The organism is Corynebacterium sp. NML 120412 (genome assembly GCF_002285155.1).
In the GTDB taxonomy this organism is placed as follows: Bacteria; Actinomycetota; Actinomycetes; order Mycobacteriales; family Mycobacteriaceae; genus Corynebacterium; species Corynebacterium gottingense.
The window spans coordinates 1-56,140 of the sequence record NZ_NSGL01000006.1 but is presented as its reverse complement, the minus strand read 5'-3'; the positions used below and the strand labels follow the sequence as shown (position 1 = coordinate 56,140).

Here is a 56,140-nt window from a genome sequence, read left to right as displayed (position 1 = left end):
CCGTGTTCCACGAGGGCATCCCCGGCCACCACCTGCAGCACGGCGCGGCGCTGCTCAACCGCAACGAGCTCAACCTGTGGCGGCGCTCCGTGTGCCTCAACTCCGCGCACGGCGAGGGGTGGGCGCTCTACGCCGAGCACCTCATGGAGAACTTCGGCTGGTTCGAGGACCCCGGCTACCTGATGGGGCTGCTGGACTCGCGGCGCCTGCGCCTGGCCCGCGTGATGGTGGACATCGGCGTCCACCTGAAGAAGCTCTCGCCGGACGGCAGCGGCACCTGGGACGCCCAGTACGCGAAGGCGTTCCTGCGCGACAACTGCGCCATGCCGGAGACGCGCATCTCGTTCGAGCTGGACCGCTACATGGGGTGGCCGGGGCAGGCGCCGTCGTACGCGATCGGCTACCGCGATTGGTGCACGCTGCGCGAACGCGCGCTGGCCCAGGGGATGACGGCGGCCCAGTTCCACACCAAGGCGCTCGGCCTCGGGTCAATGCCCATGGACATGCTCGCCCACGAGGTGCTCAACCACTAGCGCGAAAGCTTCCGCAGCAGGTTGGGCAGGTAGCCGGCGACGATGAGGATGCACACCAGCCGGATGATTTGCAGCGACACCACCGCCGGGCCCGCGCCGCCCTCCGCGGACAGCGCGAGCGCGGTCTCCAGCGCGCCCGGCGTGGTGGCCAGGTAGCCCTCGTAGAGCGAGAGCCCGAGCCACTTGGACATTACCCAGCCGGACGCCGCGCACGCCGCCATGAGCAGCACGATGTAGGCGAGCGTGGCCGGCAGCAGCCGGCTGAACTGCCGCAGCGCCGGCACGGAGAGCCCGCCGCCGCACATCCAGCCGAGGCAGAGGAACGCCCCGACCATGAGCGGCTGCGGCGGGATGATCTGGAACGGGGTGAGCGAACCGAGGAGCGCGGTGAGCAGCATCGGGCCGAACACGCTTGAGTTGGGCAGGCGCAACAGCTTGCCCAGCGGCTGGCCCACCAGCACGATCGCCGGCACGAGCAGCCACATCCACCAGTACGGGTCCGTTTCCTCCGGGGCGTGCGTCTGCGGTGCGCTGAGCAGCCCCGCCACCAGCGGCAGGGTCATAGAGACCACGAGCAGGCGGAGGTACTGCGTGAGGGTCACGTAGCGCACGTCGGCCCCGACGTCCTTTGCAATCGCGGGCATTAACGACGCCCCACCCGCCAGCAATGACAGCACACCGGTCTCCCGCGACACACCGTGGTTGGCCAGCACGAAACCGCCGACGAACGCCAGCACGATCACGAACGCGGCGGCGGCGACGCCGGGAAGGAGAAACGGCAGCAGCTCCCTCGGCGGGATGCCCACCAGCGGCAACGCCGCCATCACGCCGACTGCACCGCGGGCGAGCCGGAACACGCGGTCATCCAGCGGCAGGTCGCTGCCGGTGATCAGCGCCGCGGCGCCGGAGGCGATGATGGCGCCGAGGATCCAGGCTGCGGGCACATGGAGCGCGGAGAGCACCCAGCCCAGCAACACCGAAGCCGGGGCCACAACCATCCAACGCTGCATAGGACCTCATAGTAGCGTTTACTGCCATGGGCACACTTCTCCTGCTCGCGGTGGCGTCGGCGGCGGCCGGGTGGATCGACGCCGTCGTCGGCGGCGAGCGTGCTGGCCACCAACAAGGTCGCGGCGGTGACCGGCACCGCCTCCGCCGCGGCGACGCTGGTGCGCAAGGTTGGCGTCCCGCGGGTGACCTGGGGGTACGCGGTGGCGGCGGGGTGTGCGTCGGCAGGCGGGGCCCTGGCGGTCGCCCTGATCAGCGACTCCGTCATCCGCCCCGCAATCATCGTCCTGCTGCTGGCCGTGGGCGTCTTCATCACGCTGAAGCCCGAGTTCGGGGCGGAGGGGAACCGGCTGATCACCCGGCGGCGCGCGCTCATCGGGCTGGCCATCGCGGCCCCGGCACCGGCATGTTCCTCATTATGGGGTTCACGGCCGTGTTCACCCAGTCGTTCCTGCAGTCCGCCGCGATGGCGAAGGTGATCAACACCGCGACGAACACCGGGGCACTCGTGGTGTTCATCGCGGGCGGCTTTGTTGAGTGGAAGTTAGCGCTCGTGCTTGCTGCGGCGAACGTGGTGGGCGCCCAATTGGGGGGGGCAAGGACCGTATTGAGCGGCGGTTCAAAACTCGTGCGTATCGCGCTTTTGGTGCTCGTTGTGGTGCTCTGCCTGCGCCTCGGGTGGCAGGAACTGCTGACACGCTCCTAGGGATATGCCAGAATATTGACGTATGGCACACATTGATCGTGACGCAAAAGGAGACGGTTCCGCCAAGAAGCTCACCACCGAGGAGCGGATCTACGCATCCGTGCTCCGCATCGCGCAGCGCGAGGGGTTTAGCGCAACCTCCATCGACGCGGTCGTCGCCGATTCCGGTGTGGCCAAAACGACCATCTACCGTCGCTACGCGGACCGCAAAGAGATGCTGGTCGACGCGCTGGACAACATCGCCATCTCCATCCCCAACATCGTGGACTACTACTCCGAGGATGACGCGCTGACCAAGGAGGCGTTCCGCGAGTACATCACGGAGCTCGGTTCCTTCATCGAGGACAATGTGGGCACCCGCGTCTTCGGCTCGCTCATCGCCTCTGCCGACCCGCTCGTGGTCGCGTGGCGCGAGCGCTTCGAAGAGGCGTTCTACGACAGGTTCATCGAGGACATCGAGGACGCCCAGACGAAGGGCACCCTGCGCCCCGAGGCCGACCCGGGCGTCGTCGGCGCAATGGTCGTCGGTGCTGTGATTCTGCGCTCCACTTTTAACGTGGGCAGCGCGAAGCTGCAGGCCAAGCGCATCACCGAGGTGTTGTGGCCGGTGATTGGCGTTAGCTGAGGGTGAGTGTGCCGTCGATAAGCCTGAGCACCGCGAACGCGGCGCCGACGACAACGATGGCGACGACAACCCACTCGAACGCATTGAACAGGCGCTCCTTGTTGTGCACGCGCGTCCACACGTACGGCACGATGCACGGCAGGACCGCGAGCGCGCCCAGCAGCACGTAGACCGGGTCCGCGGCGTAGACGAGCCACAGCGAGTAGACGAACCCGACCACGCCGATGATGAGGCTGCGGCGGTCGTCCGCGCGGGTGGTGGCCGGCCCGGAGTCGTCGAAACGCTCGCCCGCGTGCGGGTGGCTCAGGCCCTTGCCGCGCGAGGCCAGCAGGATCAGGTACAGCGAGGAGAAGATGTAGGGCAGCAGGTACATGATGGTGGCCAGCTGCACCATCGCGTTGTAGGAGGCCTCGTTGGAAAAGAAGATGATGACAAAGAGCTGGATCACCACCGTGGAGATGAGCTGCGCGCGGAACGGGGATCCCTCGTTGTTCGTCTTGCCCAGGGCCTTGGGCAGCAGGCCGTCGTTGGCCATGAGCACGATCGGCTCCGCGCACAGCATCTGCCACGACACGTAGGCGCCGAGCACCGACAGGCACAGGCCGATGGAGATGAACACGCCGCCCCACGGACCGACGACCGCCTCGAGGACCGCGCCCATCGAGTTTTCCGGCAGCGCCGCCAGCTCCGGCTGGGTGAGCACGCCGTAGGACAGCGTCGACACCGCGACCAGCAGCAGGAGGACGGAGAGGAAGCCGATGATGGTGGCGCGGCCGACGTCCGTGCGCGTGCGCGCCTGCTTGGAGTACACCGAGGCGCCCTCGATACCGATGAACACCCACACCGTGTACAGCATGATGCCCTGCAGCTGCTGGGAAAACGGGATCGAAGAACTTTCGCCCCAAAAGTCCAACGTGAATTTGTCCCAGGAAAAGCCGAGGAAGGCGACGAGGACCACGAAGCACAAAATCGGCACCAGCTTGGCCACCGTGGTGATCACGTTCATCACCGCGGCCTGCTTCACCCCGCGCGTGAGCATGGCAAAGATCGTCCAGGTCAGGACGGTCACCGCGCCGGCGAGCACCCAGTCGTTTTTAAACGCGGGCACGTAGTAGCCGATGGTGGAGAAGAACAGGGTGGCGTAGCCCACCTGCGCCATCACGGAGCCCAGCCAGTACCCTAACCCGCTGGTAAAGCCGATGAAGTCGCCCAGGCCCGCGCGCACGTAGGAGTACACGCCGGAGTCCAGGTGCGGCTTGCGACGCGCCAAAATCTGGAACACAAACGCGACAGAGAGCATGCCCACGCCGGCGATCACCCAGCCGATCAGCATCGCCCCGGGGCTGGCCACCGAGCCGATGTTTTGCGGCAGGGCGAAGATGCCGGAGCCGATGGTGGAGCCGATGATCAGGGAGACCAAAGTCCACATAGTTACAGTGTGGGCGCGGGTAGTCATGGCGAATAAGTTACCCGGCGAGCCCCCAAATCTGTTAGTTTTGGTGCTTTTTTGTGCGCGCAGTCGGCGTCGCGCTCCACGGGTCCTCCGGCCACGGGTGCTTGGGGTAGCGGCCGCGCATCTCCTTGCGCACGTCCTGGTACGGCCCGTCCCAGAAGCTGCGGAGATCGTCGGTGACGGCCAGCTCGCGCCCGGCCGGCGACAGCAGATGGAAGAGAAGTTTGCGCCCCGCGATCACCGGCGAGTCCGCCAGCCCGAACGCCAGCTGCAGCTTCACCTGCACGAGCGGTCGCCCCGTCGAGTAATCGATCCTGCCGATCGGCAGCCGCTCCGGCGCGAGCTCGTCCAGCTTCGCGGCCTTGGGCCACGGCAGCTGCCGCATGAGTGCGTTGCGCATATTGAGCTCGCTTATCGACGCCCCACCCGCCAGCTCGCCAACCTCCACCGAATAGTCGCCACGCGACACATCGGGCCACGGACTGCCAAGCGCCTCGTGCAGGAAGTCCAGCCGCTGCTTGAGCTTCTGCGCCGCCTCGTCGAGTTGGAGATCCTCCAGGGAGATCCCTTCGAGCGCCCCCTGCGCCTCTTCCGGCGACAGTTTCACGGGCGTCGACGACAGCTCGATCGCGCCGACCGCCCGAACCTTCCGCCCGCGGACCTTCCCGTTGTGCAAGGTTGCTCGGACGGTCTCCTCGACGCGCGCTTCCGGCAGGTGATACGGCGCGGCCTCGCGGATGATGGCGCCGCGGGACGTCCTCTGCACCTCGGCGGCGGCGATCCACTCTTCTTTTCCTGCAAAAGTTGCGCGGGTGCCGCTGGCCAGCAGGTACTCGTCGCCGACCCGCTTTGCCACCCACTGCGGGAACGCAGTCGCAATCACGTCGCCGTCGGGGACCTTTGGGGTTTTCGGCACGAGCCGGGCGAGGCGCTTCGCGTCCATGTCGCCAAGCCTGGCGACGCACTCCGCCGCCCCCGACCCGTACTCCAGCAGCGCCGCCCCGAGCCGGGGGTCCAGCGGCAGGCTCACCAGTTTTCGGCCAAAAGTGGTGATGGCGTTGTCGGCGTCGAGGGCTCCGAGTTGGCGGAGGGTGGTGTGGGCGTCGGCAAGCGACTGCTCCGGCGGCGGGTCGAGCAGTGGCAGGTCGGGGGAGCCCCACGCGGCGATGGCGAGCGCGGCGCCGGTAAGGTCGCTGGTGGCAATTTCGGGCGAAATGTCCGCCGCGAATTTTTGGAAGTCATCGCGGGAAAATGCTCGAATGACGTGCCCCGGCCCGAGCCTGCCTGCGCGGCCCGCCCGCTGCTCCGCACTCGTGACGGCCTCCGAGACCGTGACCAGCCCCGTCATGCCGCGGTTGTCGCGCTTGGGCACGCGCGACAGGCCCGCGTCGACCACGCGGCGCACGCCCGGCACCGTGATCGAGGACTCCGCAATACTCGTCGCGACGACGACTTGGGAGCTTCCGTTCAGCGCCTCGTCCTGCTCGGCGGAGGAAAGCCGCCCGTGCAGAGGTTTTGCGTCCTCACACGCGCCGCACACCAGGTCCACCTCGCGCGCGCCGGGGACGAACACGAGGGTGCGCGTTGTGCTGGCCTGCGCCAACTGCGCAACGTGGCGGTAGAAGTCGCGCGTGCCCTGGACGCGCTCCGGGTGTGGCGCGTACTCGATGTCCAGCGGGTGGGTCACCGCCTCGGTGGACATGACGCGCGCGCCCATGTGCTGGGCGAACGTGCCCGCGTCGAGGGTGGCGGACATGGCGGCGAGGTAGAGATCGTCGCGAAGCACTGCGACCTCCATGCACATGGCCAGCACCAGGTCGGTGTCCAGCTGGCGCTCGTGGACCTCGTCGAGGATGACTGCATTGACTCCCTCAAGCCCCGGGTCCTTGAGCAGGCGGTTAAGGAGTACGCCCGGGGTGACGAACTCGACGAGCGCGCCGTTCTTATGCTCGCCGCGGATGGAGTAGCCAACTTTTTGGCCCAAAGCTGAACCGTCCAGGTGCGCCAGCCTTCTCGCCGCCGAACGCACCGCGACTCGCCTCGGCGCGGTGACGATGGTCTTGCCAACCTTGTTTGCAATCGCCGGCGGCAGCAGCGTCGTCTTACCCGTTCCGGGCGGGGCCTGTACGACGAGCGGGCCGGAATCGGGCAGCTGGTCCAGGGAATCCGCTACTGGCAGACCCTTTCCGATTTTCGCAAGGTCAAACATGAGTTTCCAGGGTAGCGTGAGGGGCATGAGACGTCTCTTCGCAGCGATCGTCCCACCGGCCGAGGTCACGGAGCACCTCATCACTGCCCTGCGCCCGATCCGGGAGTTCTCCGGCACGGAGGTGCGCTGGACGGACCCGGACAACTGGCACATCACGTGCGCGTTCTACGGCAGCCAGCCGAACGACGCCGCCGCGGTGAGCGACCACCTTTCGCAGGCGACGGCGTTTACCCGCCCGCTGCGCCTGCACCTGCGCGGCGCCGGCTGCTTCGACCGCCGCACGCTGTGGATCGGCGTCGGCGGGGACAAGGCGCCGCTCAAGGACCTCATGGCGGACTGCCAGCTCGACCCGGAGCAGTGGCGGCGCCAGCGCGCCCACCTGTCAGTCGCCCGCAGGGGGACGAGGACGCGGGACATGCTGCTTCTCGACGACCACGCCCACGCCCTCTCCATCTACTCCGGCCCCGACTTCACCGTCGACGAGGTGCTCCTCATGGAGTCGCACCGTGGGCAAGGTCGAAGCGGCGGCCCGAAGTACGAGGTGGTGGACCGGTTCTACCTGCGGTAGGAGAAGATGAGCATCTCTGTGTCGTCCGGCTTGCCGCGGTAGCGGCCGTCGTTGCCCGGGAAGTTGTTGTCCAGGGCAGTGAGGTAGCGGCCGTCCTTGAGCTGGACGATGGTTTCCACGCTGACCAGCGGGAAGGAGAAGGGGTCGCCGACGCCGTACGCTCGGGCGTCGGACACCATGCCGATCTTGCCCGGGTTTGCAATGTTGAGCAGGTCCACCATCAGGTTCTTCTCCAGGGTGCTGCCCGGCTCCGCATCCTTGAAGCCCTTGACCTCGAAGACCTTCTTCAGCTTTGCGTCGGAGCCCAGGTTGTCGTCGCGCTCGAGGACGAGGAGGCGGCCGTCCTCGGTGAGGAAGGCGTCGCCCAGGTTTGCGTCCTCGGTGTCGGCGACGTAGTTCCAGGTCTTGCCGGTGTACTTGCCTTCCTCGGTGTCGAACTGGGAGACGACGCGGACGTGCTTGTCGGTGGCGTCGTCGAGATAGCCCTCGAAGATGGGGTAGAGGTAGCGCCCGTCGGTGGCCATGGACTCGAAACCCTTGGAGTTACGCAGGTTGGGGGTTTCCCCGTCCTTCAGGGCCGGGTTGGACGGGCTGGTGACGCCGGGGTAGGGGAACGGGGCGTCGAGAAGCGTGCCGTCCTTGTCAAGGTGCAGGATGTACGGGCCGAACTCCTCGCCGACCCAGAAGGTGCCGTCCTCGGCCTGGACGAAGGATTCGGGGTCGAAATCCGCACCGGTGAGGAGGCGGTCCTCCGTGTCGTTGTTGACGATCTCCCACGGGATCTTGTGGTTCGGGTCCTTCATCCCGGCGAAGTCGAGTACCTCGACGCCGCCGACGCCCTGCGGGTCCTTGGCGGTTTCCGCGGTCTCCCAATTTGGCCTGACGTGGTAGATGCGCAGCAGGAAGTCGGAGGAGTTGTCCTTGGCGCCGAAGCCGTTATCGGGCAGGCCGTAGAAAGAGCCATCGCCGATCTCGATCATGCCGGAGAAGCCGGGGATCACCTGGCCCTTGAACGGGTGGGTCTGGCCGTTGCCGTCGAACGCGTCCTTACCGGAGTCCGGGCCCGGCGCCTGGTAGAGGGCGTCGAGCTTCGCGCGGGCTTCCAGGGTCGGGCCGGTGGTGGTCTCGGTGGTCTCGGTGTTCTGGGTGGCGATCGCGCTGATCGCGCCGCCGACGAGTCCGCCGGCCACGAACACGCCGGCGATGGCGGCGATGACCTGCTCGAGCGTGGCGTCCTTGACTATCTGGTTCAGGGGAGCGGGGAGTTGCATGTGGTGCTACCTCGTTTTCGTTGCATGGTGGGTCGTGCCCAGCGAAGTTTAGGGCGCGTATTCACTTCGCGCTCGGTGAAAGGACTAGTTCGGGAATGTCATTCCGTACTCCCGCTCGAGCGCCGCGATCCGCGCGTGAGCTTTCTCCTCGTCGTGGTCGCGGTCGAGCTCGTCCAGGATCGCGTGGCCCTTCGCGGCGAACTCGGCGGCGCGCGCCCGATTCCTTCGCACGCTGTCCAGGCTGGACCTCCATCGCGGGTGCGTCGGCACGGCTTCCTGGTTGAGGAGCCCCTCGGACTCGGCGAACTCGTACGTCCCGTCGGCGAACAGCCAGACCACCTCACCGGTCACCCGGTCGACCAGGTACGTGGCCCGCTTATCGGTTTTCAGGTTGTGATGGTGCTGGCAGAGCGCGAAGAGGTTGTCCGGCGTCGTCGCGCCACCCCGGTCGAAGGGGATGCGGTGGTCCAGTTGACAGTCCGCCGCCGACCGATGGCACCCCGGGAAAATACATGTGCCGTCGCGCGCCACGACGTAGCTGCGCATCTCCGCGGTCGGCGTGTAGCTCTCGGTACTTTTCCGCGAAATCTCGTCCAGGTCCACCTCGCGCGCACCGGCCCGCGCGATCCACTCGTCCAGCGCCGCCGTCGCCTCCGGCCCCGTCCACCCGCTCCCGGGCAGCTGCACCGGGTCGCCCGCCGCGCGCCCCTTCGGCGCGTAGACGTGGAGCACCGGGCTTACCGACGCCACCACCTCCCCCGTCAACAGCCGCACCACCGTCTCGGCCAACGTCAGCTTCTGCTCGCGCGCCACACGGAGAATGCTCTTCTTGCACCGGGCCGCGGTCACCTCGTCCGTGTTGAGCTGGACCACGGACTGCGACACCCCGCCCAGGACGAAGTCTGCGAACGTGACCGATGGCCCCGCAGCGGCTCGCTCTCGGCGGCGCTTCGGGTCGTAGGCGCGCTCCGGGTCGATCTGGCGGATGAGCTCGCGGATGCGTCTGGTGACGGTGTGTCTCCGGGGCATGTGCTGATCGGTTTTGGAGGGCGTGAAGAGGGCGGCCAAGGTGTCGTCGATAAGCGCGAAAGCCTCAGGGTCGACCTCCTCCCCGAGCTCGGCGAGCACCCGCTCGATGGCGGTGAGGTGCGACATGTCGAGCAGCTTCGTGCGGCAGTGGAGCTCCTGGAGCTGGGGGAGGTGCCGCAGCGTGGCGTAGGCGAAGATGCCGTGTTCGACGAAGCCCTTGGACCACCCGGTGGCCTGTTGGATTTGGGTAACGCGCAGGTCGAAGTCCTCGATGTCGCCGTCGATGTACGGGGCGAAGACGGCGAAGTGGGCCTCGCGGGTGGCCTGGGCGGCGGAACTGAGTGGGTCGTCTGGTCGTTGGGTGCGGAAGTAGGTCGGTGGCGATGCGGTTGCGGTGGTCATGGTGTCCCCCATCGAAGTGAAGTTTCCATCATGCTACCGAACGCACATACGACGCGCAAGGGTTATAGTGCGTCGACTCTGGCTACCAGGCAATATAGTGTTCGAATGTACGAAATTTAGATGTTGCGTTTGACGGTTGCGGGCACGCCCGCCACGAGGGAGTGAACTGCTCCCCATTAGTTGGACTGAGAAATCAGTTACCGACTAGTGGGGAGTAGTTTTCTTTGAGAGCACGAAGTTCGCTAAGTGAGCGGCAGCGCGAGCAGTTGGTTGAGCTTTTCGAGCAAGGCATGGGCTCTATAGCCGCTGCCAATGCTCTGGGTGTCTCCAAATACGCCGTCCGTACGTTGTACCGTCGGTTTCAGCTGCATGGCAGGCTATGTCTTGTGGAGAAACCGACAAAGCAGCAGTACTCGTTCGAGATCAAAAAGGAAGTTGTCCAACGCCACCTTGCTGGCGAGACAAGAATGGATCTTGCCCATGAGTTTGGCCTGTCGTCAGACCAACTCGTCAAAGACTGGGTGTGGAAATGGCGCAAAGGTGGCGATGAGGCACTAAAACCGAAGCCGAAAGGCAGGCCCAGAGGCTCGGCCGTCCCGAAGCGGCTTAGCGAGGAAGAGCAGCTGCGCCGTCAGATCGCGCGGTTGGAAGCGGAAAACGCTTATCTAAAAAAATTGCGGGACTTGAGGAATCAGGGACGCGCCTGAAAGTCCAGGCGATCGTCATTCTCAAGTCGCACCACCGCTTGGAATACCTCCTAGAGGCAGCTGGTATCCCACGGTCGACATTCTTCTACCACCAGAAACGACTCAGCCAACCGGATAAGCACGCCGCGCTTAAAGATGCGATTCGGGAAAGCTTCGAACGTAACAAGCATCGCTACGGCTACCGGCGAGTACTACTCGATCTGCGTAACCAGGGCTGGGTGGTCAACCACAAGCTCGTCTACAAACTCATGCGCGAGATGGGGCTGCGAGCCAAGGTCCGCCAACGCAGGCCTTATGTTTCCTACGCTGGGACGATCAGCCACATCGCCGACAACACACTCGACCGCAAGTTCACCCCGGATAAGCCAAACACCGTCTTTGTCAGCGACGTCACCGAGTTCAGGGTCCAAGGCCGCAAGGTGTATTTGTCACCGGTGATGGACTTGTTCGACCGCTCCATCGTCGCTCACACCGTGGCCACATCGCCGTCGACAGCCTTTACCGCCGATTCTTTATCCAAGGCGATCGCGGCGTGTGCGCCTGAACCCGGGTGGATGATGCACACCGATCAAGGCTTCCAGTACCAGCATGCCTCCTGGCGTGACCTGATCGGCGACAACGGTGGTGTGCAGTCGATGTCGCGTAAAGCCAACTGCTACGACAACGCGGTCATGGAGAACTTCTTTGGACACTTGAAGACAGAGATGTACCACGGTGAAGTCTTCGACACCGTCGCAGAGTTCAACCAGGCGATCGATGAGTACATCGGGTGGTACAACACCGAACGCATCCAACAACGACTCAAGGGCCTGACCCCGATGCAATATCGGAATCAGACCCTTGAACCCCTAACCGCTTAGAATTAAACCAGTCCAACTTTCGGGGGCTAGTTCAGAGTCGGCGGGGATGTTCTTGGTCACCACCGCACCAGCGGCGATCACGCAACGGTCGCCGACGGTCACGCCCGGCATGACCATCGCCCCGGCGCCGAACCAGCAGTCGTCGCCGATGGTGATCGGCTGCGCGCGCTCCCAGCCCTCAGCGCGGTCCTTGGCGTCCAGCGGGTGACTCACGGTGATGAGCTGGCAGCCGGGGCCGAACAGAGTGCGCGCCCCGATGGTGACATCCGCGATGTCCAGGATGGTGCAGTTGAAGTTCATGTAGCAGTCCGGTCCGAAGTGCGTGTTCGTGCCGTACTCCAGGTGGATCGGGGCCCACACACTGGGGGTTTCGCCGTTGGGGAACATTTCGGCCAAAAGTTCGCGGGCGCGCTGCGGGTCGGTGTTGCTCAGCGCATTAAATTCGCGGACCAGCTCCCAACCTGGCCCGTGGTCGGGCATATCGTTGGGGTGGTGCCAGTCTGGGTCGTGTGCAAGCTCAGAGTGAAAGGTCATAGGCCCAGGGTAGGGGCATCGCATGATTCTTCTTGCCACGTGGATCGTGGCGTCGGTATTGGGGCTCAGCGCGCTCATGCACGCGTTTCCGCAGATCCTCGCGGTCCTGCAGCTGGTGGGCGGTGCGTACCTCGCGTGGATGGGGTACGGCGCGATTCGCAACGCAAGCAACCCGGATGTTCCCGCAGCGTCGCGGGTGGTGCACCCGTTTCGGCTCGGCGTGGCCACCAACCTGTCCAACCCGAAGGCGGTCCTCTTTTTCGGCGCAATTTTCGCGCAGTTTTCGGCTGGGCTTCCGGAGGCGCTGCTGCTTATAGGGACTGGGCTGGTCTGGTTTTTCGGGTTCGCACTTTTGGCGGCAAAGTTGGGCGGCTTCATCGCCATCGCGGCCTGGATGATTTTCAGAGGGTGCAATCGATCCTGTTAGGCTGATCACATGGGAAAGCAGCGAGTTGCAGTAGTTACTGGCGGTTCCGCGGGTATTGGCGCGGCGGCGGCCCGCGCGCTGGCGAAGGACGGGTGGCGCGTGGTCGTCGCGGCACGCCGGCTGGACCGGTGCCGAGCGGTCGCCGAGGAGATCGGCGGGGTGGCGGCGGAGTTGGATGTGACGGATCAGGGGAGCGTCGATAGGCTTGCGGCCCAGCTGGAACGCGTTGACTTGGTAGTCAACAACGCGGGCGGCGCGAAGCAGCTGGACTATCTCCGTGACGCGAGCGATGCAGACTGGGAATGGATGTTTGCCACCAACGTGATGGGCACGATGCGTGTCACCCGCGCGCTGTATCCGCAGCTCAAGGAGTCGCAGGGGCTGGTGATCAACATCGGGTCGGTCGTGGGCACGGACGCCTACAAGGGCGGCGCCGGCTATAACGCGGCGAAGTACGGCCTGCGCGGCGCCACTCGCGCGTTCCGGCGCGAGGAGGCCGACCAGCGCATCCGCGTGACCGAGATCGACCCCGGCCGGGTGAAGACGGACTTTTCACTCAATCGATTCGCCGGTGACCAGGAGAAAGCCGACGCGGTGTACGAGGGCAAACTCAATCTGTCCGCCGAGGATGTCGCGGAGGCGATCCGCTGGGTGGCCAGCTTGCCGCCGCACGTGAACATCGACAGTCTCAACATCATGCCGGTGGATCAGGCCGAGCGCTGACCTCGGCTAGAATGAGTGCATGATCTTGACTACGACTCCGACCGTTGAAGGTCGCACCATCAGTGAATACATGCGCGTGATTGGCGGCGAGACCGTCATTGGCATCAACCTCTACCGCAGCATGAGCGCCGGCTACAACCGCCCCGTGGAGATCGCGCAGGCCCGCGACGCCGCGCTCAACGAGCTGTGGAAGCGCGGCGAGGAGCTCGGCGCCGACGGCGTCATCTCCGTGGCCATCGACTACGAACCGCTCGGCCCGGACGGCGGCGCCATGCTCGTCTCCACGACCGGCACCGCGGTGAAGCTTGCCTAGTATGGACGTTTCCATCTCCGGCGACTCCATCCGCCTCGGCCAGTTCCTCAAGCTGGCCAACCTCGTCGAGTCCGGCGGCCACGCCAAGGAGGCTATCGCTGCGGGCGACGTCGCCGTCAACGGGGAGGTGGTGACGTCGAGAAGCCATTTGCTTTACGACGCCGACGTGGTCTCCCTCGACTCCACCACCGCCACCGTTGTCTGCGGCGGGGAGGAAGACGACTACTTCGACGAACGCACCGCCAACGACGACTTCGACCCGGAGAAGTGGCGCAACCTCCCCTAACCCGAACCTGCAAAGGAGCCTTGCATGCCCGCTTTCAGCGCGGAACCCGGTATGCCGTACTGGCAGGACCTGCTCACGCCTGACGTGCAGAAATCCACCTACTTTTACTCCAAACTCCTCGGCTGGGAGACCTCCGGCGAGGACTACCTGGTGGCCAAGAAGGAGGGACTCCCGGTCGCGGGCATCGTGCCGGGCGAGAAGCCCGCGTGGGTGACCTATTTCCTGGGCGGGGCCCCGGTGGAAAAGTTTGGCGGAAAAGTTGTGGCGTCCTCCGAGGTCTCCCTGGGCCGGATGCAGGTGTGCCAGGACCCGGCGGGTGGCCTGTTCGGTCTGATCGACCCGGCCGGTGAGGAGCAGTTCGTCGCGGCCGGCGAGCCGGGCGTGCCGGTCTGGTACGAGTACAGCGCCCCGGATCTCGCGGCGATCGACTTCTACGGCGACCTGTTTGACTGGGAGATCAAGGAGTCGGACGGCTACTACCTGGCGCTCGCGGAGGGCGCGCCGTTTCTGGGCATGCGCGTGCAGGAGCAGCACGCGGGCTGGCAGAGCTTCTTCGGCGTGGCGAACATTTCGCAGGCGCGCCAGGAGGTCGGCATGCTGGGCGGGGAGGTGCTCGCCGGTCCTGGCGACAGCCCCTTCGGGCCGATGCTGGCCATGCGCGACTCCGCCGGCGCCGCCTCCTTCCTCGTCGAGGCCCCCGAGCCCGCCCCGGAGGACTTCAGCGAGGCCGACTCGGTCCTAGAGCTCTAGTGCTCTCAAGAACTCCGCGAGGTCCCGGACGCGCCGCCGGGCCTCAGCCGGGGTCTGGATGTAGTGCGTCGAGTGGTACTCGTGGGCGTCGGAAATCTTTGCCCCGAGCTCGTCCTTCGTCCCCACCTGGAGAAACGTGGGCACGCCCAGGTCCGCAACTTTTGTGGGAAAAGTGAGGGCTACGGCGTCGACGTCGCGCGGCAGGCGCTCGCTGCCCGTGGAAAACGCCCACACCGCGACCGTTTCCGCGCCCTGCTCGCGGGCGAATGCCACCGCGTCGTCGGGCCGGTCCGACACCAGCACAGTGGCGCCCGACAGCTGCGCCACCGCCGCCGCCTCCGGCCGGAACCAGTGCTCCATCGCGCTGTCCGGCCCGTCCCACAGCGCGATCACCCAGGTCGCGGCGTCGTCTCCGTACAGCTCGCCGAGCGGGCAGCTTCTCGACGCCACCTCGCCCGTATACGCAACGCCCGGCATCGTATGGTCCACCGCGGACCCCAGCATGAGCATGGCCGCGTGCGTGATCCTGTCCGGCAGCAGCGCCAGGTACTGGGGCGAGTCCGGGTCGTACGTCGCCTCGATGTAGGAGACGAGCTGCTCCAACTGCAGCGCGTCCGGCAGCGGGCGGTCCACGCCGCCGACGTTGAAGTCCGGGTCGCCCTGGACGTTCTCCGGGTACTCGTCTACCAAATCTTCACCCTGTCCTCGGGGGCGATCCACATGGCGGAGCCCTCCTCGACGTCGAAGGCCTGGTACAGCTCGTCGATATTTGCGGCGATCACGTTGCAGCGGAACTCGTTCGGGGCGTGCGGGTCGATGGCCAGCAGCTGCGCGGCCATCTCCGGGCGGGTCTTGGAGCGCCACACGCGCGCCCACGCCTTGAACAGCGCCTCGAAGTCGGGGTTCTGCTCGTAGTTGCGGTACGCCACGACGGCGATGCCGAGCCCGCCGAGGTCACCAATGTTCTCGCCGAGGGTGAACTCGCCGTTGACGCCCTGGGAGCCTTCGTCGAGCACGGACGGTACGAGGCCGTTGAACTGCTCGACCAGCTTGGCGGTCAGGGCCTCGAAGGCCTCGCGGTCCTCGTCGGTCCACCAGGAGTTGAGGTTGCCCGCTCCGTCGTAACGCGAGCCCTGGTCATCAAAGCCGTGGCCGATCTCGTGGCCGATTACCGCGCCGATCGCGCCGAAGTTCTCGGCCGCGCTGGCGTCCGGGTCGAAGAAGGGCGGCTGCAGGATCGCGGCCGGGAAGGTGATGTCATTGACCACCGGGTTGTAGAAGGCGTTGACGGTCTGCGGGGTGGTGACCCACTCGTTGCGGTCCGCCGGCTTGCCAATCTTGTCCAGCTGGTAGTCGTGCTCGAAGGCGGAGCCGCGGCGCACGTTGGCCACCAGGTCGGCGCCGCTGGTGGAGAACTCGAGCCCGTCGAAGCTGCGCCAGTTGTCGGGGTAGCCGATCTTGGCGGTGAACTGGTCCAGCTTCTCCAGCGCGCGCTCGCGGGTGCCTTCCGTCATCCAGTCCAGCGCCGAGATCCGCTCGCGGTACGCGGCGACCAGGTAGTCCACCAGCTTGAGCATGTGCTCCTTGCTGGGGGGCGGGAAGTGCTTCTCCACGTAGCGTTGCCCAATCTCCTCGCCCACGAGGGACTCGGCTAGCCCGACGGCGCGCTTCCAGCGGTCCCGCTGCTCGGTCGCGCCGGAGAGCGTGGTGCCGTAGAACTCGAAGTTCGCGGCGCCGATCTCCTCGGTGAGGAGGCCAGCGCGGGTGCGCAGGATGTTCCAGACAGCCCACAGCTGCCAATCGGCGAGCGTTTCCGGGCGCAGCATGCCCTCGAGGTCCTCGGTGTAGGACGGCATCATGTTGATCACAGTGCCGTCGGGAAGCCCGGAGGCGCGCAGCAGCGCCTGCACGTTGGCGGGCAGCGCGTCGAGCGTGGTCGGGTTGTAGGTGGCCATGGCGTCGCGGGAGCGCACCACGTCCCAGTGGCTGCCCGCCAGCTGCGTCTCCAGGTTGAGGATGCGTTCGGCCGCCAGCTCCGGCGTCAGGCCGAGGAGGTACTTCGGGTCCAGCACGCCGAGCATGCGCGCCACGTGCTCCTTGTATGCGGCGAGCGTTTCGGCGTGTTCCTCGGAGCGGTAGTAGGCCTCATCGGGCAGTCCCAGGCCGGACTGGATGAGGTACGGCACGGAGTCCTCGCCCTGCGAGTCCTTCGCTACCCAGTAGGTCAGCGGGCCGCCGACGCCGCTGCGCTCGAGGGCGCCGAGCGCAGCGACGAACTCCTCGACGGTGGTCACGGACAGTGCGTCCAGGTCCTCCTGGAGCGGGGCCGTGCCAGCGGCGTTGATGGCGTCGGTGTCCATGAAGGAGGTGTACAGGTCGCCCCCGCGGCCCGCGCCCTCCTGCAGCAGCGCGTGGACGTCCTCCTCCGACTTGTCGCGCAGCGCGTAGAAGGATCCGTCGATGCCGCGGTCGGCGGGGATCTCGTGCTCGCGCACCCAGTCCCCGTTGACTAGCTCAAATAGGTCATGCATGCCCCCACTGTAACGGGTTTAGGCGTGCGAGATGATCCAGTTCGACGCTTCCTGCTGGTCCGCCAGCGTGTACTGGCCGTGGGCGCCCATGCCGGTGAACACGCCCAGCGCGCCGATGCCCAGGTTGCTCAGCAGGACGTTGAACTTTTTCAGCGGAAGTTTGCCGGCGCGCAGGTCGGTGGCCAGTGCGGGCTCGACAAGCGGGCGGTACTGGGCGTCGGTGGAACAGACGATGTCGCGCGGGTTGCAGATCTCCAGGACGCGCTCGCCGAGCTCGCCGTAGCCGCCTTTGAGTTCGCCGAGCGCGCCGCGGGACTCGGGGGCCGTGATGCGGGAGAGCACCGCGCCGTTGCCGCCCTGGTACGGGTTGGCAAACAGGGCGGCGGAGTCGACCCGGTCCGGGGTAATCGGGCCGTTGCCGTGGGCGATGTCTCGCAGGAGGCGCGACGCAATGTCCGCGCCGAGCGAGTAGCCGGTGAAGCTGAAGGTGGCGCCCGGGCAGGAGGCGGAGAGGCGCTTCACGGTGCGCACCGTCTCGTTGTACCCGTCCGCGGAGGATGCGTAGTAGTTGTTCGCCGCAAACGGGGTGGCGCTGTAGGACACCCACAGCGGCTGGACGCTCCCGCCCGTCCCCAGCTGGGTGAAGATGCCGGTGAGGAACACGTTGCCGCCGTGCGGCACCGCGTTGGGGATGCCGGGGGCGGTGTTGGCACCGCCCGGGATGGCAATGAGATACTGGTCGGTGCAGCCCTGCTGCTCCACCAGCTGGCCCGCGTTGTCGGACGGCTGGATGGGCGCGGGGACCGCCTGCTCATCGGCCGCGGCGGCGGTCGGCGCCAGGGCGATGAGGGCAGCGGCAACTGCGGCAGCGAGACGGGAACGGCGCATTCGTCTTACTCTTCCGGGTCACGGATCTTCATCGGGCCCGGAGTCCACCAGCCCGATCGGACGACCTCATCGTAGTCTATCTGGGCGTTGTTTGGGATGTCGCCGACGGAGTTCGTCCTGCGCTCGTACTTCGCGGCGGAGCCCCAGTCGCGCTGCCAGTCGTTGCGCAGGTAGCCGGGGATCTCGTAGGAGTAGTTCACGGCCTCCGCGGTGGACAGCGCGCCGCCGCCCAAGAAGTCCATGAAGCCGGACAGCTGCTGCTTGCCCGGGGCGTCCGGCATGATGCGGTACTCCGGGATCTCGGTCACGCCGGCGTAGTGGCTGAACGTGCGCTGGCACGGGTACTGGAAGGCGACGGACCAGTCGAGCAGGCCGGGGGTGTTGCCGTCGAAGCGCTCGTTGAGCGGGGACAGGTGCGGGTTGCGCAGCGGGGTGATGGCCAGCCAGTCCTCCTCGGCCAGCGAGGCGTCCTCGGCCACCAGGCGCGCCACGTCCGCGTCCTCCGGCAGGTCCGCCAGCGGCAGGCGCAGGTTGCGCCACAGCGGGGTCGGGCCCTGGTCCAGCATTTCCTTCTCGCCCAGCTTGGTGATGCTGCCGTCGTCGGCGCGCTTGCCGTACTCCAGGACCAGCTCGGTGCCCTCCTGCTCGACGCCGTTGATGTCGTGGTGCTTGATGCGGCCGGCGACGGAGGTGACGAGGAGCGGGGAATCGTCGTGAAGCTCGGGCAGCTCGTACCAGGAGGTCTTGATCTTGGCGGACGCCTTCGGCTCGTCCTCGAAGGTGCCCAGCACCGGCACGCGCGTGTAGTCCAGGTTGAACGGCAGGCGGACGGTGGAGCCGTTGATGCCGCGCATGGACTTCGGGCGGTTGCCCTGCGTGTGCGTCGTGGTGGTGGATTGCGCCTCCTCGGTCAGGTCCTTGGAGTCCGGCGCGTCCTCCTCCGTCTCCGTGCCGTCGGTGCCAGCGCTTGTCGACGACGCGTCCTTCTCCACCGCCGACGCCTCCGAGCGCGAATCCTGCTGCGTATCGGAGGAGTTCGCGTTCTCGCTGACGATGAAGGCCGGCACGCCGTCGGGCGTGAACCCGCGGTTCTCGTCGCCGGAGTCGAGCGACTTGCCCAGCGGGACGCCGTCGACCGGGGTGAGGAAGGAATCGTTGGTGTCGTCCTCCAGCAGGACATCGTTTGCAAGCGCGCAGGTGTCGCCGGCGAACGACTTCACGTTGCCCATGCCCACCGAGTAGGCGGGGGCCTGGGACGCGAACGCCTTAGCAAAGGTGAGGCAGGAGAAGGCGACCATCGCCACCGCCATCACGGCGATGGGGGCGGCCATGATGCCGGTCCAGGCCCCGCCGACGCGCTTCTCGGTCTGGTCCTTGCGGAAGGACTGGACCACGCCCACCAGGGCGACGAGCAGGGCGAGGATGAGCATGACCTTGTTCGCCTCGACCGCCTTGAGCTGGACGGTCTTATCCCACCACGGGACGCCGAAGGAGGAGACGTACCACCAGGCGTTCCAGCCGGCGAGGGTGAGCGCCATGAGGAACAGGACCGCGGCGATGGCGAAGGTGCGGTTGCGCTTGGACTGCAGCGCGATGTGGGAAAGCACCACGGCGCCGAGTGCGGCGACAGCGCCGCCCAGGCCCGCGTAGATGCCAAAGTGGTGGGTCCACTTCGTCGGCGTGAACATGAGGAAGAACGTGGACAGGCCCACGATCAGCAGCATCCGCAGCGTCACGTCCTTGGCCACCCCGGGCACCTTGCCAAAGCGGGCGACCGCCCAGGAGATAAGGATGAGGCAGAAGAAGAACACGAACATGGGGAAGCGGCGCGACATCGCGCCGTCCACGGACTGCTGGAAGAGCGTGCCGTAGCGGACCCACTCGGAGAACCACTCGAGGGCCGGACCGACCTGGCTGCGCACCGACGTGGACTCGAGCACGGTGGCCAGCGTCTGGTCTTTGAAGATAGGCACGAACACCGCCAGGCCGGCACCCAGGAACACGGCCACGTAGGCCAGGCCGGGGGCGATGTGGCGGCGCCGGTTCATGATGCGGAACACGGCCGGCAGGCTGACCAGGAAGATGCCCACGGCGGCGAGGCCGGTCGGGCCACAGGCCAGGGTGATCGCCGCGGTCACCGTGCCCCACGCGGCGGGGGCGAGCCGGCCGGAGGCGATGGAGCGCTCGAACATGGCCCAGGTGGCAATCACGCCGAGCGCGATGATCGGCTCCGGGCGCAGCCCGTTGTTGTACGGCAGCCAGAACGCCAGGAAGACGAAGGCGGCGGTCCAGTGGGCCACCTTGCGGTCTGCCACCACCGAGCCGAGGCGAGGGAGGATCTCGCGCGAGAGGATCCACCAGGTGAGGACCGCGGCGAGCAGCGTGGGCAGGCGCATCCACATGGACGCGGTGGTCACCTTGGACAGCAGGGCGAGGATGTCGTAGAACGGGGAGCCGAACGGGGCCTCGGGCACGCCGTACCAGCGGTAGTAGTTCGCCATGTAGTCCGAGTCGTTGGACACGCGGGCCATGGTGAGCAGGAAGCCGTCGTCGGAGGTGTTCGCGCCGAAGACGTGCCAGAACGCGAGGATGGCGAGCACGACGGCGTCGAGAAGCGTGAAGGTGCGCCAGCGGGGGCCGAAGGCGGGCAGGTGCTTCCCGTCGTAGCGGTCCAGGCGGCGCAGGGCCCACAGGCCGATCAGGGCGGCGACGAGGCCGCCGACCATGCTGAGCAGCTTGACGGTGGTGGGGGAGGAGGTGAAGCGAGAGTTCACGTCGACGGTGGCGGTGAGGCCGGCGTCGATAAGCTTCTGCGAAGCCTCGGGCTTGAGCTCGGTGTACAGGCCGGTGAGCTGGGGCCGGTAGTCATCGTCCGACTCCTCCACGAAGGTGGTGCCGGGGATGGCGGCGGTCATGCCCTCGTCGGTCTGGCGGATCTCCAGGCGCGCGTCGGCGGGCAGGGAGCGGACCTCGTCGGGGCTCAGCTCGAAGACGACGTCATTGAGTGAGGAGACCACCAGGCCGCCCTCGGGGGCGGTGATGAACAGGCCGCGGTCCGTCGCCTCCTTGGAGGATTCCGGGAGGGTGGACAGGATCGTGGTCTGGTCATCGCGCAGCTCGTCGACCGCGCTGAGCGGGATGGTCAGCGACACGTCCTGCGGCGCGAGCGAGATCAGCGGCGCGTTGACGGAGGCGACGCTGCCCTGCTGCGGCCAGGAAATCTTCGACTGCACCTGGTTGACGGGCAGGAAGGGGGTGAGGACCAGTAGGACGAAGGCGATCAGACCGGAAACGATCGCGGTGTAGACCAGCGACTTCGGAGCTTTTGGTTGAACATTTGAAACGGTTGCCACGAACAGTCACCTTACTGTGACTGACGCGCTATGTACGCACCACTACCGCGAACGGGCCGATCTGCTCCACGTCCCAGTCGCCGCCCTCGAACGCCTTCGGGTTGAAGAAGATGCCCTCGTAGCGGACGTTCGGCTGGTTGGGGAAGATGTCGTGCGCGATGTGCGTCTTGAACCCGGCCTCCGGGTCGTCCACGTCGCCGCGGAAGATGAAGGCGGCGGGCGGCTCCCACTTCGCGCCGTCGATGGCCGCGGTGAGCTCCTCGGGGTGGTCCCAGGACAGCTGCGACCAGGCGGACAGGGCGTCGTTGCGCTGGTCGTACTCGCCGAGCGGGTTGGCGTAGTGGCTGGTAAACGCGTTGAAGCCGAAGAAGGGGTGGAACGCCATGAAGTTGATCTCATCGGTATAGACCACCGTCTGGTTGGGGGCGTGCCCGTGCGACTCGATCAGCTCCGAGATCTCGCCGTAGTACTTCGCCGCGTTCGGCGGGAAGCGGTCGGCGCGCTCGCCGAAGCCGTCAGTGTCCGCGTAGGCCTGGTCGATGTGCGACTCGTTCTCGGCCGGGATCTGCTGCACGTACGCCAGGCACGCGCCGGCGAGCACGACCATGACGATGGCCATGATGCCGCGGATGGACTCCGGGGAGAACCGCGCCGGGTAGAAGTAGTCCAGCCCGACCAGGCAGGCGTCCATCACGCCGATCACGCCCGCGGTCGCGAACACCTCGATCACCAGCACCTCGATGCGGAACCCGAGCAGTGAGGTGCCCACCAGGGTGGCGGACATGGACGCCAGGCACCAGGCGTAGCAAACAATCGCGGCAATGCCTAACGACGCCACCTCTTTGTCCACCGCGCGCACCACCAGAAAGATCAGACCGAAGAAGGAAAGGACGCCGACAACGGAGAAGGACAGGAACGGCAGCGGGTAGGCCGTGCCTTCCTCCGGCAGGAAGTGGTTGGCGGTGGACTTCACCTCGTAGTCGCCGAACAGCACGTTGTAGAGGTACGGTGCCCAGCTCAGCAGCGCGATGACCATGGAGCACACGCCAATGACGCACAGCCGGCCGATCACCCGGAAGTTGCGGTCCTGCATGACGCACTCCACCACCGCGAGCGCGACCACCAGCAGCGCGGCGACCGCGGTGAACAGGGTGTAGAAGCAGGCGGAGAGGCCCAGGTAGAGCACCATGAAGATGATGGCGTTGCGGGAGCCGAGGAGCGCGCGGCGGGCGATGATGGCGGCCGCGGGGAAGAACATGGCGACGATGGCCGCGTACGGCTCGTCCGGCGTCTCCGTCAGGACGATCGCGGTGGTGACGGTGGCGATGGTGCACGCGACCGGCAGCGAGCCGGTAATCTTCTGCCAGATCGGGGTGAGCATGGCCGCGCCCGCCGCCAGGGTGATCAGCGCCCAGGGCTGGAAGACCTCCCAGCCCGGGATGCCCAGCAGGTCCGCCACGCGCCCGCCGGCCCAGAACCAGCCCATTGGGTAGAAGGTGGGCAGGTCCTTGTAGCTCATGTCCGCGTTCGCCGCGGTCTCCGTCATGCGCGACAGGAACTGGGTGCGGAAGCCCTGGTCCACCTGGATGCCATCCAGCCACAGGCGGGTCGCCGCCAGCGGGATGGCCAGCGAGGTGATCACCAGCGCTGGGGCAGTGACATACATCATCACCGCCTTCGGCCAGGTGCGCTTGCCGCGCAGCCAGCCGATGCAGCAGACCAGGGTGGCGCCGAGGATGACAAACGAGCCCGCCGTGGACAGCGCGCGCGTGGACATGGACCGGTTGAACGCCGGCAGGGAGATGGAGTGGAGCACAAACCAGGCGAGTGTGGTCACCACGGCGGCCGCGAACCCGGCGGCGAGGGTGAGGATGAGCGTCTTCCGCGCGGAAAGTGCGTCGGGTTCATAGCCGGTGGTGCGCAGCCCAAACGTGGGGTCTACCGAAGTTTCAGGTGCAACTGTCGTGCTCATGCCCTCTAGTTTCGCACAAACCTGGCGGGTGCTACTCGACACCTCGCTCAGACAGGAACATCAGGATGGCGCGGACCCGCCGATTGTCCTCGTCCGGTGTGAGACCCAGCTTGGAAAAGATACTGGAAACGTGCTTGGCCACCGCCGCCGACGACAAATAAAGTTTGGTCGAAATGTCGGCGTTGGACAGTCCCTCCGCCATCAGCTCGAGGACCTCCAGCTCGCGCGGGGTCAGCTCCCGCAGCCACGGGGCGCTGGTATGCATCAACGAGCTCGCAACCTCTGGGTCGATCACCACGCCGCCGCCGGCGACGGTTTCGCAGGTGGTGATGAAGTCCGCCACCTCGGCGACCCGGTCCTTGAGCAGGTAGCCCGTGCCGCCGCCGAACTTTTGGCCGAAAAGTTCGCGGGCGTACGGCGCGGCGACGTATTGAGACAGGACCAGCACGTTTAGGCCCGGGTGGCGCTCGCGGAGCTCCAGGGCGGTGGTGAGTCCGTCGTCGCGCATGTTCGGTGGCATGCGGACATCGGTGATGAGGAGGTCGGGGAGGGGTGTGGCGTCGATAAGCGAGGCGAGCTCCGTCGCGCTTGAGGCCTGGCCGACGATGTCGTGGCCGCGCCGGGTGAGCAGGCCGGCGACGCCCTCGCGCAGCAGCGCGGAGTCGTCCGCGATCACGAGCTTCACGCGCCCACCCCGCTTTCGCCGCGGAAGAGTAAAAGCGGGATGCGTGCGGCTACCGTCGTCGGGCCGCCATCCGGCGAGTTCAGCTCGAGGTCCCCGCCGAACGCAGCGACGCGCTCCCGCATCCCATCGAGGCCGCCGCCGGGAAGGAAGTGCGCGCCGCCGTCGCCCTGGTCGGTGACCACCACGTTGAGCGTGTCGTCGCAGGTGATAAGGATGTGGACGGGGTGCCCTTTCGCATATTTCGCCGCATTCGTGAGTGCCTCGGTGGTGAAGAAGTAGGCGGCGGCGAGCACAGATGCGTCAATGGCGGGCAGCGGGTGCGGCGCGCGGACTCGCACGTGTGGGCCGTACTGGGCGGCTGCAGTCTCCACCGCCGCGACGAGGCCGCGGTCCGTCAGCTCGCTCGGGTGGATGCCGCGGACGGTGCGTCGCAGGGTTTCCAGGCCGCGCTTGAGGTCGGCCGCGGCGTCGTCGAGAAGCGCCCGGGTGCTCCCGGCAGTGTCGATCCGCGCCTCGCCCACCTTCATCGCAGCGGCGACGAAGTGTTGCTGCGCGCCGTCGTGCAGGTCGCGCTCGATGCGCAGCCGCTCCACCTCGTAGGCCTCGGCGATCCTGCGCCGAGACGCCGTGAGCTGGTGAACGCGTCTGGCGGTCGTGCCCTCGTTGCTCGCTCGTTTCCTCCACCTCATATCTGCATACAGTAGCGAGGTAGTGCTAGCACTACCCGAATTTTGGGCGCGAGCACCATGGTGAAACTTTTCGGCCAAAAGTTGAATGGAAGCATGCTCACTCTCACAGACATCACAAAATCATTCACCAGGCAGCGCGTCCTCGAGGGCGTGAGCCTTCAGGTCCAAGCCGGCGAATCGCTCGCCGTGATGGGGCCGTCGGGCTCCGGCAAGTCGACGCTCTTGCACTGCATGTCCGGCGTGCTCACCCCGGACTCCGGCGAGGTGGTCTTCGATGGCACCAACATCGCAGCGCTTGACGACGCCGCGCGGTCCAAACTTCGCCTCAACCACTTCGGCTTCATCTTTCAGGATGGTCAGCTGCTGCCGGAACTCACCGCCACCGAGAACGTGGCGCTGCCTCAGATCATGCGGGGCACCTCCAGAAAAGAGGCCCACGAGCAGGCGGACGATATGCTCACGCGGCTGGGCTTGGGAAACTTCACGAACAGATTCCCAGGCCAGCTCTCCGGCGGGCAGGCGCAAAGGGTCGCGATCGCCCGGGCGCTCGCCGGCCCGCCGAAGGTGGTCTTCGCCGACGAGCCGACCGCGGCGCTGGACCAGGCCACCGGGCATGAGGTGATGCAGGAGATCGTGGCGGTGGCGCAGAAATTCGGCGTCACGCTCGTCTTGGTCACGCACGACCCGAAGATCGCGGCCTGGTGTAACCGGCGCATCGAGATCCGCGACGGTCTCATTCACTCGGAGGTGACGGCATGAGCGCAACCACACTTCTCAAGGCGACCAACGTGCAGTCGAAGGACGCGCTGGCGCAGAAGCATTCCGGCGAGCGCTGGGTGCGGACACTTTCCGTAGTTGCGCTGGCGGTCGCGACGTGGATGCTGTGCACCCTCGCCGGCGGCACGTGGATGTTTGTGGAGCGCGACAGGCAATACCCGGACCTCGGCGGCGACATCGACATACCGCTGCTCTACATCGGGCTCGCACTCTTCGCGTGCGCGCTGCTCGTCCCCACCCTGCTCACCCTGCTCACGCAGGCGGCGCGGGCGGACCTGAGCGGGCGCGAGCAACAGCTAGCGGTGTTAAGGCTCATTGGCGCGACCGCAGGTGAGGTGCGAGGCATGATGATCCTGGAGGCGCTACGCAGGGCCTTTGTCGGGTTGAGCATCGGCACGGCGGCCTACGCAGCGAGCGTGCCAGCCTGGTCAGCGCTTTCCTTTCAAGGAGCACAGATCGGCACCTGGGAAATGTTCACCTGGTGGGTCGTGCCGATCGCGTGGACGGCCATCGCGCTGCTCGCCGCGGGTTCCGTGTGGCGCGCGCTGCAGCAGGTGGCGGTCACACCGCTCGGCGTGACCAAGCGCGTGCCGCACCCCGGGCAGAAGGTAATCACCACGGTGTGCGCTGTCGCCGCAGCAATCGCGCTGTACATCTGGCTTGATCGGCACCCGATCGCGCCGGAGGCCGATTTCGCGGACGTCCTGGTGGCGCTCGTCGTCTTCATCGGGTTCTTGGTGGTGAATACGCTGATCGCCGTCGGAGTGATTCAGATTGTGGCGCGCTTAAGCTACCGAATCCCAGGCGCGTACAACTACGTAGCGACACGCCGAGTGGGCCGCGGCGCGAAGAACACGTGGCGCAGGTGCAGCGCGCTGTTCTTCGTCGCGTTCACTGCCGGGGTGGCCGGGGCGTTCCAAGGCATCGCGGAAAGTGAGGTGGCCCCCGAGGAGGCGCTCATCGTGCAAGATCTGCCCAAGGGCATCGCCATCACGGTGATCTTCGGCGCGGTACTACTGGTGCTGTTCACGCTGTTGACGCAGGCGCTCGCGGTGGTGGAGCAGAAGCAGTTGACCAAGTCGCTCCACTTCATCGGTGCGGCACCAACTTTTCACACAAAAGTTGCGGTGCGCGAAATTGGCGTGCCGATGGTGGTCGCAGCGCTGCTGGGATTTGGTCAAGGCGTGCTCGTCGGCCTGGTCATGGTCGGGGCAACGCCCGACGGGATCGCAACCGTACTGTTTTTCGGCGCGCTCATCGCGCTCGCTCTGGTCGGTTGCGTCGGGGCCGTAGTTGTTTCCGGCCGTCTCCGCGCAAAGGTGCTCGCGGAAACCGGCAGGGCAAAGGATTAGTATCGGCGCGTATGAGTAAGCAAAGCCAAAATTTGACCGCAATCGCCCTCGGGTCCGCGATGACGTTCGCCGGAATCTCCCACCTCACCTTCAAACGCGAAGAGTTCCAGGCACAGGTGCCCAACTGGTTCCCCATGGACAAGGACGCCGTGGTTCTGGGCTCGGGCGTGGCAGAGATCGCGCTTGGCGCCGGGCTGCTCGCGTGGAAGAAGCGGCGCCGCGAGGTGGGCACCGCGCTCGCCGCCTTTTACGCCGCTATCTACCCGGGCAACATCGGCCAGTACGCCGAGCGTCACGACGGGTTCGGGCTGGACACCGACGGTAAGCGCCTGGCTCGCCTGTTCTTCCAGCCGGCGCTGATCGCCGGGGCACTCCACGCCGCTGGCCTGCCCGAGAAATAGCAAAAGTCCTGCTCCGAAACCGGGGCAGGACTTTTCGCCGAAAAGTTAGAAGTTCAGCTTGCGCATGATCGGGGCCGGGATGGCCTTGAGCACCATGGAGATCGGGCCGAACAGCTTGTGTACGAACACGTTGGACTTGCCGCCAAGCGCAGCCTCGACGGCGGCCTCAGCAACGTCCTCCTTGTTCACGGTCAGCGGCGCCTCGTCGAGGCCCTCGGTCATCTTGGTGCGGACCTGGCCCGGGCGGACCACGGTGACCTTCACACCGCTGTCGCGCAGTGCCTCACCGAGCTGGGTGTAGAAGCCGTCCATGCCGGCCTTGGATGCGCCGTAGACAAAGTTGGAGCGGCGCACCTTCTGGCCAGCTACCGAGCTCATGGCGATGATGTGGCCGTGACCTTGGGCTTTGAACTTTTGGCCCAAAAGTACGCCGACCGAGATCGGGGCGGTGTAGTTCGTCTGCGCGGAGGCGACGGCGGCGGCCTGGTCTTGCCAGAGCTGTTCCTGGTCGCCGAGCGTGCCGAACGCGACGACCGCCACGTCAACGTCGCCGTCCTCGAAGGCGGCGTCGATCACGCCGGGGTGGGCGTCGAAGTCGGTGGCGTCGAAGTCGATGAGGCGCACCTTGGAGGCGCCGGCGGCGGAGACTTTCTGCACCGCGGCGTCGATACGCGAAGAGCCCTTGCGCGCGGCGAGGGTGACGGTGGGGTTGCCACCGCGGGAGGCGAGCTCGGAGACGATGGCGAGGCCGATCTCCGAGGTGCCGCCGAGCAGCAAGATGTTCTGGGCTTGGCCAACTGCGTTGAGCATTGTGGGTACCTTTCTAGTTCAGCTCGAGGCGGCGGGACATATCGGAGGCGAAGACGCCGGTCGGGTCGATCTCGCGGCGGGTCTTCAGCCAGCCGGCAAGCTCCGGGTACATCTTGTGGAACTTCTCCGCGCTGGTGCGGGACTCCTTGGCTAGGTAGAGGCGGCCGCCGAACTCCATGACCTGGTCGTCCAGGCGGTCCAGGAAATTGTTCAGGCCGTCGCGGATCGGGAAGTCGACGCACACGTTCCAGCCCTTCATCGGGTAGGACAGCGGCGCGCGGTTGCCCTCGCCGAACAGCTTAAACACGTTCAGCGCGGTGTAGTGGCCGGAGGACTGGATCTGGTAGATGATGTCCTTGAACGGCTCGACCGCGTCCGTGGGCACCACGAACTGGTACTGCAGGAAGCCCTTCGATCCGTAGCCGCGGTTCCACTCGCCGATCAGGTCGAGCGGCTGGTAGAACTGCGTGAGGTTCTTGATGTCGTTCTTGCTGGGCGCGCCCATCATGTAGTAGGCCTCGCCGATCGCAGACAGGGTCAGCTTGTTCATGGTCCAGGACGGGAAGATGTCCGGCACCGTCATCAGCTGCGGTGCCTTGAACTTCAGCGGGTCCTTCGCCAGCTTCGGCGCGAACTCCTTGAGCTGGTCCAGGGTGGCCAGCGAGCCGCGGGAGATGGTGGAACGGCCGGTCTTCGGCGGTGCGGAGATCGCGTCGAACCACGCGGAGGAGTAGGTGTAGCCCTCCTCCTGGCCGTGGGAGTGCTCCTCGATCGTCTCGTCGAGGGTTGTGGTGCGCACCGTGTCGGAGATGAAGTAGGCGGTTTCCGTCTTCGTCATCTTGATGCGGGCGCGCAGGATGATGCCGGTCAGGCCCATGCCGCCGACGGTGGCCCAGAACAGTTCGCTGGTCTCGCCCTCCGGCTCGAGGTGGAGGACGCGGCCGTCGGCCACGAGCAGCTCCATGGAGACGACGTGGTCGCCGAAGGAGCCTGCGGAGTGGTGGTTCTTACCGTGGATGTCCGGGCCGATGGCGCCGCCGATGGTGACCTGGCGGGTGCCGGGCAGGACGGGGACCCACAGGCCGTAGGGCAGAGCAGCCTTCATCAGCTGGTCCAGGGTCACGCCAGCGTCCACGTCCACGATGCCGGTGTCCGGGTCGATGGAGTGGATCTGGTTGAGCTCCTGCATGTCGATGACCAGACCGCCACCGTTTTGGGCGGGGTCGCCGTAGGAGCGGCCCATGCCGCGGGCGATGACGCCGCGGCCGCTCTCGGCTGCCACCTGGACGGCCTTGGCGATGGTGTCCACGTCCGGGGTGGACAGCACGTGCGCCGTGGACGGCGCGGTGCGGCCCCAGCCGTAGAGGGATTTCAGTTCGGTGTGAAGTTCCATGTCTCCGCTTCTCTTCATACAACTAAAGGTGGAAAAGCTTGCGTTCTTCGAGCCTACTCACAACAGGCCGAACTTCCCTCATTGAAAGGTGTGATCTATTTCTCGTGTCTTAGAGGTCCATGATCTCGCGGATCTCCTGCGGCAGTTCCTCCTGCGACGTGATAGTCGGTTTACCTGATGCTTTGTGCTCTCGGAGGAGCTCGTAGATGCGCCCGCGGCCCACGGAATCCACAAAAGGTAGTTCTTCCGCGAAGACGCGGACCATGAAGTCGGACAGGGGCACGTCGACACGCTGTGCCGCCTCATGGATCGCGTCGGGGTCGTCGCCCTTGTAATGCTTCCTCATGCCATTCACCCTAGCGGGTGCCAAAAACCTCTATTGTGGGCGCCATGGGCAGCACGCTGTACTCCGAACACCTGGCGCCGGTGATCCAACTTTCCCCCGGCGCCACGTTCATGGTGCGCGTGGCACTCGCCTCGGATGAAGAGGTCTACCGCTGGGTCGGCCTGGACTCCACCACCACGATCGATGAGTGCCGGGAAATCATCGCCGCGCTCTTTGGCATCGAGGAAAAGGTCGGCACGCCAGAGCAGGGCATGCTTATCGACGTCCTCTCGTCCCCCGGCGACACCGCCACCTTTACCTGGGGCCTGTGGCAGTTCACCATGCAGCTCGCCGACATCTACCCCGGCACCAGCGACGGGCCCGTCTGCGTGGCGGGCGAGGGCGCGTTCGGCGGTGCTGACCTGGACCTGGACGCCGTGCGCCAGCAGCTGGCGGCGAGCCAGCTGCGCCCCGAGGTACGCGAGGTGATCCACCGCGCCGAGTCCTTCGACTTTGTGCCGCTCCTCCAGGTGATCGCCGACGGGGAGCCCTCCTTGCCGGCGCAGGAGCGCGCGAGGCTTGCAGCCCTGCTCCCGGAATCGGCGGGCAAGACGAGCGACGCGTTCTGGGTCCACGTGCTGGTGATGGCGTGCTTTGCCGATGAGCCGACGACTCGCAAGCTGGCGCTCGGGCTCATGCGCGCACTCGGCTGGGAGGACACGGACGCCGACGAGGTGTTTACGCTGAGCTGTGCGGGGCAGGCGTTCGTGGGCGATCTCTCCGCCGTGGATCGCCTGGAAATTCTTCGCGAGCTGCTACACGGGTAGACTTGTCCGCCGTGTCTTCCACATTTTTCAAACAGTTGGTCCCGTTTCTGATCATCGGAATCGGCTGCGCGGTCATTGACTTCGGTATTACTTACTCGCTCCACGAGTTTGTGGACATCCAGCGCGACCTGTCCAAGGTCGTCGGCTGGATCTTTGGCACGCTCATTGCGTACCTACTCAACTCCAAGTTTGCGTTCCAGGCCGAGGTGAACGCGAAGAAGGCCGGCGCGGTGTTCGTCCTCTACGCTGTGACGTTCGTAGTGCAGATCTTGCTCTACCGCTGGACCGAGGGCCCGCTCATCTCGATGGGCCTGGTCAACCCGTGGAAGGACGGCGTCTCCTTCGTCATCGCCCAGGGCGTGGCCACCGTGACCAACTTTGTGCTGCAACGACGCGTGATCTTCCGGGAGGAGACGAAGATCATCGCGCAGCAGGACCCGATTTAGGGTCGGCGGAAGTCCTCGCGGGCGCCGCGGCGCAGCAGCTTCAGCCACTGGAAGAACTCGCGGGGGCTCTTGCGCTCGAGCAGGAAGAACCAGCCGAAGCGCACCACTTCCTGCAGCTGCATCTTCTTCATCCCGCGCTGGTTAATGATGTAGCCGCGGTTGCGGTACGTGAAGTAGCGCTTCGTGGGGTTATCCGGCCACTGCGCGTGCGCGCGACCGCCCATGATGGGGTGGAACTCGCTCGACCCGTCCGGGTGCAGGTAGCTGGTGGTCAGCGCCGTGCCGTACTGGAGGCCGGACTGGGCCAGGCGGCGGTGGTACTCCACCTCGTCGCCGCGGATGAACAGGCGGTAGTCGGGCACGCCGATGCGTTCCATCGCTCGCGCGCTGATCAGGGCGCCATTGAACAGCGAGGCGTATTGGGGTAGGAAATCGCCGGTCAGCTCGTCGACTCGCCGGTGCCAGACGGTGCCCTGGCGCAGCGGGAATGCGAGGGCTTCGGGGTCGTTGATGTTGGCCACGATCGGGCTGACCTCGTGCAGAGCGTGCGCCTCTGCCACGCGGTAGAGCTCGCCCAGCACGTGCTCGTCGGCGGGGCGGCCGTCATCGTCCGCGCACCAGATCGCGTCCGCGCCGAGGGCAAGCGCGTGCAGGAAGCCGTAGGCGAACCCGCCCGCGCCGCCCAGGTTGGTGCGGCTGGGCAGGTAGACAGCGCGGTCGCCCGCAAGCTCTTCGAGCAGGTCCCTGACCTGGTCCTCCGCGCCGTTGTCCACCACAATCACCCACTGCACTGGGTGGGTCTGGTTCACCACCTGTTCCAGGGAAGCGCGCAAAAGTTCCACGCGCTGGTGGGTGACGATCACAGCGGCCGTTTCTCCGGCCGGGGACAGGGTGGCAGTCATGCCTTCCATTCTGCCACTCAACCACCGAACTGAGGCGTGTGACATGGAGGTGGCGAAGGTTTAGGCGTTGAATCCTGGAATCTTGAGGAAACCGGCTGATCGCAACAGGTTCCGTGAAAACAGTTTATATTCCATGACTTTTCACGGAAACTTGTAGAATATTGGCATGCTGAACGCGCGGACCACCTCAAAAATCGACGCTCTTCTTGATATGTATGCAGCGTTGCGGGAGGACAACCCCGAGGCCATCGCGGAGATTGCGCGCGCAGAGGTGGCGGAGGCGGTGTATAACTCGAACGCCATTGAGAATTCCACTTTGACTTTGGAAGACACCGAGAACATCCTGGCGGGGTTCACTGCTAGAGCGCACGATGTGCGGGAAATCTTTGAGGCTAAGAACCTGGCTGAGGTGACTGAGGAGCTAATTCGAGGCGTCGGTAAGCTCGATGCAAACCTCATTCTGCGACTGCATGGCATGTTGCTTCGCGGTATCAACGATGACTGGGCTGGCCGGTTCCGTCGGCGGGGAGAATGGGTACGAGTAGGGGCACATATGGGTGCTAATCCTGAGTACGTAGACCGGCTGGTAGAGACCATCATCACTGAGTACTACGAGGATGAGAACTATTTCATCGATCGCGTCGCGCGGTTCCACGCAGAATTTGAAACCATCCACCCATTCTCAGACGGCAATGGACGCGTAGGGCGCGTCATTATCAATCAACAACTCTTGGAGTTAGGAGCGCCGCCCATCATCATTCCGAACAAAGGAAAAGAGCGCCACTACTACCCAGTGTTCCGCGGCTATCCAGTAAGTGGTGATTATTCAGCGCTGAGCACGCTCATCGCGCGGCAACTCATTGAGTCACTGAACAAACGTATTACGCTCATCACCGCGCCGAAGGTGATTCGCCTATCGGAGTGGGCAAAGGTTAACGGTGTTTCTGGGTCTGTCGCCGCCAATAAGGCGGCGAGGGGCACCATCCCGGCATTCCGACAGCGCGGAACGTGGATGATCGACGCACACTACGGCAACGACGCAGAGGGCAGCGTCTAGGCTTCTTCTGTCTAGGCTTCTTCCCCGTGGAATCGTTCCACCAGCTCGGCGACGTACTCGCCGGTCTCGGGGCCCTCGTATGCGGTCACCACGTCGGAGACCAGGCCCGCCTGGCGGATCTCGCCCTTGTCCACCCACAGGGCGGTGTTGCACAGCTGGGCGAGGAAGTCGTTGGAGTGCGAGGCGAACACGAGGATGCCGGAGCGTTTCACCATCTCGGCCAACCGGACGCGTGCCTTGGCCATGAAGGCGGCGTCGACGGCGCCGATGCCCTCGTCGAGAAGCAAAATCTCCGGCTCAATCGAGGTGACCACGCCGAGGGCCAGGCGGACGCGCATGCCGGTGGAGTAGGTGCGCAGCGGCATGTTGAGGTAGTCGCCGAGCTCGGAGAACTCCGCGATCTCGTCCATCTTCGCCTTCATCTGTTTGCGAGTCTGGCCGAGGAAGAGGCCGCGGATGATGATGTTTTCGTAGCCGGAGATCTCCGGGTCCATGCCCACGCCGAGGTCGAAGACGGGGGCGACGCGGCCGCGCACGTCGGCGACGCCGCGGGTGGGCTCGTAGATGCCGGACAGGAGGCGCAACAGCGTGGACTTGCCGGCGCCGTTGTGGCCGACCAGGCCGACGCGGTCGCCCTCGCGCAGGTGCAGGTTGATGTCTTTGAGCGCCTCGACGACGACGGTGTTGGAGGCGTTCTTGCCAATCTTGCCGCCGGCCGAGGACATGACGGCTTTCTTCAGCGAGCGGGACTTGGCGTCGAAGATGGGGAAGTCGACGCAGGCGTTGTAGGTGTCGATAGAAACCATGGGGAGACTCCTTACTTAAACCCGAGTTAGACCCAGTACGGCACGCGGAAGCGCATCTGGCGCATGGCCAGCAGGGTGATGAGCAGGCCGACGACGGTGCAGATGGCCACGATGCCCCAGTGGTAGGCGTCGACAGGCTGGTTGATCATGGGGGCGCGGACGATCTCCAGGTAGTGGTAGAGCGGGTTGATCTCCGCGAGCAGCGCGCGCTGGGCCACCTCGCCGCCCTGCTCCTTGAGCGTCTGCGTGGTCCACACGATCGGGGTGACGTAGAAGAGCAGCTGCACGAGCGCCTCGAGCAGCGGGGCGACATCGCGGAAGCGGGTGGCGATGATGCCGAAGAGCATGGTCACCCACACGCCGTTGAGCACGAGCAGGAGCAGCGCGGGGATGGCCAGCAGTGTCTGCCAGGTCAGCGGGATGCGGAAGATGATGACCAGCAGCACCCAGATGACAATGTTGTGCGCGAAGAAGAGCAGCTGGCGCCACACCAGGCGGTACACGTGCACCGACAGGGCGGAGGGCAGCTGCTTGATCAGGCCCTCGTTCTCAATGAAGACGTTGGCGCCGTCCTTAATGCAGCCGGAGATGAACCCCCAGACGATGAAACCGACGGTGACGTGCGGGAGGAACTCGCGCACGTCGATTTGAAACAGCATGGAGTACAGCAGGCCGAGGGCGAGCGCCATGACGCCGGTGGCGATGGTGATCCATAGCGGGCCGAGCGTGGAGCGTCGGTACCGCTGCTTGATGTCCTGCCACCCGAGCTGCAGCCAGAGCTCGTATTGGCTCCAGCCGCGTACGAGGTCGCGGAAGGACATCCCCATCGTCTTGGACTTGGACGGCGGGGTTTCGTGGTCTGCGTCGCTGGTCATGCGCGTGACGTCCGCGCGGAGTTGTTCAAAGTCCTGCACCTTACTCACCCTAGCGTTAAGAGCGCGCTTTGCAGGATTTTGCCCCGGAGCAGGCAGTGTGCGCGGTAGGGGTGGAACGGGCATAATTGGTTCCGATCTCAACCACTGGAGCGAAGTAAGGGGTGTGGCATGGCGTTCGATGTCGCCAGTATTCGTGGTCTGTACACCTCGCTCGGTGACGGATGGACGTACCTCAACGCCCACGACACGCCCCAAATCCCGGAGCGTGTTTCCGCGGCGGTGTCGCGCTCGTTCCGCCTCTCCGCGTCGGTGGCCCTGCCGGAGCCGGGGGCGGGCACCCACTCGCGCGAGCAGCTAGGCCGCCCGGAGGGCGAGTCGTACGTGCAGCAGGCGCGTTCCGCGGTGGCGGACCTGGTCGGCGCTGCCCCCGGGCGCGTGGTGCTCGGTCCGAGCCTGCCCGCGCTCTACGCGTCGCTGGCGGTGGCGCTGAAGCCGCTGTTCCGCCGCGATTCCTCCCTGGTGCTCAACGGGGTGGACCGCCCCGAGCTCACCGGAGCCCTGGCCCGCATTGACGCCCCCACGAAGTACGCGCAGGCAGACCTTGCCACGGGCGACCTGCCCGCCTGGCAGTTCGGTGACCTGGTGGACGGCGCGACCCGCCTCGTCTCGGTCCCTGCGGCGCACGCGGAGCTGGGCACCATCATCGGCGTCGGCGACGTCGTCGAGCGGGTGCGGGAGCGCTCGAGGGCTTGGGTGCTTGTCGACGTCTCCGCGTACGCCCCCTACAAACCGATCACCTTCGACGCGTGGGGTGCGGACATCCTGGCGATCGACCTCGCCGAGCTCGGCGGGCCGCAGCTGGGCGCCCTGGTCTTCCGCGACGAGGCCATGTTCGGCCGCCTCGACGCGTCCGCGCTGGACATGCGGGTGTCCACGGGGCTCGCCGGCGGCGTGCCCGCGGTGGTGGAGCATTACGCCTCCCTCGTGGAGGGCGCGCAGGGCCGCCCGACCCGCCGCAACCGGCTGACGCACTCGATGGGGGAGACCGCCACCTACTTCAATCGGCTGCGCGATGACCTGGACACGTTCCTGGGGACGCTGCCTGCGGTCCACATCGTCGGCGTCTCGGGCGAGGCGGCGGAGGACGCGGCGATTGAGCGCATTCCCCGGCTGATGTTTGGGGTGCGGGGCGTGCCGTCGACAATGGTGCACCAGCGTCTCTTCGCCCACGGCATCGTCTCCACGATGGCCCGGCCGAGCCAGCTGATCAGCGACATGGGCGTCGCCGAGATGGGCGGCGCCGTCACCGTCGGACTCGCGCCCTTCAACACCGAGACCGACATCGAGCAGCTCATCCGCACCGTCGCGTCGCTGGCGTAACTTTTCGCCGAAAAGTTACTCACCCACCGTGAGCACGACCTTTCCGGTGTGAGCGCCGGAATCGAGGTACTCGTGCGCGGCGGCGGCGTGGGCAAGCGGGAACGTCTTGGTCACGTTGGGGGCGATCTGGCCGGACTCGATGAGCGGCCACACGTGCTTGACGGTGTCTTCCACAATCCGTGCCTTCATCGGGCGTGGCCGGGCGCGCAGGGTGGTGGCGTGCACCGACTGGCGCCGCGGCATCATCCGGCCCAGCGACAGCGTGCCCTTCGCGCCGCCCTGCAGTGCGATGACGACGAGGCGGCCGTCCACGGCCAGCGACTTGATGTTCGCCTCCAGGTACTCGCCGCCCACCACGTCCAGGATGATGTCGGCCCAGCCCTTGAGCTCCTCCTCGAAGCGCTGCGTGCGGTAGTTGATGCAGATGTCGGCGCCCAGCTCGCGGCAGTAGGCGAGCTTCTCGTCGCTGCCCGCCGTGACGGCGACCTCCGCGCCCAGCGCCTTGCACAGCTGGATGGCAAAGGAGCCGATGCCGCCGGCGCCGCCGTGGATGAGCACCTTGTCGCCCGCTTGTAGGCCGGCGACCATGCCCAGGTTGGACCACACGGTGCAGGCGGCCTCCACCACGGCGGCGGTTTCCACCAGGCTCAGGTTGGCTGGCTTGGGCGTGAGCTGGCCCTCAGGGACCGCCACGTACTCGGCGTAGCCACCCCCAGCCAGCAGGCAGCCGACCTCCTCACCCTTCGTGCGGCCGGTGGTGCCGGGGTCCACGATCACGCCGGCGCACTCCAGGCCGATCGTGTCCGGTTCGCCCTTCGGCGGCGGGTACTTGCCCTGCGCCTGGACGAGGTCGGCGCGGTTGACGCCGGCGGCGGTGACGCGGACGAGCACGCAGCCGTGGTCAAGTGCGGGCTCGGGCGCGTCGGCAAGAGCAAGGGAGTGGGGATTGTCGGGGTCAGTGAGTGTGATTGCTTTCATGCCCACCCAGGATAACGGAGTTGGTGGGGCCATACTGTAAGCTTTTCACCCGTTGGAGACGTGGCAGAGCGGCCGAATGCACCGGTCTTGAAAACCGGCGAGGGTCACACCTCCAGGGGTTCAAATCCCCTCGTCTCCGCCAAATGTTTTACAGGGCGTCCAGCACGTCGATGAAGCGCTGGGCCGCCGCCTGCGGGTCCGCCCACTTGTCTAGGCCGAAGAGGCCGATGCGGAAGGTGGAGAAGCCGTCGCCTTCGCCAATCTGCAGCGGCACGCCAGACGCAATCTGCAGGCCCTTGGGCTTAAACGCGGCGCCGGACTGCTGCTCCGGGTTCTGCGCGTAGAGCACGACCACGCCGTTGGACTCGAAGCCGTCCGCGGCCACGGAGCGGAACCCGCGCTGGTAAGCGGCCTCGCGCACGAGGCGGCCGAGCGTTTCCTGGTGCTGCGCCAGTACGCCCAGTCCCACCTCGGCGGATTCGCGCATGATCTCCAGGTTGTGCAGGATCGTGTCCGTGGGCAGGGTGGAGTGGTAGCCGGCCTTACCGTCGCGGTAGCCGTCGAAGATGCCCAGCCATTTCTTCAGGTCCAGGGTGAATGAAGTGGATTCGCTGGCCAGCACCGCCTCGCGGCCCTTCGGCGAGAGCAGGACGTAGCCCGTCGACGGCGAGCCCGACCACGACTTTTGCGGCGCCGAGACCAGTACGTCGATGCCCTGGGACTCCATGTTGGGGAAGGAGGCGCCCGCAGCGATGCAGTCCAGCACGAACAGCGCGCCGTTGTCCTTGGCAATCTCGCCTAGGCCCGCGATGTAGTCGTCCGGCAGGGTCAGCCCCGCCGCGGTCTCGGTGTGGGCGGTCACGATGACGTCGGGCTGGTGCTTCTCGACGATTCCCCGCACCTCCTCCAGCGCCGGCGGCGCGAATGAGGGCTGCGACTCCTGGCTGGTCGGCTGCGCGTTGAGCACGCGGACGGAGTCCGGGTCCGTGATCTGGCCGGACTCGATGATCTGGCTCCAGCGGTACGTAAAGAGGCCGGAGCGCAGGATGAGCACCTTCTTGCCCGTGAACAGTTGTCGCGCCACCGCCTCCATCGCGGCGGTGCCGCCGCCGGGGATGAGTGCGGCGGAGTCTGCGCCGTAGGTGGAGGTCAGCAGCGTGAGCATCTCCTGCGTAGCGGAGATGAACTTCTGCGACATGTGGTTCAGGGAGCGGTCGGTGAAGACAACCGAGTATTCGAGCAGGCCGTCAGCGTCGATGTCGGGGCGAGGAAGTTGAGTCATGCCCCACAGCGTAGCTGGAAGTGTGTCGTGGGATACCCGTTTTGGGTTTAGGTCTCCGGGAAAAGCTCCGGGGTGGTGTGGAACTGGATCCGGTCCGCGCCGAGCAAGTCTTTGGCGCGCTTTACGGTCGCGCGGTCCGCACCGGCGATGACGACGACGTCCTTCAGCGTGAGCGCGGCGGAGGGGGCAACGGAGACGTCGCCCGGGTGGCGCGGGTCCACGTCCGCAAGATCCGCGCCCGCGATCTCACCGAGCGGGACGCCGAGGAGGACGGTGGAAGTGGAGAGGCGCTCGGGGGTGGCGTGTTTGGGGGAGAGGAACAAGGGAGCGTCGATAAGCATCTGCTCCGAAACGGCGTCGATGTCCGTGACGGCCCAGACAATCCAGTCGGAGCGGTTGGCGGCGGCGGGGCCGAGGTCACCGCGGGTGGCGACGCCGGCGAGAAGGTCCGAGTTGAGTTTCATGCGCACCACTATACGGATTGGCGGCGCGGTTAGGCAGCGCATTTGGTTGTGTGGCTGCGTGTGGGTAGGATGGGCAAAGGCCTGGAGACGTGCCAGAGCGGCCGAATGGGGCTCCCTGCTAAGGAGTTGCCCTCTTTGCGGAGGGCCGCAGGTTCAAATCCTGTCGTCTCCGCCACCGCGCCCGTAGCTCAACGGATAGAGCATCTGACTACGGATCAGAAGGTTGGGGGTTCGAATCCCTCCGGGCGCACCAAGAAAACCCCAGCTCAGCGAGCTGGGGTTTCGTGCTTTCCGTTCCTAGTCGGTCTTCACCACCGGTGCGACCGTGGAGGTCGTGGACGGGGTTTCGCCGGAGCCGGAGGAACCGACGGTGATGTCCACATCGCGGACGCTCGGGACGCAGGTGCGTGCGCCGACGATGGCGAGGACGGCGGTAGCCAGGCCGATCACGCCAGCACCGGCGGCGGTGAGTGCCTCGGGCTGGACGCCGAAGTTACGTGCAGCGTCATTGAGCGTGCGGGTCAGCTGGGCGCCGACCGACTCGAGGCCGGGCACCGTCAGTTGGGTTGCCAGCGCGAGCGGGATGATCGCCAGGATCGGCACCGCCAGGCCGGCGAGGGTCGCCGCGCAGCGCGGGTCGGAGGAGCCGCCCTCGACGCCCACGTTTGCGCCAACCTCCGGGCCCTCGCCCTCCTGGCCGAACGCGGAGGAGCCGCCGCCGGAAGACGCCGGAATGCCGTCCACCTTGCCGTTGTCCGTGACCTTCACATCGGGGTTGCCGTTGTCCGTGACATTGACGTCCGCCTTGGCATTGTCGGTGACCTTCACGTCCGCCTTGGCGTTGTCGGAGATCTTGACGTCTGGGTTGCCGTTGTTGTTGGCGTTGTCCTTGATCTCTGCCTTGGCGTTGTCTGTGACCTTGACGTCGATGGTGGCCTTGGCGTTGTCCTTGATGTCTGCCTTGGCGTTGTCGGAGATTTTCACGTCCGGGTTGCCGTTGTTGGACAGGTTGTCGCGCGGGTTGGCGTTGTCCGTGATGACCACGGTCGCCTTGGCGTTGTCCTTGATGTCCGCCTTGGCGTTGTCGGAGATTTTCACGTCCGGGTTGCCGTTGTTGGACAGGTTGTCGTGCGGGTTGGCGTTGTCCGTGATCACCACGGTCGCCTTGGCGTTGTCGGAAATCTTCACGTCCGGGTTGCCATTGTTGGACAGGTTGTCCTTGATCTCAACGGTTGCCTTCGCGTTGTCCGTGATCACCGGGTTGCCGTTGTTGGACAGGTTGTCCTTGATCTCGGCCTTGGCGTTGTCCGTGATCACCGGGTTGCCGTTGTTGGACAGGTTGTCCTTGATCTCGGCCTTGGCGTTGTCCGTGATCACCGGGTTGCCGTTATTGGCCAGGTTGTCCTTGATCTCAGCCTTCGCGTTGTCCGTGATGACCACGCTCGGGTTGCCGTTGTTGGACGCGATGTTGATGTTTACACCGCCGCCCTTGCCGTCCCCGGAGCCAGAGCCGGAGCCCGTGCCAGAGCCCGAGCCGCCACCGGTCAGGCCGCCGAGCAGCCCGCCACCGGTTGCGCCGCCAACGATGCCGCCGAGGATCTTGCCAAGCACATCACCGGCGATGCCGGCGACCTCGCCACTCGAGGTCTGCGGGTTGGACGCGTTGATCTTCAGCGTGCGTTTCACGGTAGTGGTGCCGTCGGAGAACTCGACCGGCAGGTCTTGCGTGCCCGCAACGAAGTTGCTCGGCGCGGTGATCAGGATCTTTCCGTCCTTGGTGGACACGCCCCACAACGGCTTGCCTGTACCCTTCTTCACGGTCACGCCCTCGGGCAGTGTGATCTCGTCGACGGTCTTGGAAAGTTTGCCCTCAAAGTCCACGTCGTAGGGGCTGCCCAAGTCCGGTAGGTCCGCCACCCACACCGCATCGTTTTTGGACACGTTGACCTTGAGCGTCACGTTCTGCTGCTCCTCGCCCGGCAGCATCACCTTCGCGGGGATGCTCTGCAGTCCGTCCCTGAACGCGACGTCGCTCTGCGGGCGGGTCAGCTTAACGGAGCCGTCGTCGTTTGCAGCCAGCTTCCAGTTGAACAGTGTCGCTGCCGCGGCCTCGATTGTCGAGCCCTCCGGCAGCACAAGACCCTGGACGGTCGCGGGCTCATTGCCGACAAAGTTCGCGTCGTATTCCTTCTCCCAATCCACGGCGCTGTCCGGAACGCTCGTGGAGGAGGTCGCAGTCGTTTCGGTGGTCGTGGTGTCCTGCGCGTAGCCGTTCGGCACGACGATGGATGGCGCGGTCAGCGCGAGGGACAGGGCGCTCGCGGCGACGAGCGCGCGGCGGCGCGGAGTGTGGGCCATGGAGGTTCCTTTACGGTTGGGTGGGCACGTGCGTGCCCTGAGCTGGCAAGAGTTGGACAGAGTTGCAAGTACCTTAATATTTCTAGCACCTTACTGCCTGCGCGTATAGCGTTCCGTACATTCGCGTCGACCTTCTACATACATTCGGGGGCTATTGCTTATCGACGCCCCACCGCCTCTCACGCCCCATCAATCCCCCATTCACCTGGCGTTTTGGCGCTTTGCGAGCAACGGTGTAACGTATCTCTTCGTTGTCAGAGAGAATCTGACAGGACGCGCCCGTAGCTCAACGGATAGAGCATCTGACTACGGATCAGAAGGTTGGGGGTTCGAATCCCTCCGGGCGCACAAGTTGGAACCCCGCTCCGGCGGGGTTTTCTTCTACCCGGTCAGGCGGGTGGAAACGCGGGGTGTTAAAGGGCGAGGGCACGCACTTATGCAGGTCAAGACTCAGTAAATATTGCATGAGTGAATCTTAAGTGTATCCTTAGGCGTAAAAGTTGGCATACGCCTGTCTACGGCATTATTGTCAATAGAGATTAAATGGAGAGTTTTCCCAGCTCTCGTAAAGGCCTCAAGTACTTACTCACGTATTGGAGAGAACTATGCGCGGAAACAACAAGTCTGCACGCGGGCTGTTTTCCGGAATGAAAAGGACCGTGATCGCTTCGGCGACCGCGTTATCGCTAGCGGTTGGCGGAATGGCCGTGCCGAACCTCGGTGGTTCGCTGCCCGTGGCTTCCGCTGCGGCCTTTGACGAGACTTCGCCGAATGTGAGTGGTGAGACGTATCGATCGGTAAACGGGGTCACCCCGTTGGCCAAGGGGTGGTCCGCAGAGGGTATTGCGAATGCTCCCCGTGCTCTTCAAGATTTTAAGAATCAGAACGTAAAGGGCAACTACATCACCGCGGTTAGCGCCCATAAGAAAAATATTGATTTTGATACTGTCGAATTGATCTGGCCTAAGAATAAGGAAGGCGGCCGCGACAAATCCGACGCAAATAAGTTCCGCCCGGGCGAAGAGTATTACATCTGGACGCAGCGAGTGGGCCAGAACGGACTTGAGGTTCTGGACAACAGGGTGGAAAAGGTCCGCGCCGGCGGTACTGAGACGCAGCCAGTCTTTACGCTACAGAAACCAATGCACCTGGCTGCAGATATTGACCGACCAACAACTCTTGTTATCTACGGGCCTGGGATGACGGGGCCTATCGCCAATAGCGGCGATTTCGCTGAGATTAAGTTTGGCTATGCGCCTAAGCAAGAGGGCTCAGTCAACGGCACTGTCAAGCAGAAGAACGGCGACGTTGTTTCTGATGCGGAGATTTCCGTCGACGGTGAGAGTGTTGGCACGACGGATGCGAACGGGTCGTTTAGTGTCGATAAGCTGCCTGCTGGTGAGCACAAAATTACGGTCGGGGAGACCGATTTTACGGAGGCGCTGACGAAGACTGTGACCGTGACGGCGGGCCAGCCGATCAACGAACCGTTCACCGTCAACGCGAAGACCGGCACCGTTTCGGGTTCGGTGACCGCGCCGAAGAGCTTTACCGATACCGCAACAGTTGAGCTCCTGGACCAGGACGGTAACCCGGTCGGGCAGCCGCAGACTGTTGGTCGCGGGAAGTTTGATTTCGAGTTCAGTGACGTGCCGGTGGGCGAGTACTCCGTGCAGGTCTCCACGCAGGTTGACGGGTTTTACGGCGAAAAGCAGGGCCCATTCAATCTTGGGCACAACGCGAACGAAACGCGTGACCTGACCATCAGGGCGAATGCCGCTACGATTCGCGGCAAGGTCGTCGATGAAAACGGAAACACTGTTAATGATGCGACAGTGAAGCTTCGCGGGACCAACCATGAAGACACCACTGGCAGCGACGGCCTGTTCACGCTGTCGGGAATCACCGATCTCGACACTACGAGCGGCGAGTACACGCTTGAGGTCGGTCAAACTGAGAAGACCGAAGCGGCTACGAAGACGGTCACCGTGAACGTCGGTAAGCCGACGAACGCCGGAGAGATTCAGGTCGAACTGCGTAAGGGCTCGGTCTCTGGCCGAGTCACCAATGAGGCTGGGGAAGCCGTCGACAATGCGACGGTACGCCTTGCCGGTGCTGGTCAGGAAGAGAAAGTCACGTCTACAGACGCTGATGGTAACTACGCCTTCGGCGACGTAACTCCGGGTAAATACGACGTACGCGTCGAAAAGACGGCGAAGAACGGGGAGGGCGGTGCCAGCGCTGTGGTGAGCCCGAACCAGGATGTCGAAGCAAACGTTGTGGTCTCGCGGAACAAGGGGTCCGTCTCCGGCACTGCAAAGTACGAAGGCACCAACGAAACTGCCTCTGACATCCCAGTTGTGCTGTACCGGGGTGCTGATGTAGTGAAGCGCACCACCACTGGTGCGGACGGTACCTTCAATCTCTCTGGCCTGGACGCGGGAGATTATGACATTGAGTTCGAAGCAACTGAGTCCACGAAGAGCACGGGTAGGGGTCACCTGACCGTTCCCGCAGGCGGCGGAAAGAACGTCAATGCGACTATTCCGTACAAGCCAGCGACGATTAGTGGTCAGGTTAATTTGGACGGCCTTCCCCTTGATGGCGTCGAGGTGACTGTCGAAGGTAACGGCGAAACTTTCACGACGGAGACCGATACTCGAGGTTTCTACAATTTGCCGGATCTGAAACACGGCGACTACACAGCCTCGATCGCGGGGAACAATACCTACGAAGGTATTACCGTCGGTCCGGAGTACGCAGGCCCGGGCAAGACGCTTGATTTGAACCTCAGCGCGGTTTCCCTGCCTGGCACTATCACCGGCACGGTTGTTGATGACGCGGGTAAGCCAGTTGAAGGCGCCGAGGTTTCCGCGGGTGGCAAGAAAGCCACGACGGACGGCGACGGCAAGTACACCATCCCCGGCGTTGTCCCTGGCGAGAAGACCGTGACCGTCACCGACGGCGACAACTTCACTGGTAACTCCACCGACGTCACCGTGAATCCGAATGAAACCACCACGGCAAAAGACATCACGGTGACCCGAGCAAACGGCTCCATTGTGGGCAAGATTGTCGACGACGCCGGTAACCCCGTCTCCCCGGATAACGTCACTGTGACGCGACCGGATGGAACGAGAGTCCCCGTATCGGTGGTAAACGGCGAGTTCGAGCTCAAGGATCAGAAGCCGGGTCAGTACAAGATCCAGGTCGGTAAGACGAAACTGACGAAGCCGTACACCGAAGAAAAGGTGAATGTAGAACCGAACAAGACGGCTACGCCCACGATCACGGTTGAGCGGTTTAACCCGGGGTACACGGTCACCGTGCTCAATGACCTCGGCGAACCCGTGGAAAATGCCGAGGTAATCCTTTCTCGCGACGGCCGGGAGCTCGAGCGCAAGCCGGCAGACGCGAATGGCAATGTTGATTTCCCGAACCAGGCCCCCGGAGTCGGCTACTCTGTCGCCGTTGTCCCAGGCGAGGACTATGTAAACGTCAAGGACAACAATCTGCCCGACCTGGTGGAGGACGCCAACGTCACCTGGAAGATCAGCGTGGCACCGCAGCCCGGGTCCGTTACCGGCACGATCACCGATGACGCGGGTAACCCGGTCACGGGAGCAACCGTTGTCATCGACGGTGAGCGTCGCGCCAAGGACGCGCCTGACGCCGAATTCAAGACCTCGACCACGACTGGCCAGGACGGTACCTACAAGTTCGCAAGCGTTCCCGCAGGTGAGTTCAGCGTTTCGGTGGTGCCTACCAACGCACGCAGCGGCGAACCCAAGGAAGTCACGGTGCGCCCCAACCGTCCGTCGACCGCAGACATTCAGCTCACCCGGGCGCCGGGCAACCTCGAGGGTGTAGTCACCAACGATGCTGGCGAATCTGTCAACGACGCTAAGGTGATCCTCAAGGACGCCGACGGCAACGAGGTGGCCACCGCACAGACGGACGCCAACGGCAAGTACCAGTTCAACGAGCAGAAGGCTGGCTCGTACACGGTTACCGTGGAGGCGGGTACCGCTCACGAGGCAAACTCCGTGGACGCGACCATTACCCCTGCGAAGACTGAAGTTGCTGATGTCCAGGTCAAGCGCACCAACGGCTGGGCCGAGGGCACTGTAGTGGACGAAACCGGTGCACCGGTTGAAGGCGCAACCGTCACTATTGACGGCGCTGACACCTACACCACCGACGCGGACGGCAAGTTCACCACGGACAAGTTGAACCCGGGCCCGCACGAGGCGACCGTTGCAAAGACTGATGAGCACGGCGGTTACGTCAGGGGCTTCGAAGTTAACCCAGGTGTGAAGACCGACGTCGCCCTGACGGTGAACCGTGCGACGGACACCGTCAATGGCTTCGTGAAGGATGACAGCGGCAAGCCGATCGAGGATGTGGACGTTGTGATCCAACGCGGCGGGCAGACCGTCGACACCGTCAAGGCCGATAGCGATGGCCTGTTCTCCATGGACTCCGTGACGCCGGGCGACTACACCGCGGTTGTTGCGGGCACCGACGAATACAAGGAAGGCAAGACTGCCTTCACCGTTGTCGCCGGTACCCACACCGACCCGGTTGAGATCGAGGTGCAGCGTAACCCTGGTTCGGTCGATGGCTCCGTGAAGGACTCCACTGGTCAGCCGCTGGAAAACATCAGTCTGATGCTGACCCGCGGCGATGAAGAGCGCAACGCGGCAACCGCAAAGAACGGCTCCTTCAACTTCGATGGTGTTCCTGCAGGTCAGTGGACACTCAGCGTCGACGCACCGAAGACCTACAAGAAGGTCTCCAACATCGTGGTGGACGTCCCGGCGAACGGGAAGGTCACTAAGGACATCACGTTGACGTCGACAATCGGCTCCGTGCACGGCGTGGTCACGGGCGCGAAGAACGCGCCGATTGAGGGCGCGACCGTGACCATCACGGACGTTGAGAACGGCGCAAGCTACGAATCCACCACCGACAAGGACGGTAATTACTCGCGCGGCGACCTGTCTGTTGGCCAGTACCGCATCGAGGTCCGTGCGGCGAACTACGACTCGCCCGAGGCGCAGGTAGTGGACGTCACGCCGAGCGCGAACGTACAGAAGGACTTCCAGCTGGAGAAGACGCCGGACGCCCCGCAGACGGGTACCGTCAAGGGCTCCGTGCGTGACACCGACGGCAACGCAATTGACGGCGAGGTCGCTGTCGTGCTGGAGAACGTGGACACCGGCGACGTCATCCCGGCAACGGTTGACGCCAACGGCGACTACACCGCGGCTGACGTGCCGGCCGGTAACTACAGGGCAAAGGCGAGCGCGAACGGGTACCGCCCGACCAGCGCGCCGACCGTGACCGTCAACGTTGGCAAGACCAGCTCGGTCCAGGCGATCGAGATGGCGAAGGTCGCCGCCAAGGACGCCAAGGTGTCCGGCAAGGTCACCAACACGGCCGGCGACCCGATCGAGGGCGCTGTCGTGGAGATGGTTGATGACAACGACCCGGAGAAGTTCGTGGTGTTTGTCACCAACGAGAAGGGCGAGTTCTCCGGTGAGGCTGCCCTGGGCGCCTACACCGCGACCGTGTCCAAGGACGACGGCAACTACGTGGCCAAGAGCGGCCTGAAGTGGGACGTTACCGACGCCGACGGTCACTCCTTCAACGTCGTGCTCGACTCCAAGCCGAGCGATCACCCGAACAACACGGGTAACTTCGAGGGCGGCGTACGTGACCAGGAGGGCAAGCCCGTCCCGGGCACCACGGCCACGGTCCGTCACCCGGACGGTTCCACCTCGGAGCTGGAGATTGACCCCACGACCGGTGACTTCACGTCGGACGACCTGGAGCCGGGCGACTACGTTGTCGTTGTGGATCCCGCCGACGGCCACCGCACCCCGCGCTACACCGAGGTGACGGTCAAGGACGGCGAGAAGGTGACGGTGCCGCGCATCATCACCCCGACGACCAAGAAACCGATCAAGGTGGACAAGGGCGAGCCCGGCACCATCAACGGCTGGCTCGTTGATGACCTGAACGAGCAGATCCCGGGTGCCAAGGTCATTGTGAAGGGCAAGGGCACGGATGCCGACGGCAACCCGACCGAGACCTTCCCGGCGGTGACCGTGGACAAGGACGGCCACTTCACCACCGACAAGCTGCCGGCCGGCGACTACGAGGTTGACCTCGAGCTGCCGGAGGGCTGGACCAAGCCGAAGGATTGGCCGAAGACGGTCAAGGTCACCGACGACAAGCCGGCGCACCAGGGCATTGTCAACGTCAAGGCACCGCGCTCTGAGATCAAGGGCCAGGTTGTCGACGGCGACGGCAAGCCGATCGACGGCGTGCTGGTCACAGTCACCGACTCCCACGGCGACACCAAGGAAGTTCCGGTGGACAAGAACGGCAATTACACCATGGATGTGGTGCCGGGCGACGCCATCGTGGAAATCTTCACGCCGGACGGCGTGCAGAAGGTCGACCCGATGTACATCCCGGTCCGCCCGGGCAAGGACGTCGAGCTGCCGAGGGTCAACCTGACCAAGAAGGTACTGAAGCTGGAGAAGCGCGTGCGCGGCTATGACGCCAACACGCCTGACGACGCTCCGGGCCTGCCCAACGACGAGGACCTCATCTACGGCTTCATCGTCACCAACGAGTCTGACGTGACGGTCCACGATATTGAGATCGAGGACCCGTTCGCGCAGGGTGCCATCAAGGCACCGAAGGGCTGGGACGGCACCCTGAAGCCGGGCGAGTACAAGGTGTTCTCCGCGGTCATGGCACCGCCGGTGGACAAGGGCGCGTTTGCCAACATCGCGGTCGCGCGCGGTAAGGACGACCAGGATAAGATGGTCGCCTCCACGCCGAACGAGGCCTACGTGAAGTTCATGGACATGAACATGCAGAAGAAGGTCAACGCCCGCTTTGCTACCAACGCGGACGACCCGGTCCACATGGCTGCGGACGAAGACCTCTACTTCACCTACGAGGTGGTCAACACCGGTTCCATCCGTATGGAGAACGTGACCGTGAACGACACCATCTACGAAGGTGACGAGGAGAGCTTCGACCCGAAGCACCCGGGCAAGGGCACGCCGATGGAGATCATCCCGCCGAAGGGCTTCAACGGCACCCTGATGCCGGGCGAGCGCGTCGTGTTCAAGGGCGTGCTGCCTCCGCTGGCCAAGGGCAAGCGCCACCACAACGCGGCAGAAGCCGCGGGCCAGGCCCCCGAGCCGCCGAAGCGCGCGAAGCCTGTCGACGGCGAGCCGGACTACGGCGAGGACGTCTCCGGTCTCCTGGTGATCACGCCGAAGGAGAACGTGGAGGGCAACGCCCACATCGTGGTCGAGGAAGGCGCAGCACTGCCGGCCGTGACCAACGTTGATGGCAACATTTGGGTTGACATGAACGAGGACGGCAAGCGCGATGCCAAGGACACCAACTTCGGTGGCATGGACATCACGCTGCACTCCCTCGACGGTCTGCCGGACGTGAAGACCACCAGCGACAGTGACGGCACGTTCAACTTCGCCGCCGCGCCTGCTGGCAAGTACACGTTGCAGATGCGCAACCCGGGCGGTGTCGTGCTCGCCGACCCGCTGGACCCGGACAAGAACGAGAACGGCATCGGCGCCGCGCTGGAGTCGAAGGAGTTCGAGATCACCGGCGACGAGGAGAAGATGGACGTTGACGTCCGACTCCTCGACCGCCCGATCGAGTACACCGAGACGACCACCCCGGCACCCGAGCCGAAGGGCAGCTCGCTGGGTAAGTGCCTGGCGGACACCTCCTCGGTCTCCAACCCGGCCACCTGGCTGATCCCGATCGGCATCCTGATCGCGGCCATGGGCGGTGCGGCGGTCCTGTTCGAGGACGAGTTCAACGCAGCAGCGGCGCAGTTCAACCAGGCCATGCCGAGCCTGAACATCCAGCGCCCGGAGTGGATGAACGAGATCTCCCGCCAGCTGGCGCAGATCGACCCGGCCGTCCCGGCGGGCGTCCTCGCGGCAGGCATCATCGGCCTGGGCGCGCTCGCGCTCGGCCTGACCTACGCCTCCTGCCAGTCCGGCGGAGAGATGGGCAGCAGCAGCACGGGTGACGCGAAGGGCTCCTCCTCCAAGAAGGAAGAGAAGACCCTCACCACGGCCGCTGAGCCGACCAAGGTCAACGCCTAACGCCAGGCACCACTGAGGCGAAAGCCCGTCGCGGAAACGCGGCGGGCTTTACGCTTATATACAGCTAAGAAACTGAGCGGCGCTGCGTATTGAGAACGCCTGCCAACACGGATACATTAGTAATGGTTTTTGGGCTGAGTGCGCCCGCAATAACGCTGAGAGGTACCACATGATTTTGAAGAAGCACACCGGCAAACTGAGCTGCGTCGCGCTCGCGGCAGCGGTCGCGGGCACGGTTGCCCTCACGCCCGTCGCGAGTGCGCAGGACCCGTCGCTCGCTGCGGGTCTGGCAGACCTCGCCTCGAAGGCGAACGAGGCGCTCCCCTCCGTGCAGGAAGCACCTGCCGGCACGGGCTCCTACCAGGCGCACTTCACCTCCGGCGGCTGGGCCTACACCGCACTCGCACTCAACCCGTTCAATGACCGGGTTTACGCGGTGTCGAAAGCCGAGCAGGGCAAGCCGGCCAACCACCTCCTGCGTATCCACCCCGTCACCGGTGAGGTGCTCGACATGGGGCCTTTGGCGCTTGACGACGCCACGTCGACCCCCACCATCACCTCCGCCGCCTTCACCCGCGCCGGTGACCTCGTGCTCAACACCGGCGACGCCATCCACACCCTGGACCTCTCACAGGATGCGGCAGGCAGCCCCCACGAAGGCGCCCTCACCTTTGATTTCCACGCACTGGAGCAGCGCGGCGAGACCGACGCGAAAGCACCGCACGCGTGGGGCTCCCTCGGGGGCGACGCAGATGCCAACACCCTCTACGCCGTGTCTACGGGCAAGGACCCCAAGACGAAGAAGGAGGTCCCCTTCCTGTGGACGCTCGACGTGCGCGAGGCCACCGTCAGCGCCGAGCCGCTCGCCGTGGCGAAGGGCGTCGACGCTGCCAAGGTGGGCGACCTGAACTACGCCTACACCAACCGCGCCGGCAACCTGGTCTTCGCGGACGACAAGGCCTCCACCGTCGAGGTGAAGGACGCGGCAACCAAGCCGCTGCTCATCGCCGCGACCACCGAGGGCACCCGCGTCACCGACAACTTCCTCAACCTGGCCAGCCTGCGCGCCGGCGCCTGGTACAAGCCGGTGACGGAACCGCAGAAGCCGCCCGCCGAGCCGGCGGCACCCCGCGTCGCTACCGGTACCCCCACCGAGCCGACCGTGAAGGCCACCGAGCAGGCATCCCCGAGCGCGAAGAAGCCCGCTCCGGCGCCGACCCCGGCCGTGCCTACGGAGGTGGCGGAAGTGACGGAGCCGAGTTCGTCGGTAAGCACTCAAGCCCCGGCGCCCACCGCGGCCGAGGCGCGCGACGTGCTGGTGACCGTGATGGACGAGAACGCGCACGCGGTGGATGACTACGAGGTGATTGTGGACGAGGACCCCTCGATCTACGCCAAGACTGACCGCGAGGGCCAGGCGCGCCTGTCGCTGCCCGAGGGCATGGGCGACGTGAAGGTCGCGGCTGGCGACGAACTATTCCCTGTCGCTGCTGGCGACACCTCGCTGCGCGTGCAGTTCAACGCGGGCGAGTCAGATGGGACCGCGACTGACACCACCTCGAAGACCGCCCCGGTGACCACGACCGAGGGCGACGAGAGCCAGACCAGCACAACCACGACGACCGAGGATGCCGACCTCGAAGCGGCGAAGGTGAAGCTCACGCTGCTGGACGAGGACGACAAGCCGGTGAAGCGCGTGCGGCTGGTGTCTCAGAACGGCAAGAGGCTCGGGACTACGAACAGCAAGGGTGACGTGACCATCACGATTCCGGCTGGTGAAGAGTTCCTGAACGTCAAGATGAACGAGAAGGACGTGCCGAAGGGTTACGAGAACTCCTACTTCGCCGTCGACCGTGAGATGGACGGCGAGGAGATCCTGCTGACCAAGGACTCCAACTCTGCTGACGGCAAGTACCCGGAGAAGAACGCGCGCATCTCGGTCGTGGACGAGAACGACAACCCGGTGGAGAGCGCCGTCCTGGTGTCGGGCGAGTCGATCCTCGGCGTCACCAATGCCAACGGCGTGGCCGACGTGGTGATCCCGTCCGGCGACGAGCGCTACGTGCGCATCACCTTGGACGAGGTCCCGGACGGTTACAGCAACAAGGAGCTCGTGTTCAGCCGCGAAAACAACTCCGGCGAGATCGTGCTGAAGAAGAAGGGAAGCACCACCTCCACCAAGTCCAAGCCGAAAGAGATCCTGGAGGTCATGGATGAGGTGAAGCCGCTGCTGGCCGGCATCCTCGGACCGGTGGGCGCCGCGGCCGGCGCGCTGGGTGGCGGCAAGGCCGGAAGCAAGACGACGGGCACCAAGTCCACCTCCACTTCCACCACCGGTACCTCCACGGAGAGCACCAGCTACTCCCGCGCGAACCTCACCGGCGGCGTGTCCACCGGGCGCACCACCAGCGTGGAGCAGAAGCAGTCCGTGGTGAAGCGCACGTTGAGCAACAAGAAGTCCGGCTCCTCCAAGGACGATTCGGACGAGACCACCAAGTCCTCCAGCCGCGACGGCGATCTGGCGGAGACCGGTACGCCGATGACCACCGTTATCACCCTCGGCCTTCTGCTGCTCCTGGCCGGTGGCGCCTACATGTACATGGGCCGTCGCCGCGAGGGCGAGTAGCACCGGACGCAAACGAGAACCCCCAGTCTGGGGGTTCTTCGTGTCTCAGGGCAGTGCTAGAACACCTCGACGCGCCCGCCCAGGGACTCGATCTGCTGGAGCTGGCGCACCCACCCCGGCGCACCCGGGTGCAGGCGCATGACGGGCCGCGAGGAGATCTTCACCGGGGAGACGGACTCGCGGCGGGCGCCGGAGCGGGCGCTCATCCGGGTGTAGGCGCGGTGGCCGGACTCGGCCAGCTGCTTCATCGACGGCGTGGCGCCGGCGAGGTCGGCGCGTGCGGTGTGGAGGACCTCGATGTACTCGTCAAGCACGCGGACCAGGGATTCCGCGTTCGTCTCGCACATGTTGCGCACCAGGACCGGGTCGGTGCCCGCCACGCGCGTGCCGCCCTTGTAGGAACCGGCGGCCAGCGACTGCGCGAGGGTCCCGCCCTTGTCGCCCACCAGGGCGAGCGCCTCCGCGAGCACGTGCGGCAGGTGGGACACTCGGGCGACCGCCTCGTCGTGCGGGTTCACCCGCACCGGCACTGCCTCGGCGCCGGCGGCGGCCGCCAGCTTGCACACCTGGGCGAACAGCTGCGACCAGCACTCCGGCACGCGGTCCACTTCCAGGGCGTAGTCGTAGGTGACCACCCAGGCGGCGCGGGAGAACAGGCCCTCCTGGGACGCCACCCAGCCGGAGTGCTCGGTGCCCGCCATGGGGTGGCCGCCCACGTAGCGCTCGCCCATCCCGCGCGCGAGGACGAGGTCGTACACCGGCTTCTTCACCGAGACGACGTCCGTAAAGCCGCAGCTCGGGGCGTATTGGCCGATGGCGTCCAGCACGTCGGCTACTGCCTCGAAGGGGACGGCAATGACGATGAGGGCGTCGTCGCGCTGGGCGCGCTGGAGGACGTCGATAAGCGAATTGGTTGCGTCGAACCCGTCGCGCTGCGCGGCGCGGGTGCCATTGCGGGAGTGGGTGTAGCCGTAGGCGGTGTGTCCCTGGGCTACGAGGTCGCGGAGGAGGGAGCCGCCGATGAGCCCGAGGCCGACGATGCAGACGGGCTTGAGGCGGGTGCTGGGGATCCGGGATGCGTCGCTGAGATTCACGCCCCTCATTCTAATGACAACGGCCCGCCGTGCCGACTACTGTGGGCGAACATGAGCGAGGATTACACGGGCGGCTGGGCCGTGACGGTGGCGCAGCACAACGGGGTGTGGAATGTCCGTGGGTACGCGGATGATTTTGGGGACATGGGGGCGTCGATAAGCGCGGTGCGCGCGCTGCGCAACGAGGGGCCGGCGTTTGCGATGCTCAACGTCGAGGACGATTACCTGGTGGTCGTGCGGCCCGGGCCGGTGCGTGCGCGGGTGCTGCTGTCGGACGCGACGATGGCCGTGGATGACGAGTTCGCGGAGTCCGTGCTCGCGGAGGCGGGGATCGACGCGCCCGACATCGACCCCGATGAGCTGGACATGGTCGACGCGTGGGGCGACGGCGACTTTGACATCTTTGCGGACCTTGGGGTTTCCAGCGAGCAGATCAGTGTGCTTATCGACGAAGACGCGGACCCCGAAGACCTCGCCTTCATGCTCGCCGACGAGCTCGGCTTCGGCGACGAGCCCGCGGACGCGCTCGGGGCGGCCCCTTATACCCATCACGATGTGGATAAGAGACAGCCCTGGTTCGGCCGATGGCCCCGTGAAGGACTCCCCTGGTCAGCCGCTGGAAAACATCAGTCTGATGCTGACCCGCGGCGATGAAGAGCGCAACGCGGCGCGAGGCGCTGGACCTGGCGCGCACGACCCCGGCCGGCGACGTGCCCGTCGGCGCGCTCGTCTTTGATGCGGCGGGGCGCGTCGTGGGCAGGGGAGTCAACCGCAGGGAGGCGGACGGCGACCCGACCGCGCACGCCGAGGTGGAGGCGATCCGCGCCGCCGCCCGTGAGCTGGGCACGTGGCGCCTGGACGGCTGCGAGTTGGTGGTCACGCTGGAGCCGTGCACGATGTGCGCCGGCGCCATCCTCGGCGCACGCGTCGCCTCCCTGGTCTTCGGTGCGTGGGAGCCCAAGACCGGGGCGGTGGGCTCGCTTTTCGACGCCCTCCGCGACCCCCACCACCTCCACACCGTCGAGGTGCGCGCGGGGGTGCTGGCGGAGGAAAACGCGGCGCTGCTGGGGACGTTCTTCCGGGACCTTCGGTAAGCTGGGCAGCGTTAGCAACAGACTCGACCGAAAAGGAGACCGTCATGGGTTTTGAGGACAAGGCAGACCAGCTCAAGGGCAAGGCCAAGGAGGCAGCCGGCGAGGTTACGGACAACGAAAGCCTGGAGAACGAGGGCAAGGCCGACCAGCTCAAGGGCGGCGTGCGCGAGAAGCTCGAGGACGCTGGCGACGCAGTGAAGGACAAGTTCAACGAGGTCGCTGGCAAGGTCCAGGACCGCGTCGACGGCGAGAAGTAAGCCGCGGGCGGATTTGGTCTCCGGCGCACCCTACCGTTATTCTGTTTCACGGTAGCGTGGCAGAGCGGCCGAATGCACGCCTTGAAAGCCGGCGAGGGTCACACCTCCAGGGGTTCAAATCCCCCCGCTTCCGCCAAAGAAAAGTGGCGCATCCCCGGATGTTGGGGGTGCGCCACTTTTTGCGTTCGTACTTGTTTGAGCCTCTAGACTTCAATCTAGAGGCTAACTATATTGGCCTTACAGCGGTTCCATATCTATAGACTATGCGAAGTTTCCATAGCCAGAAATTGTGCTCACCCATAAGAACGCTGATACGACGAAAAACGCGGCGAATGTGAAGGCAAAAGCACGCCATGATCGGTCGCTAAGCCGATCCTTTTTCAACATGTAGACAGACATGGCTAATACGCCCAACACCACCAATGAAGGTAGAGGTAGCCCATAGAAAACGAAAGGTATTGGAAGCCATGTGGACAGGAGCACTCCGCCATAAAGGGTTGCGAAGCCCAAGACAATTCCAAAAAGCACTTCCGGAATGATCGTTCTTTCTTTCACAACAAATTCCTTACCAATCAGTTTATCTTGATCAGACCACCGTTCTTAGCCTGCGCATGACATTCATTGATGGCGCCTGAAGCGTCCTGGGTTTAGTTCCTACCTCTGCTAAGGAAGGATTGGCACTATACCCAGAGAGTATTCTGCCGAGCTCAAAGAGATGGCGGTCCATTGCCACTACCTGTACAAACAAAAGAGCCTGTTTGACGAGATCCCCGTGACGAGATCCTTGCGGTTTGGGCCTGCGGATGTTTTGTTGGAGTGCCCCGTGGGCTTGTGTGTTGTTGTTTAGACTCCAAGTGCTTGGCGGTGTTCGGCGATGGTGGCATAGCCGTTGCCTAGCGTCGACTTCAGCCTGGTGTGGGTGTAGAAGTCGATGTAGTTGTCAATATAGTCTCGCATTTGTGCCACCGTCATCTTTTTGGTGGCGGGTCTGCCTTTGAGCAGTTCTTGTTTCATCGTGCCGAAGAACCCCTCGGTGCGCGCGTTATCACCACTTGTGCCTTTCCGTGACAGTGACGGGATGTATCGCCACCGCCTCTGGCACCATTCCCCTGTGGCGCATGCCTTGCACCCGGTGATGTTGTGGGCGTGGTCGGTAATCAGGTTGACCCAGCGTGTGCTGCGGTAGAGCCCTCCACGATCCGAGTGCAGGATCGGTTGCGCATCAGCAGGTTTTACCGCGTCGATCCGTTCAATCATCCCGGCAACCAGCTCATGGTTTGGCGTTTGTGACATGGTCACAGCAATGGGCATCCCGTCGAAGAAGTCGATGGCTGCTGACAAGTAGAGCCTGCCGTCACTGCAGCGGATTTCGCTGACATCGGTACCAATTTTCTGCCAAGGTTGATCCGCGTGAAAATCATGGGTCAACCCCTTACTGTGCGCATACCGGGTGAAATACTGCGAGTGCGCCACCTCAGGGCGGGCAAGGGTATGTGTCTCATTAGCAGGGCGCCGTCATTGCCAACGAGCAGCAGGTTTGCCGGGCGGTGCGCGGTCTCGCCGGTGTATGAGGAGTACTTCGTGGATGCTTTTGCTGGTGGGTGGCAGCCGAGTGTGTCCATCAGCTCACGCACAATTTTTTCCGATATGCGATGCCCACCGCGAACAAGCCACGCGTGGATGCGCCGGTAGCCGTAGCTTTGCCCGCACTCATCGACTGCCTGGCGGATGAGTACTTTGTACTTGTCGCGGCGTGCCTTGCGTTTTGCCACACTGCGTTGGTGTTTGCCCTGGTGGTGATAAAACGTTGACTGCGCGATCCCGGCAAGCGCGCATGCTTTGGCGATACTGATGTGGTGGGTGTCCGTAAGGGCGCAGACCACAGCAGCTTTCGCAGCTATAGACAATGCACCATCACGGACGAGGGCTTTTCCCGATGCATCACC

General features: G+C 65.0%; 51 protein-coding genes and 4 tRNA genes (1 of these 55 cut by a window edge). 27 read left to right on the top strand and 28 right to left on the bottom strand.

Annotated features, from left to right (window positions below; translation table 11 throughout):
- Positions 1-533 carry the end of a DUF885 domain-containing protein gene (locus CKJ84_RS10520; protein WP_233125674.1) on the top strand. 1,171 nt of this gene lie to the left of the window's left edge, so 533 of the gene's 1,704 nt are visible here — the last part of the coding sequence; its start codon lies beyond the left edge, outside the window; it ends in the stop codon at positions 531-533.
- On the opposite strand, the gene CKJ84_RS10515 is transcribed toward CKJ84_RS10520, so the two are convergent.
- On the bottom strand, positions 530-1,543 hold the full coding sequence (locus CKJ84_RS10515) for an AbrB family transcriptional regulator (protein ID WP_095535860.1): 1,014 nt from the start codon (positions 1,541-1,543) through the stop codon (positions 530-532). The two genes, CKJ84_RS10520 and CKJ84_RS10515, sit on opposite strands and share 4 nt — an antisense overlap.
- Before the next feature lie 99 nt (positions 1,544-1,642).
- On the opposite strand from CKJ84_RS10515, the gene CKJ84_RS12720 reads away from it, so the two are divergent.
- The 3 genes from CKJ84_RS12720 to CKJ84_RS10505 are packed head-to-tail and all read left to right on the top strand — an operon-like array spanning position 1,643 to position 2,872.
- A complete protein-coding gene (locus tag CKJ84_RS12720; protein WP_369801187.1) occupies positions 1,643-2,020 on the top strand; it encodes a hypothetical protein in 378 nt (125 codons plus the stop codon).
- Positions 1,948-2,247: a TSUP family transporter gene (locus CKJ84_RS12715; protein ID WP_369801186.1), complete on the top strand. Its 300-nt coding sequence runs from the start codon at positions 1,948-1,950 to the stop codon at positions 2,245-2,247. Before CKJ84_RS12720 ends, CKJ84_RS12715 begins: the two co-directional genes overlap by 73 nt.
- Positions 2,248-2,269: 22 nt before the next feature.
- On the top strand, positions 2,270-2,872 hold the full coding sequence (locus CKJ84_RS10505; RefSeq protein WP_095535862.1) for a TetR/AcrR family transcriptional regulator: 603 nt from the start codon (positions 2,270-2,272) through the stop codon (positions 2,870-2,872).
- Here CKJ84_RS10505 and CKJ84_RS10500 read toward each other — a convergent pair.
- The gene (locus CKJ84_RS10500) at positions 2,865-4,328 is read right to left on the bottom strand and encodes a basic amino acid/polyamine antiporter (RefSeq protein WP_095546902.1); all 1,464 of its coding nucleotides are present in this window, start codon (positions 4,326-4,328) and stop codon (positions 2,865-2,867) included. The two genes, CKJ84_RS10505 and CKJ84_RS10500, sit on opposite strands and share 8 nt — an antisense overlap.
- 34 nt (positions 4,329-4,362) lie before the next feature.
- Complete coding sequence (locus CKJ84_RS10495; RefSeq protein ID WP_095546901.1) at positions 4,363-6,534, bottom strand: ATP-dependent RNA helicase; 2,172 nt, start codon at positions 6,532-6,534, stop codon at positions 4,363-4,365.
- Between the two features lie 25 nt (positions 6,535-6,559).
- Between CKJ84_RS10495 and thpR the strand changes: the two genes are divergently transcribed.
- Entirely contained in the window at positions 6,560-7,102 is a 543-nt protein-coding gene (gene thpR, locus CKJ84_RS10490) for an RNA 2',3'-cyclic phosphodiesterase (protein WP_095275281.1), read from the top strand.
- Here thpR and CKJ84_RS10485 read toward each other — a convergent pair.
- From CKJ84_RS10485 to CKJ84_RS12625, 3 genes are all read right to left on the bottom strand, one after another.
- Positions 7,090-8,373, bottom strand: coding sequence for an esterase-like activity of phytase family protein (locus CKJ84_RS10485; protein WP_095546900.1), 1,284 nt, complete (start codon positions 8,371-8,373; stop codon positions 7,090-7,092). The two genes, thpR and CKJ84_RS10485, sit on opposite strands and share 13 nt — an antisense overlap.
- Positions 8,374-8,457: 84 nt before the next feature.
- Positions 8,458-9,804: an HNH endonuclease signature motif containing protein gene (locus CKJ84_RS10480; RefSeq protein ID WP_158221700.1), complete on the bottom strand. Its 1,347-nt coding sequence runs from the start codon at positions 9,802-9,804 to the stop codon at positions 8,458-8,460.
- Between the two features lie 242 nt (positions 9,805-10,046).
- On the bottom strand, positions 10,047-10,175 hold the full coding sequence (locus CKJ84_RS12625) for a hypothetical protein (RefSeq protein WP_255407227.1): 129 nt from the start codon (positions 10,173-10,175) through the stop codon (positions 10,047-10,049).
- On the opposite strand from CKJ84_RS12625, the gene CKJ84_RS10475 reads away from it, so the two are divergent.
- A protein-coding gene (locus CKJ84_RS10475) for an IS3 family transposase (RefSeq protein ID WP_369801163.1) occupies positions 10,122-11,371 on the top strand; the annotation gives its coding sequence in 2 pieces (ribosomal slippage) (positions 10,122-10,470 and positions 10,470-11,371; 1,251 coding nt in all). The two genes, CKJ84_RS12625 and CKJ84_RS10475, sit on opposite strands and share 54 nt — an antisense overlap.
- Here the strand turns inward: CKJ84_RS10475 and CKJ84_RS10470 are convergent.
- A complete protein-coding gene (locus CKJ84_RS10470; RefSeq protein WP_198949274.1) occupies positions 11,360-11,905 on the bottom strand; it encodes a sugar O-acetyltransferase in 546 nt (181 codons plus the stop codon). The genes CKJ84_RS10475 and CKJ84_RS10470 overlap by 12 nt on opposite strands.
- Positions 11,906-11,927: 22 nt before the next feature.
- Between CKJ84_RS10470 and CKJ84_RS10465 the strand changes: the two genes are divergently transcribed.
- Genes CKJ84_RS10465 through CKJ84_RS10445 form a run of 5 tightly spaced genes read left to right on the top strand, consistent with a single transcriptional unit; the run spans position 11,928 to position 14,404 of the window.
- Positions 11,928-12,332 carry a LysE family translocator gene (locus CKJ84_RS10465; protein ID WP_095546898.1) on the top strand — a complete coding sequence of 135 codons (405 nt, stop codon included), beginning with the start codon at positions 11,928-11,930 and terminating at the stop codon, positions 12,330-12,332.
- Between the two features lie 9 nt (positions 12,333-12,341).
- The gene (locus CKJ84_RS10460) at positions 12,342-13,055 is read left to right on the top strand and encodes an SDR family oxidoreductase (protein WP_095546897.1); all 714 of its coding nucleotides are present in this window, start codon (positions 12,342-12,344) and stop codon (positions 13,053-13,055) included.
- A gap of 19 nt (positions 13,056-13,074) precedes the next feature.
- The gene (locus CKJ84_RS10455; protein WP_095546896.1) at positions 13,075-13,368 is read left to right on the top strand and encodes a heavy metal-binding domain-containing protein; all 294 of its coding nucleotides are present in this window, start codon (positions 13,075-13,077) and stop codon (positions 13,366-13,368) included.
- Positions 13,361-13,654, top strand: a complete 294-nt coding sequence (locus CKJ84_RS10450) for an RNA-binding S4 domain-containing protein (RefSeq protein WP_165765822.1) — start codon at positions 13,361-13,363, stop codon at positions 13,652-13,654. Before CKJ84_RS10455 ends, CKJ84_RS10450 begins: the two co-directional genes overlap by 8 nt.
- A 24-nt stretch (positions 13,655-13,678) precedes the next feature.
- Positions 13,679-14,404 carry a VOC family protein gene (locus CKJ84_RS10445; RefSeq protein WP_095546895.1) on the top strand — a complete coding sequence of 242 codons (726 nt, stop codon included), beginning with the start codon at positions 13,679-13,681 and terminating at the stop codon, positions 14,402-14,404.
- On the opposite strand, the gene CKJ84_RS10440 is transcribed toward CKJ84_RS10445, so the two are convergent.
- Genes CKJ84_RS10440 through CKJ84_RS10410 form a run of 7 tightly spaced genes read right to left on the bottom strand, consistent with a single transcriptional unit; the run spans position 14,393 to position 24,522 of the window.
- A complete protein-coding gene (locus tag CKJ84_RS10440; RefSeq protein WP_095546894.1) occupies positions 14,393-15,124 on the bottom strand; it encodes an alpha/beta hydrolase in 732 nt (243 codons plus the stop codon). The genes CKJ84_RS10445 and CKJ84_RS10440 overlap by 12 nt on opposite strands.
- On the bottom strand, positions 15,088-16,935 hold the full coding sequence (locus CKJ84_RS10435; protein ID WP_095546893.1) for a M13 family metallopeptidase: 1,848 nt from the start codon (positions 16,933-16,935) through the stop codon (positions 15,088-15,090). Before CKJ84_RS10435 ends, CKJ84_RS10440 begins: the two co-directional genes overlap by 37 nt.
- A gap of 18 nt (positions 16,936-16,953) precedes the next feature.
- Positions 16,954-17,823, bottom strand: a complete 870-nt coding sequence (locus CKJ84_RS10430) for a cutinase family protein (protein ID WP_095275271.1) — start codon at positions 17,821-17,823, stop codon at positions 16,954-16,956.
- 5 nt (positions 17,824-17,828) lie between these two features.
- A complete protein-coding gene (locus CKJ84_RS10425; RefSeq protein ID WP_095546892.1) occupies positions 17,829-21,176 on the bottom strand; it encodes an arabinosyltransferase domain-containing protein in 3,348 nt (1,115 codons plus the stop codon).
- Between the two features lie 28 nt (positions 21,177-21,204).
- Positions 21,205-23,148 carry a galactan 5-O-arabinofuranosyltransferase gene (locus CKJ84_RS10420; RefSeq protein WP_095535876.1) on the bottom strand — a complete coding sequence of 648 codons (1,944 nt, stop codon included), beginning with the start codon at positions 23,146-23,148 and terminating at the stop codon, positions 21,205-21,207.
- Between the two features lie 31 nt (positions 23,149-23,179).
- Positions 23,180-23,833: a response regulator transcription factor gene (locus tag CKJ84_RS10415; protein WP_095546891.1), complete on the bottom strand. Its 654-nt coding sequence runs from the start codon at positions 23,831-23,833 to the stop codon at positions 23,180-23,182.
- Positions 23,830-24,522 (bottom strand): sensor histidine kinase, encoded by a 693-nt coding sequence (locus CKJ84_RS10410; RefSeq protein WP_095546890.1) that lies wholly within the window; start codon positions 24,520-24,522, stop codon positions 23,830-23,832. The genes CKJ84_RS10415 and CKJ84_RS10410 overlap by 4 nt, the downstream gene beginning before the upstream one ends.
- Before the next feature lie 93 nt (positions 24,523-24,615).
- Between CKJ84_RS10410 and CKJ84_RS10405 the strand changes: the two genes are divergently transcribed.
- Genes CKJ84_RS10405 through CKJ84_RS10395 form a run of 3 tightly spaced genes read left to right on the top strand, consistent with a single transcriptional unit; the run spans position 24,616 to position 27,052 of the window.
- On the top strand, positions 24,616-25,281 hold the full coding sequence (locus tag CKJ84_RS10405; RefSeq protein WP_233125672.1) for an ABC transporter ATP-binding protein: 666 nt from the start codon (positions 24,616-24,618) through the stop codon (positions 25,279-25,281).
- Positions 25,278-26,651, top strand: coding sequence for an FtsX-like permease family protein (locus tag CKJ84_RS10400; protein ID WP_095546889.1), 1,374 nt, complete (start codon positions 25,278-25,280; stop codon positions 26,649-26,651). Before CKJ84_RS10405 ends, CKJ84_RS10400 begins: the two co-directional genes overlap by 4 nt.
- Before the next feature lie 11 nt (positions 26,652-26,662).
- Positions 26,663-27,052, top strand: coding sequence for a hypothetical protein (locus CKJ84_RS10395; protein WP_095538019.1), 390 nt, complete (start codon positions 26,663-26,665; stop codon positions 27,050-27,052).
- A gap of 45 nt (positions 27,053-27,097) precedes the next feature.
- On the opposite strand, the gene CKJ84_RS10390 is transcribed toward CKJ84_RS10395, so the two are convergent.
- The 3 genes from CKJ84_RS10390 to CKJ84_RS10380 all read right to left on the bottom strand — a co-directional run bounded on the left by CKJ84_RS10390 (position 27,098) and on the right by CKJ84_RS10380 (position 29,601).
- Positions 27,098-27,862, bottom strand: coding sequence for a decaprenylphospho-beta-D-erythro-pentofuranosid-2-ulose 2-reductase (locus CKJ84_RS10390; RefSeq protein WP_095538020.1), 765 nt, complete (start codon positions 27,860-27,862; stop codon positions 27,098-27,100).
- 13 nt (positions 27,863-27,875) lie between these two features.
- A complete protein-coding gene (locus tag CKJ84_RS10385) occupies positions 27,876-29,255 on the bottom strand; it encodes an FAD-binding oxidoreductase (RefSeq protein ID WP_095546888.1) in 1,380 nt (459 codons plus the stop codon).
- 109 nt (positions 29,256-29,364) lie between these two features.
- Positions 29,365-29,601 (bottom strand): hypothetical protein, encoded by a 237-nt coding sequence (locus CKJ84_RS10380; RefSeq protein WP_095535882.1) that lies wholly within the window; start codon positions 29,599-29,601, stop codon positions 29,365-29,367.
- Positions 29,602-29,645: 44 nt separating this feature from the next.
- On the opposite strand from CKJ84_RS10380, the gene CKJ84_RS10375 reads away from it, so the two are divergent.
- Both CKJ84_RS10375 and CKJ84_RS10370 read left to right on the top strand, forming a co-directional pair.
- Positions 29,646-30,407, top strand: coding sequence for a hypothetical protein (locus tag CKJ84_RS10375; protein ID WP_095546887.1), 762 nt, complete (start codon positions 29,646-29,648; stop codon positions 30,405-30,407).
- Between the two features lie 11 nt (positions 30,408-30,418).
- Positions 30,419-30,853: a GtrA family protein gene (locus CKJ84_RS10370; RefSeq protein ID WP_233125671.1), complete on the top strand. Its 435-nt coding sequence runs from the start codon at positions 30,419-30,421 to the stop codon at positions 30,851-30,853.
- On the opposite strand, the gene CKJ84_RS10365 is transcribed toward CKJ84_RS10370, so the two are convergent.
- A complete protein-coding gene (locus CKJ84_RS10365) occupies positions 30,850-31,764 on the bottom strand; it encodes a glycosyltransferase (RefSeq protein WP_369801185.1) in 915 nt (304 codons plus the stop codon). The two genes, CKJ84_RS10370 and CKJ84_RS10365, sit on opposite strands and share 4 nt — an antisense overlap.
- A 157-nt stretch (positions 31,765-31,921) precedes the next feature.
- Here CKJ84_RS10365 and CKJ84_RS10360 point away from each other — a divergent pair, with 157 nt between their 5' ends.
- Positions 31,922-32,812, top strand: a complete 891-nt coding sequence (locus tag CKJ84_RS10360; protein ID WP_095535885.1) for a Fic family protein — start codon at positions 31,922-31,924, stop codon at positions 32,810-32,812.
- 11 nt (positions 32,813-32,823) lie between these two features.
- On the opposite strand, the gene CKJ84_RS10355 is transcribed toward CKJ84_RS10360, so the two are convergent.
- Positions 32,824-33,618: an ABC transporter ATP-binding protein gene (locus CKJ84_RS10355; protein ID WP_095535886.1), complete on the bottom strand. Its 795-nt coding sequence runs from the start codon at positions 33,616-33,618 to the stop codon at positions 32,824-32,826.
- 26 nt (positions 33,619-33,644) lie between these two features.
- A complete protein-coding gene (locus CKJ84_RS10350) occupies positions 33,645-34,493 on the bottom strand; it encodes an ABC transporter permease (protein WP_205691161.1) in 849 nt (282 codons plus the stop codon).
- 168 nt (positions 34,494-34,661) lie between these two features.
- Here CKJ84_RS10350 and CKJ84_RS10345 point away from each other — a divergent pair, with 168 nt between their 5' ends.
- Positions 34,662-35,873, top strand: a complete 1,212-nt coding sequence (locus CKJ84_RS10345) for an aminotransferase class V-fold PLP-dependent enzyme (RefSeq protein WP_095546885.1) — start codon at positions 34,662-34,664, stop codon at positions 35,871-35,873.
- A 15-nt stretch (positions 35,874-35,888) separates the two neighbouring features.
- Here CKJ84_RS10345 and CKJ84_RS10340 read toward each other — a convergent pair whose 3' ends face one another.
- Positions 35,889-36,851, bottom strand: a complete 963-nt coding sequence (locus CKJ84_RS10340) for an NAD(P)H-quinone oxidoreductase (protein ID WP_095546884.1) — start codon at positions 36,849-36,851, stop codon at positions 35,889-35,891.
- A 54-nt stretch (positions 36,852-36,905) separates the two neighbouring features.
- Here CKJ84_RS10340 and CKJ84_RS10335 point away from each other — a divergent pair.
- Positions 36,906-36,993: transfer RNA gene (locus CKJ84_RS10335), tRNA-Ser, on the top strand.
- Positions 36,994-36,999: 6 nt separating this feature from the next.
- On the opposite strand, the gene CKJ84_RS10330 is transcribed toward CKJ84_RS10335, so the two are convergent.
- Positions 37,000-38,133 (bottom strand): aminotransferase class V-fold PLP-dependent enzyme, encoded by a 1,134-nt coding sequence (locus CKJ84_RS10330; protein WP_095546883.1) that lies wholly within the window; start codon positions 38,131-38,133, stop codon positions 37,000-37,002.
- A 47-nt stretch (positions 38,134-38,180) separates the two neighbouring features.
- A complete protein-coding gene (locus CKJ84_RS10325) occupies positions 38,181-38,597 on the bottom strand; it encodes a hypothetical protein (RefSeq protein ID WP_095535890.1) in 417 nt (138 codons plus the stop codon).
- A gap of 83 nt (positions 38,598-38,680) precedes the next feature.
- Between CKJ84_RS10325 and CKJ84_RS10320 the strand changes: the two genes are divergently transcribed.
- Both CKJ84_RS10320 and CKJ84_RS10315 read left to right on the top strand, forming a co-directional pair.
- Positions 38,681-38,772: transfer RNA gene (locus tag CKJ84_RS10320), tRNA-Ser, on the top strand.
- Positions 38,773-38,774: 2 nt separating this feature from the next.
- Positions 38,775-38,850: transfer RNA gene (locus tag CKJ84_RS10315), tRNA-Arg, on the top strand.
- A 44-nt stretch (positions 38,851-38,894) separates the two neighbouring features.
- Here CKJ84_RS10315 and CKJ84_RS10310 read toward each other — a convergent pair.
- On the bottom strand, positions 38,895-40,955 hold the full coding sequence (locus tag CKJ84_RS10310; protein WP_095546882.1) for a hypothetical protein: 2,061 nt from the start codon (positions 40,953-40,955) through the stop codon (positions 38,895-38,897).
- Positions 40,956-41,230: 275 nt separating this feature from the next.
- Here CKJ84_RS10310 and CKJ84_RS10305 point away from each other — a divergent pair.
- The 3 genes from CKJ84_RS10305 to CKJ84_RS10295 all read left to right on the top strand — a co-directional run bounded on the left by CKJ84_RS10305 (position 41,231) and on the right by CKJ84_RS10295 (position 51,749).
- A tRNA-Arg gene (locus tag CKJ84_RS10305) sits at positions 41,231-41,303 on the top strand.
- Positions 41,304-41,908: 605 nt separating this feature from the next.
- Positions 41,909-49,123 carry a carboxypeptidase regulatory-like domain-containing protein gene (locus CKJ84_RS10300; protein WP_158221699.1) on the top strand — a complete coding sequence of 2,405 codons (7,215 nt, stop codon included), beginning with the start codon at positions 41,909-41,911 and terminating at the stop codon, positions 49,121-49,123.
- A 169-nt stretch (positions 49,124-49,292) separates the two neighbouring features.
- Positions 49,293-51,749, top strand: a complete 2,457-nt coding sequence (locus CKJ84_RS10295) for an LPXTG cell wall anchor domain-containing protein (RefSeq protein WP_095546880.1) — start codon at positions 49,293-49,295, stop codon at positions 51,747-51,749.
- Positions 51,750-51,805: 56 nt separating this feature from the next.
- Here the strand turns inward: CKJ84_RS10295 and CKJ84_RS10290 are convergent, their stop codons facing one another.
- On the bottom strand, positions 51,806-52,852 hold the full coding sequence (locus tag CKJ84_RS10290) for a prephenate dehydrogenase (protein ID WP_095546879.1): 1,047 nt from the start codon (positions 52,850-52,852) through the stop codon (positions 51,806-51,808).
- A gap of 42 nt (positions 52,853-52,894) precedes the next feature.
- Here CKJ84_RS10290 and CKJ84_RS10285 point away from each other — a divergent pair, with 42 nt between their 5' ends.
- Genes CKJ84_RS10285 through CKJ84_RS10275 form a run of 3 tightly spaced genes read left to right on the top strand, consistent with a single transcriptional unit; the run spans position 52,895 to position 54,194 of the window.
- Positions 52,895-53,497 (top strand): tRNA adenosine deaminase-associated protein, encoded by a 603-nt coding sequence (locus tag CKJ84_RS10285; RefSeq protein WP_095546878.1) that lies wholly within the window; start codon positions 52,895-52,897, stop codon positions 53,495-53,497.
- A complete protein-coding gene (locus CKJ84_RS10280) occupies positions 53,494-53,937 on the top strand; it encodes a nucleoside deaminase (RefSeq protein ID WP_095546877.1) in 444 nt (147 codons plus the stop codon). Before CKJ84_RS10285 ends, CKJ84_RS10280 begins: the two co-directional genes overlap by 4 nt.
- A gap of 44 nt (positions 53,938-53,981) precedes the next feature.
- Entirely contained in the window at positions 53,982-54,194 is a 213-nt protein-coding gene (locus CKJ84_RS10275; RefSeq protein ID WP_095275245.1) for a CsbD family protein, read from the top strand.
- 261 nt (positions 54,195-54,455) lie between these two features.
- On the opposite strand, the gene CKJ84_RS12105 is transcribed toward CKJ84_RS10275, so the two are convergent.
- The 3 genes from CKJ84_RS12105 to CKJ84_RS10260 form a co-directional block, all read right to left on the bottom strand.
- Positions 54,456-54,749 carry a hypothetical protein gene (locus CKJ84_RS12105; RefSeq protein ID WP_109561210.1) on the bottom strand — a complete coding sequence of 98 codons (294 nt, stop codon included), beginning with the start codon at positions 54,747-54,749 and terminating at the stop codon, positions 54,456-54,458.
- A gap of 288 nt (positions 54,750-55,037) precedes the next feature.
- Complete coding sequence (locus CKJ84_RS10265; RefSeq protein WP_158221698.1) at positions 55,038-55,622, bottom strand: DDE-type integrase/transposase/recombinase; 585 nt, start codon at positions 55,620-55,622, stop codon at positions 55,038-55,040.
- Positions 55,619-56,140 (bottom strand): IS3 family transposase (locus CKJ84_RS10260; protein WP_143340363.1); only part of this gene is annotated, 522 nt, incomplete at its 5' end. The genes CKJ84_RS10260 and CKJ84_RS10265, both read right to left, overlap by 4 nt.

Excerpts from the sequence above, each read along its gene's own strand:
- CKJ84_RS10515 (WP_095535860.1), bottom strand. The coding sequence starts at position 1,543 with ATGCAGCGTTGGATGGTTGTGGCCCCGGCTTCGGTGTTGCTGGGCTGG.
- CKJ84_RS12715 (WP_369801186.1), top strand. The coding sequence starts at position 1,948 with ATGTTCCTCATTATGGGGTTCACGGCCGTGTTCACCCAGTCGTTCCTG.
- CKJ84_RS10505 (WP_095535862.1), top strand. The coding sequence starts at position 2,270 with ATGGCACACATTGATCGTGACGCAAAAGGAGACGGTTCCGCCAAGAAG.
- CKJ84_RS10500 (WP_095546902.1), bottom strand. The coding sequence starts at position 4,328 with ATGACTACCCGCGCCCACACTGTAACTATGTGGACTTTGGTCTCCCTG.
- CKJ84_RS10495 (WP_095546901.1), bottom strand. The coding sequence starts at position 6,534 with ATGTTTGACCTTGCGAAAATCGGAAAGGGTCTGCCAGTAGCGGATTCC.
- thpR (WP_095275281.1), top strand. The coding sequence starts at position 6,560 with ATGAGACGTCTCTTCGCAGCGATCGTCCCACCGGCCGAGGTCACGGAG.
- CKJ84_RS10485 (WP_095546900.1), bottom strand. The coding sequence starts at position 8,373 with ATGCAACTCCCCGCTCCCCTGAACCAGATAGTCAAGGACGCCACGCTC.
- CKJ84_RS10480 (WP_158221700.1), bottom strand. The coding sequence starts at position 9,804 with ATGACCACCGCAACCGCATCGCCACCGACCTACTTCCGCACCCAACGA.
- CKJ84_RS12625 (WP_255407227.1), bottom strand. The coding sequence starts at position 10,175 with ATGCAGCTGAAACCGACGGTACAACGTACGGACGGCGTATTTGGAGAC.
- CKJ84_RS10470 (WP_198949274.1), bottom strand. The coding sequence starts at position 11,905 with ATGACCTTTCACTCTGAGCTTGCACACGACCCAGACTGGCACCACCCC.
- CKJ84_RS10465 (WP_095546898.1), top strand. The coding sequence starts at position 11,928 with ATGATTCTTCTTGCCACGTGGATCGTGGCGTCGGTATTGGGGCTCAGC.
- CKJ84_RS10460 (WP_095546897.1), top strand. The coding sequence starts at position 12,342 with ATGGGAAAGCAGCGAGTTGCAGTAGTTACTGGCGGTTCCGCGGGTATT.
- CKJ84_RS10455 (WP_095546896.1), top strand. The coding sequence starts at position 13,075 with ATGATCTTGACTACGACTCCGACCGTTGAAGGTCGCACCATCAGTGAA.
- CKJ84_RS10445 (WP_095546895.1), top strand. The coding sequence starts at position 13,679 with ATGCCCGCTTTCAGCGCGGAACCCGGTATGCCGTACTGGCAGGACCTG.
- CKJ84_RS10435 (WP_095546893.1), bottom strand. The coding sequence starts at position 16,935 with ATGCATGACCTATTTGAGCTAGTCAACGGGGACTGGGTGCGCGAGCAC.
- CKJ84_RS10430 (WP_095275271.1), bottom strand. The coding sequence starts at position 17,823 with ATGCGCCGTTCCCGTCTCGCTGCCGCAGTTGCCGCTGCCCTCATCGCC.
- CKJ84_RS10420 (WP_095535876.1), bottom strand. The coding sequence starts at position 23,148 with ATGAGCACGACAGTTGCACCTGAAACTTCGGTAGACCCCACGTTTGGG.
- CKJ84_RS10410 (WP_095546890.1), bottom strand. The coding sequence starts at position 24,522 with ATGAGGTGGAGGAAACGAGCGAGCAACGAGGGCACGACCGCCAGACGC.
- CKJ84_RS10405 (WP_233125672.1), top strand. The coding sequence starts at position 24,616 with ATGCTCACTCTCACAGACATCACAAAATCATTCACCAGGCAGCGCGTC.
- CKJ84_RS10400 (WP_095546889.1), top strand. The coding sequence starts at position 25,278 with ATGAGCGCAACCACACTTCTCAAGGCGACCAACGTGCAGTCGAAGGAC.
- CKJ84_RS10395 (WP_095538019.1), top strand. The coding sequence starts at position 26,663 with ATGAGTAAGCAAAGCCAAAATTTGACCGCAATCGCCCTCGGGTCCGCG.
- CKJ84_RS10390 (WP_095538020.1), bottom strand. The coding sequence starts at position 27,862 with ATGCTCAACGCAGTTGGCCAAGCCCAGAACATCTTGCTGCTCGGCGGC.
- CKJ84_RS10385 (WP_095546888.1), bottom strand. The coding sequence starts at position 29,255 with ATGGAACTTCACACCGAACTGAAATCCCTCTACGGCTGGGGCCGCACC.
- CKJ84_RS10380 (WP_095535882.1), bottom strand. The coding sequence starts at position 29,601 with ATGAGGAAGCATTACAAGGGCGACGACCCCGACGCGATCCATGAGGCG.
- CKJ84_RS10375 (WP_095546887.1), top strand. The coding sequence starts at position 29,646 with ATGGGCAGCACGCTGTACTCCGAACACCTGGCGCCGGTGATCCAACTT.
- CKJ84_RS10365 (WP_369801185.1), bottom strand. The coding sequence starts at position 31,764 with ATGGAAGGCATGACTGCCACCCTGTCCCCGGCCGGAGAAACGGCCGCT.
- CKJ84_RS10360 (WP_095535885.1), top strand. The coding sequence starts at position 31,922 with ATGCTGAACGCGCGGACCACCTCAAAAATCGACGCTCTTCTTGATATG.
- CKJ84_RS10355 (WP_095535886.1), bottom strand. The coding sequence starts at position 33,618 with ATGGTTTCTATCGACACCTACAACGCCTGCGTCGACTTCCCCATCTTC.
- CKJ84_RS10350 (WP_205691161.1), bottom strand. The coding sequence starts at position 34,493 with ATGACCAGCGACGCAGACCACGAAACCCCGCCGTCCAAGTCCAAGACG.
- CKJ84_RS10345 (WP_095546885.1), top strand. The coding sequence starts at position 34,662 with ATGGCGTTCGATGTCGCCAGTATTCGTGGTCTGTACACCTCGCTCGGT.
- CKJ84_RS10340 (WP_095546884.1), bottom strand. The coding sequence starts at position 36,851 with ATGAAAGCAATCACACTCACTGACCCCGACAATCCCCACTCCCTTGCT.
- CKJ84_RS10330 (WP_095546883.1), bottom strand. The coding sequence starts at position 38,133 with ATGACTCAACTTCCTCGCCCCGACATCGACGCTGACGGCCTGCTCGAA.
- CKJ84_RS10325 (WP_095535890.1), bottom strand. The coding sequence starts at position 38,597 with ATGAAACTCAACTCGGACCTTCTCGCCGGCGTCGCCACCCGCGGTGAC.
- CKJ84_RS10310 (WP_095546882.1), bottom strand. The coding sequence starts at position 40,955 with ATGGCCCACACTCCGCGCCGCCGCGCGCTCGTCGCCGCGAGCGCCCTG.
- CKJ84_RS10295 (WP_095546880.1), top strand. The coding sequence starts at position 49,293 with ATGATTTTGAAGAAGCACACCGGCAAACTGAGCTGCGTCGCGCTCGCG.
- CKJ84_RS10290 (WP_095546879.1), bottom strand. The coding sequence starts at position 52,852 with ATGAGGGGCGTGAATCTCAGCGACGCATCCCGGATCCCCAGCACCCGC.
- CKJ84_RS10285 (WP_095546878.1), top strand. The coding sequence starts at position 52,895 with ATGAGCGAGGATTACACGGGCGGCTGGGCCGTGACGGTGGCGCAGCAC.
- CKJ84_RS10280 (WP_095546877.1), top strand. The coding sequence starts at position 53,494 with ATGAAGAGCGCAACGCGGCGCGAGGCGCTGGACCTGGCGCGCACGACC.
- CKJ84_RS10275 (WP_095275245.1), top strand. The coding sequence starts at position 53,982 with ATGGGTTTTGAGGACAAGGCAGACCAGCTCAAGGGCAAGGCCAAGGAG.